Below are 54069 nucleotides of genomic sequence, written 5' to 3' on the forward strand. Positions count from 1 at the left end.
TGTGCGGGCTGTGTTTTTCTACCTCCTCTGTACATCTTGCAGCTGTGAGGCTTCAGGAAAGAGCGGGAATTGCTGCATTATCACTGATCTTTTTGTGATAATCAGAAGACCCCTCTTTAGTGGCATCTGGAGGAAGAGGTAGCTTTTCAATACAGGAAATGGATACGCGATTTGAATTTATAATGGCAATTCTGGCCACAACCGCTGAACAAAGCCAGTTGTCAGGTTGTTCGCTGTTACCCTGATGTAACTTCTTGAATGTTGCAGGCAGTGGGTAATTATTGAAGAATAATTCGTGTCGTTTGATTAATATTTTCTGAATCAGATCTCTCCATTTTCGGCAAACCAGTTGTGTTTCTACCAACTCTATGCTTCTCAGATGGTCTAAAATAAGACGCAACAGATCTTCATTCCAGTGAGCAAAGTTATCTTTCGAAAGAAGCTCCTTATGACAAGAATCATGAGTCTCAACAGTATATCTACCCAACTGCCCTGAAACCTCAGACCCTGCATATTTCTGCTGAGGAGAAATTGGCACCTCTGTACTTATATTACTAACATCCATATTCTGCCTCACTGATAATGGTTACTTACTTTTGATTCCAAACTTGGATAAAAGTTCCATTACAAGAAAGTTGGATATCAACTGGATAAACAAGGAGGGAATAAAAATGCCGATTTACAGAAAAGTAAATCGGCAGAAGGTGGTAAATTAACTTATTGATTAAACAGAGTAATACAGATCAAACTCGACCGGATGAGTGGTCTGGCTAACCGCAAGACACTCTTCCTTCTTCAGTTCGATGTAACCGTCGATCATGTCGTCGGTGAATACACCACCGGCAGTCAGGAATTCACGGTCTGCGTCCAGAGCAGCCAGCGCTTCTTCGAAGCTTTCAGCTACGGTTGGGATTTCAGCGGCTTCTTCTGGTGGCAGGTCGTACAGATCCTTGTCAGCAGCGTCGCCAGGGTGGATCTTGTTTTTGATGCCGTCCAGGCCAGCCATCATCAGAGCAGCGAAGGCCAGGTATGGGTTAGCCGTTGGATCAGGGAAGCGTACTTCGATACGACGGGCCTTAGGGCTGTTGACGTAAGGAATACGGATAGAAGCAGAACGGTTACGGGCAGAGTAAGCCAGCATTACCGGAGCTTCGAAGCCTGGAATCAGACGCTTGTAGGAGTTAGTAGAAGCGTTAGCGAAAGCGTTGATGGCTTTAGCGTGCTTGATAACACCACCGATGTAGTACAGTGCTTCTTCAGACAGACCGGCATAGCCGTCGCCCGCAAACAGGTTTTCACCGTTCTTAGACAGAGACATGTGTACGTGCATACCCGAACCGTTGTCGCCTACCAGCGGCTTAGGCATAAAGGTAGCGGTTTTGCCGTAAGCGTGAGCAACGTTATGAACGGCATACTTAAGGATCTGAACTTCGTCAGCTTTTTTAACCAGTGTGTTGAACTTAACACCGATTTCACACTGACCAGCAGTACCCACTTCGTGGTGATGTACTTCAACTTCAAGACCCTGAGCTTCCATGGCTTCACACATAGCGCCACGAAGATCGTGCAGAGAGTCAACAGGAGGAACCGGGAAGTAACCGCCTTTTACTTTAGGACGGTGACCCGTGTTACCACCTTCAAACTTGGCGTTAGAAGACCAGGCCGCTTCTTCAGAATTTACTTCGTAAGAAGCACCGGAGATATCAACGTTCCACTTAACGTCGTCAAATACGAAGAACTCTGGCTCTGGGCCAAAGAAAGCGGTGTCGGCAATTCCGGTAGACTTCAAATATTCTTCAGCACGCTTGGCAACGGAACGTGGGTCACGCTCATAACCCTGCATGGTTGAAGGCTCAACGATGTCGCAACGCAGGTTCAGAGTAGAAGCTTCGGTGAAAGGATCGATAGTGGCCGTGTCGTCCACTGGCATCAGAATCATGTCGGATTCGTTAATGCCCTTCCAGCCCGCGATGGAGGAGCCATCGAACATTTTACCGATTTCGAAGAACTCATCATCGATTTCACTGATGGGGATGGATACGTGCTGCTCTTTACCTTTGGTATCGGTGAAGCGCATATCTACCCACTTAACGTCATGTTCCTTAATCAGGCTAAGAGTCTTCGACATTTTTATTTCCTCCAGAGGACAAACACCGCGCTGTAATGCCAGGCTCTGTTGACATCAGAATCAGGCGGTTACTGATCAATTTCTGAATACTTTTTTTGTTAATGAAAAAAAGTAACAGAGAAAAGTGCTTGCTGGAGCAATAGCAATTGCTATGCCATTTTCCGGTAATTAGCGTGGAAGCCCGATAACGTCTAGCTTCGATAAGCTGAATCTCTGCTATTTGCCCTCTATTACGTTCTGCGGAGAATCCGCCAAGAACTTAGACTGCACCAATACAGTGCAATCAAATCCAATAGAGAGCCAAAATAGTGCAGAGCACTTTCATCTTACGTCCACCACCTTGCCAGCGCAGAAAAGTGTACTCCCTTTGCCCAACTATTTGCACTTTTACTTACACTGATAGATATATCCACTAATCGGATTTGAGGCGGCGTTCATACTGTCCAGAAGGCTACGTTTTTCGTTATAATGTGTAGTTAGCACTCGAATACCTGCCGTACTAAATCCCCAAGAGCCACCAGACCCATGAAGTTCATCATTAAGCTGTTCCCGGAAATCACCATCAAAAGTGCTCCGGTAAGAAAACGCTTTATTAAAATGCTGCGACAGAACCTTCGCACCATTCTTAAGCGCGTGGATGAAGACATTGATGTCTCTGGCACCTGGGATTACGTCGAAGTCACCACCAGCCACAATGATGAGATTCTCATTGCTGAAGTCAGTGACCACCTCAGCCACATTCCTGGCATTGCCTACTGGCTTCAGGTGGCTGAACACAAACTGATCAGCCTTGACGATATTCTGGAAAAAGCACTGGAAGCCCATGCAGACAGTCTGGAAGGAAAAACCTTCTGTGTACGTTGCAACCGCCACGGTAAACATGATTTCCAGTCCATCGACGTGGAACGTTTCGTTGGCGGCGGTCTGAACCAGCAAAGCAAAGCTAAAGGCGTCAGTCTGAAAGACCCTGAAGTCACTGTGCGTATCGATATCAAACATGATCGCTACTTCATGACTCAAAAGCGTGGAGAAGGCCTTGGTGGTTATCCTCTTGGTTCTCAAGAACCTGTGCTGTCGCTAATTTCTGGTGGTTTTGACTCCACCGTTTCCAGCTTCCTGACCATGAAGCGTGGCATTCGCACACACTTCTGCTTTTTCAACCTTGGCGGCCATGCCCATGAGTTGGCGGTTAAAGAAGTGGCATTTTACTTATGGAACCGCTTTGGCGCTTCGCATCGGGTTAAGTTTGTCACGATTCCTTTTGAAGGCGTGGTGGAAGAAATCCTCACCAAGGTGGATAACTCCCAGATGGGGGTCATTCTCAAACGAATGATGCTGCGAGCTGCCACCAAGGTGGGCGAAGAAATGAAAATGTCGGCACTAGTAACCGGCGAAGCCATTGGTCAGGTTTCCAGCCAGACACTGCCCAACCTTGCGGTCATTGATTCAGTGACGGATGCATTGGTTCTCAGACCTCTGATCACCATGGACAAGCAGGCCATTATTGATATTTCCATCGATATTGGCACCGAAGAGTTTGTTCGTAATATTCCGGAATACTGCGCGGTTATCTCCAAGAACCCGACGACTCGAGCTAAAGAAGACAGAGTTGCCCACGAAGAGTCCAAATTCGACTTTGACGTTCTGGAACAGGCCATCAGTGATCGTCGTATGGTGTCTATTCACGACATCATCGCCGATGACTTGTCCCGCGAGGAAGTAGAGGTTTACAGCGAAGTGCCTCAAGGCGAAGTGATTATCGATATCCGCCATCACACCGAGCAGGAAATCAAACCCTTCTCCATGCCTGACCGGGAAGTGATCGAAATCCCGTTTTACCGGCTCAGATCCCATTTCCCGGAACTGGACAAAACCCGCCATTACCTGCTCTACTGCGAAAAAGGCGTGATGAGCCAGCTGCACGCTATGCACCTGCGTGAAGAAGGGCATAACAATGTTGGGGTTTACAGCCCGGCAGAAAAATAAGATTTTATGAAAACCGCAGGAGTCACAATACGGCATTGTGACTGCCTCAAACTTTGGAGTAGCAAGGATGAAACTGGCACTTATCGCCGCGGTAGCTGACAATAACGCCATTGGCATCAACAACAAAATGCCCTGGTATCTGCTAGGTGATTTGCGCTACTTCAAAGCAGTGACCATGGGAAAGCCCATTATTATGGGTCGTAAAACCTTCGATTCTTTGCGAAAACCACTGCCAGGCAGAACCAATATAGTGATCACCCGAGATACCAGCTGGCATCATGACGGTGTAAAAGTGGTTCATAATCTGCAAGATGCTATTTCGCTCGCAGAAGATGTAGCTCTGATTAATGGCAATGAAGAGATTATGGTGATTGGTGGTGAGCAGATTTATCGTCAGGCTATTGCTCAAGCCACTCGACTTTACCTGACCCGTGTATACCAAAGTTTTGACGGTGATGCTTTTTTCCCGGAATTTGATCAACTACAGTGGCGGGAAACCTCAAGAGAAGACATTCATTCTGACGAAGAAGAGTCCATTAATTACAGCTATCTTGTTTTAGATAGAGCTTATCAAAACTCTTGATTTAATATCCCCTTCAGTGCGTTTTTATAAAATACGCCAACCTTCACTTAGCTATAGTAAATAAACGGATTTATTTACTTGTATTTGGCCTGCAACGGGCTGTCCTAGGGAATGAGAAATGCCCAATATATCACCATCTGGTCGCAACAACGGCCCTGATCATGGACATCAGCTTCATCCGCTGCGCCATGCTGGGCATGATAAAAACATCAAAAACTCAAACCCATCCTCTGACCTCGTCACGAATATCGAAAAAATTGAATCCAAATACTGGCATAACAGATTGGTATCTTTCTGCCTTAAAACCATTCAACGAATCATCCAACCTCCCAAGTCATTTCTTATTCAAGAGCAGATTTCATTATTATCCAATGCCTCGGATAGAAGTAAAATTAAAGTATTGGCAGCTTTAAAGCTACACAGTGAAAAAGGTACGAAGAACATATCCCTACACCCAGATGCTCAATCAACGATTCACGGAAGCATAGCACTATCACAAAAATCTCTCAGAAAGGTAGATCAAACCTTGCAGCTATCATCTGCTGGGATTGGTTATGAGTATTACAGAAAGGGAAAAAATGTTCCTGATGGCTATTTAGAAAACTTACTCTTCCCTGAATTAGCCCAAATGGTTTTAGATTCCATCCATGAACTCAAAAAGAACACCCCACTTACTGAGTTGCAACAATCAATCACTGACACTGAAATAGCAAAAAAACTCGTAATCATCGAAGCGGAAAAAGCTGGCATAAAGAAAGACAAAGACTTTTCTTTCGAGCGCATGCTAAAGCTGAAACAAGGAATACGAAATAATCTAGTTATCTCTATTGAAGAACAACAGTCGATGAGCAAGACTTTAAGTGATATTGACAAGCTAAGGAGAAATACTTCTAACCAGGAGCCACCTAAACTAGAGCCACCTAATGAAACGAATCATTTCATCGAAAAAGAAGATCGAAGACACATCAAAAAACTGGTCACTCAAGATCGCTTTTTCTCATGGCTAAATATAAAAGATGCTGCCAACCGAACCAAAAGAATGCTACTTAGAAATAAACTACACGGTGGTATTATACTACTTTCACTTGGGATGACCGCAGTACTTTCCGTGATATTCCCACCTGCAGGATTGCCCCTTGGTATAGCTGTATTAACTGGGCTAGGAATAGAACTTGCGTATACCTCATTCTGGTCTGGAACTGACTCCCTATGGCAGAAACGCAGAATTTTCACGGGATTAAAAAAATTAAAAAAGTACTCAAACTTTAAATACGACACCCTGGATCCAAGAAATGACCAAAAAAGAATGAAACTCATAAAGAAACTAGCAACTATTTGCAAAATAAAGAATTTCACACACATTTATAACGACTATGCCGAGCTTGAAAAACTCGCAACAAAAATAAAAAAAACCCATAACAAACAAAGTATAAAAGAATCAATAAAGCTTGAAAAACTTAGAGCACTTTATAAAAAACGACACAAAAAACTTTTTTCTAACATGCTGCTCTTTGATCAACTCCAAGAAAACATCATTATAAACAAAACAATACTAGAAGATCGTCTTAGAAATAATTTATTGGATATATGGGAAGAGAAATTCTCTAACAGGCCAAAAGAAGAACTGGAAAAAATATTTCTATCTGTCAACAAGAAAGATTCACTCAATATTCATGACCATGAGATAGACTCAACCGATAAAGAATGGCTCAGCAAAACAATCCCCTCATGGATGGAAAGTGCAAACATTACAAACCACTCAGAAGACACCCTAAAAGAAAAAATACTAATAAAACAAAAAGAATCTTTTTTTTCTGCAACCAAAAAATACACAAAACAATTCACAATCTCAAGCGTTACAAGGCAAGCAAGAAAATTCAGTTTCAACAGCATAAAAGATTTAATAAGAAAAGTGTTTAAAGCAAAACCATACTCAGCTGAAATTGTTTTCTCTCACGCCAACCCCTTTTCATCGGTAGCAAGTACTTCTGGGTATGCATCTTTTGTCATTGCTTTTATGTTAGAAATCCTAGCTAGCAAAGCAAACCAAAAAATCAACAAAAAGAGAATGGAAGAGATAAAATCTGGCAAAAAAGGGAAGACATTCAGTTTATTTGGATCAAGACCCAGAACAGGAAGAGAAGAAGTTGCCACCTATCGAGCCTTATCAAGAAATGACGTTGAACCAATGGTTCACTTATTAAAGGAAGCAATGCTTGAATCTGAAAAAATCAACAAAAAGATATTAAAGACGAAACTTTCAGCATCACTAAACAGTTTAAATAGATATGATTCTATAAGCGATCAAGAAGCAGCGAAATTTATATTGAAATTTGCCATATGGAATCTATTAATTGAGAAAGAAAAAAATAATACCGTAAACTTATTTTACAAAGATATCCTGGAAAAATCCGAAAAAAGAAACAGTGAAGTATCTAGCGCCCTAAAAATAAACGGTAAAAAGCCTCTATCTATTAAGAAAATATCAATTCCCAGTGCTTTCAATTACATAACTAATATAGATCAAAATAGTAGCAGTATAGATCCAGAGCCATTTATCGTATCTCGTGCTATCTATCGAGAACAATCTGATGTTATTTTGCACCGCATACACAACAAACCCTCAGGACAGTTGATCATTGCACTGCTTCAAAAAAATCTCACGGAGCAACAAACCATCAAAAGGATTCACACCCTTGATCTTGATGAGCTTAGGGTATTACAACATTGGTCAAGTTATGCATCTCGGGAGGACAGCTTCCGGGCACATAAAGATATTCTGAAAAAATTTGATAGCATAGTCGCTCATGTTATTCACCAACGATATAGCGATCATAGCCATTCATCCCCCCCATAACTTTCCAGAGGCCAGTTCTAGGAGGCTGTCGGCTAAGTCCAACAGGCTCCTAGCCAAGTATTTTCTTCAAGACTTTAGACTGTCGCTTACGGTTGTACTTCACTTTTAACACCTCTGGTAGGCCTTTAATTGAACCTTCATCAAACCCACGCTCTATAAACCAGTGCGCCGTCTGAGTGGTTTGTGCATATAATTCCTTGATACCTTTCTCTTGTGCCAGCGCTTCAATATGACTCAACAACAAGTCGCCACGGTTAGACTGCCGATAATCCGGATGGACAACAACACAAGCAAGCTCTGCAACATTACTGCCTTTGTTATCAAAAGGGTGCAGTGCGGCACAGCCAATGATCATGCCATCCAGCAACACCACCTTGAACCAGTGTATCTCTCTTTCCAATTCTTTCCTGGAGCGACGGCGAAGAACACCTTTCTCTTCAAAAGGACGAATCAATTCCAAAATACCCGCGACGTCGTCAATGGTAGCTCGGCGAACTTCCTCATAACTGTCTCTGGATATCAGTGTGCCAGCGCCATCTCTGGTAAACAGCTCCATCAATAAAGAACCGTCTACCTGGAAACTGATAATCTGAACTCGATCCACCCCTTCAGCACAGGCTTTGGTAGCAGACGACAATAGCCGCTTTTGTTCACCTGCAAGATGATGAATTTGTGTTTGAGCTTCTGCAGGTGATATCCGACTGATCAGCTCCCCCTTATCATTAATAACGCCGTCTTTGGATCCATAGAAAACCAATTTCTCTGCATTAAGGCTAATCGCAGTTTGTGTCGCTACCTCTTCAGCCTCAATATTAAAAACCTCACCAGTAGGCGATAAGCCCAGGCAAGATAATAAAACTACGTAGCCGCTGTTTAACAGCTGATCAATAGCCTGATCATCCACCTTACGTACCGTTCCGGTATGTTTAAAATCAATGCCATCGTGGACTCCAAGAGGTTTGGCTGTCACAAAATTACCGCCAACCACCCGAATTCTTGCACCGTGCATAGGGGAGTTCACCAGACCAACAGAAAGTTTGGATTCAATTAATGCTCTCATGTTGCCAACGGCATCAATCACCGACTCAAGACTTTGTTTATCAGTGATCCGCCGTTCATTATGAAACGCCGACTGAATACCTCGTTGCTGAAGGCGGTCTTCTATCTGTGGGCGTGCACCATGGACGATAACCAGCCGAACGCCCAGGCTACTCATGAGTGCAATATCGCTGATGATATTACTCAGATTGGTATGTGCCAGTGTTTCACCACTGAGCATAATGACAAATGTCTTCCCCCGGTGTGCGTGGATGTAAGGAGATGACTGACGGAAAAATTTCACATAGTCCGCTTTATTATCTTTTTTGTTCACTGTGTGCACTTGTCATTGAGTTGAAAATAAAAAACGTTAACTACAAATAGCTTTTCTATAAGCCGCTTTTCTACAAGCTATCTTCTACAAGCTGCCTTCTACAAGCAGTAGCGCCTTATCAACGATTTAAGCATATCAACCATCGGGTTAATACGGTCAAGGGACAGATATTCATCCGGCTGGTGTGCTTGATCAATATCACCCGGGCCAAGAACGACCGTGTCCATGCCCATACTGTTCAGAAACGGTGCTTCGGTGGCAAAAGCAGCACTTTCCGCTTGATGGCCTGTCAGCTTCTCGCAGGTCTTCACAAAGTCAGAATGAATATCGGTAGCAAACGCTTCAACAGGTGCGATGAGCTTTTCAATCGAAATCTCAACGCCATCTCTTTCTGCAATAGGCGCCATTCTCTGTCGTATTTCCTGCCGAAGCTGGTCACTGTTCAGCCCGGGAAGCATGCGAATATCAAAGTCCAACTGACAATGACCACAAATACGATTTGGGTTATCGCCACCGTGAATGCAACCCAGGTTGATCGTTGGTACAGGGATCGTAAACCCCGGGTTCTGATAACGATCAGCCAGTTCCGCACGAAATTTCATGAGCTCACCAATCACACTATGAGCAGATTCCATAGCGTTTCTGCCAAGGGATGGGTTGCTGGAATGGCCTGACTGCCCAAGGATTTGGATACGCTCCATCATCACGCCCTTGTGCATATGAATAGGCCGCATGCCCGTAGGCTCGCCAATCACCGCATAACGTGCGCTGGGTCTACCCAACTTCACCAGTTCACGTGCTCCCGACATGGATGTTTCCTCATCTGCCGTTGCCAAGATAATCAGAGGCGCTTTGAATGGCGCCTGCAAAAAATCACGTGCAGCTTCCATTGCCAAGGCAAAAAAACCTTTCATATCGCAGGTTCCCAACCCGTAAAAACGATTGTCCCTCTCTGACAGGGAAAACGGCGAGCTATCCCAGAGTTTTTCATTGCATGGGACGGTATCGGTATGACCAGCCAGAACCAACCCTCCGGCTCCGGAGCCAAGAGTGGCAATTAAATTTGCTTTATGGGGCGCTTCCGGCAACGGTAACACCTCACAGTTAAACCCCATTGTTTCCAACCAGAAGGCAAGCTCGTTAATAACGAGCAGGTTGCCCATATCCAATTCAGCCAAGGTGGAGCTCACGGAAGGGATTTCAATCAGTCGAGACAGTGTCTGCTTAAGATCGGGCTGAAGTGTGGCCAAAGTAATTGCTCCTCAGGAAGCGTTAAGCACGCTAACCGTATGACTGGTTACTTATCAATGAGATCTGATGACTTAGTCTACCCTAAACCCGTGATAAATCGTGCTATACAGTGCCACTTATTCCACTTCTTATTTCACTTGGATGCTTATTCTTTGCCTGATGAGCCTCAATAACCTTTACAACATCATGATGGGAGTATTTAGCTGCCATACCCAAAGCAGTCTTGCCGAACCGGTTCTTCTGCTGAAGGTTTTTTGTCATCTCGAGTAAAAAGTTGACGGCTTCAAGGTTTCCTTTTTTAGCTGCTCTCATTAACGCATTGTTACCATCTTTATCGGCAGCTTCGCAGTTAGCTCCGTTCTCCATAAGATAGAGAAAAACATTATTTGAACCATTATTAATAGCATGCATTAATAGCGACTCTCGTTCGGAAAATAACGTGGAATTTAAGCTAGCATCAAAATGCTCAAAGTAAAACTGTAAAAGTTCTACATCATCCAGCTTAATCAGGCGACTTAGGGTTTTATCTTTCAACCCAATCATTTTTAAAATAGATTTAATTTTGTTTTTATTCTTATCCGCTGCATATAAATGATCAAACAGCTCATTTTTCAATGAGCCCGAGGCTAGTAGATGTTTGCCAATCGCCTTTTCAGCCTGAACAATATAGTACCGATCTTTAAAGTCGACTTTAAAAACTTTCCAGAAAAAATACTGCAACTTAAAATACCACTTCTTCTTTTTAGCGACAACACCTGAGTAATAATGTTCAATATCATTAAAGCTGCCAGACTCTTCGATACGTTTCGTCATCTGCGATGCTTTCTGATGGATTTTTCCACCAGACAAGTATTGATTTACTTCTCTGGAAAACTGAACTGTTGTCTCTGGCATTTGAAAGACAACCCTTCGATTCTCAAACAAAGGTTTAACACCTCTAACACCTGACTTTATTACCTTAGCGACAAAACCACTGCAATTATTTGTCATATAGCGATAATCACCATTTTCAAATAGCTTCTTTGCTCTCCTGATCATTTTTTCGGCATCAAGTCCTTTAATCAACTCTATTCTTCGATCATCAATTAAGTCTGCATGCCCGACTATATCTTGATACAATCTTAGCCTCTCTAAGTTTTCTTCTGAAGACTCGTCTGTAATCTTGTCCAAACTTTCAAGACCAAACCGCTCAACTATTTTTGGATTAAAGCTTCTAGAGCCATATGAAAAATAACGAACAGGGCCATTTTCAGGTCTTATAATAATTGCACTGTGATATCCATTCCCGTAATCAAGAGCCAATACCTGCCCCTTCTCACAACACTTAAATAGTTCTATTGTTCTTTTTTCACACTTAGCCTTAAGGTTTTCCACCTCTTCTGGCTTGGCAGTTCCACTTGAACACCTTTTATTTAAACAGTAAAACTCTGACAGCTTTGTCCTCATTCTAAAATCTGTTTTCAAATGATAAAAAAGATGTTTGAAAATACCTTTTATTGACAATTTATCCGTATAATCAATTTTACCAATATTTCTCTCTGATAGCTTTTTGTTAAGAATCTCACCTTTCTTTTTTACACAGTACTCATAAAACTGACGAATCTTTCTTTTGAATAAAGGTAATTCTGATCTAGATCGATCTTCCGGCTGTTGAATATTCGGAAAGTTTTCTGACAATGCTCGCTTTTCTGGTAGTTGGTCGAAACTATTAACTTTTACCTTTTCACATCCTGACAATATTTGACCTTTTTGCATAAGTAGTCCCTTTCTCTTACAACCATTCAATGGCCCCATTTCAATTCAAGGCTAATACAATTAACAAGTACAATAGTGCTAAAGTAGTTTTTTTACGATAACAAACCTGTCAGCATCACTAACATAATATGGGGAAAGGTATTTAACCGAAGATCAATCTGAGTATATGGAAGAATATAATGGCAAGAATGGCTCCAGCAGGCAGGGTTATTAACCAGGACATGAAAATTGTACTGATCACGCGAAGATTCAGAGCTCCAATACCTCTTGCCAAGCCAACGCCCAAAACAGCACCGACTAACGTGTGCGTAGTTGATATGGGCAACCCTGTGCCGGATGCCATTACAACAGTGGAAGCTGCTGCCAGCTCTGCAGCAAAACCACGGCTTGGCGTCAGTTCGGTAATATGGGTGCCAATGGTTGCCATCACTTTATAACCCCAAGTGGCCAATCCAACGACGATACCAGCTGCACCAAGGAGCAACACCCAGGGAGGAACTGAGGTCTTACCGACGATTTCACCACCACTGTGCACGACACTGACAACTGCTGCCAAAGGTCCAACGGCATTGGCCACATCATTTGAGCCATGAGCAAACGCCATGGAACAGGCGGTAAAAATCATCATGACACCAAAGAGTTTCTCGACACTGGAAAAATGAAAAGCAGCATCCGCCTTCTCGTCTTCTCTGACTTTGGAAAGCGCCATTTTCCCAATAAACATGATGACCAGACCGATCACGCCAGAAAGCAGCACTCCCTGGTGATCATCAAGCGGCAACCCAATATGCTTAAGGCCTTTGGTTAAGGTTACCATGGACATCATAAAGCCCACGAGAAACATATAAATGGGCATATAACGTTTGGCGTTTTGGAAAGGCTTGTCTGTATCCAGAATCAACTTTTGTACCGAGACAAATATTAAAAAGGCCATAACCCCAGACATCATCGGAGAGACAACCCAGCTGGCAACGATGGTTAATACTTTACCCCAGCTCACCGCGTCCGCAGAGATACCCACCGCCGCAAAACCAACAATAGCGCCAACAATTGAGTGAGTGGTAGAAACAGGCCAACCGTATTGAGTCGCAACCAGCAGCCAGGTACCCGCAGCCAGTAAAGAGGCCAGCATGCCATAAATTAATAAATTCGGATTCTCCACCAGATACGGCATATTCGGATCAATAATGCCCTTTCTAATGGTTTCGGTCACCGATCCCCCAGCCAGATAAGCACCTGTGAACTCCAGAAGAACAGCAATCAAAATCGCCTGACGAATCGTCAGTGCACCGGAGCCAACCGAGGTACCCATGGCATTTGCCACATCATTGGCACCTACGCCCCACGCCATGAAAAACCCAAAAAGGCAGGCAAGAATCAACAGGACGGTGCCATATTCAGCGATGATACTCATGAGACGGCTTCCGATTCAGTTAACGGGCAAGCAATAATTGAAGATGGCTTCCAACTCTTGAAGCGCGATCAGCCAGATCTCCAACCCAATCAATGATCTTATACAAAAAGATCACATCAATGGGAGGAAGTGTTTGCTCTATATCGAAAAGTAAACGTCTGACCTTTACCTGATCCTGATCTGTTTCGTTTTCGATACTGTTTAGCTCTTCAACCATTCTTTCTACCAAATCGACTTCGCGTCCTTGAAACCCTGTCTCCAACAGAGAGTCCAGCTCATGAATCGCTGTCAGTGCCTGAGCCGAGGTTTTAATTGAAAGACGCACGTAAGCAATAAATGCGTCATGCATGGATTCAGGGACCATCATCTTTCGCCCAATCATCAATCCCGCAATGTCTTTGGCTCGATTGGCCACTTTATCCTGAACAGTAACAATCTCCAGTAAATCCGTTCTGGGTACCGGTAAAAACAGGCTTTTGGGTAGTGAGAGACGAATTCTTCGTTTGATAGCATCCGCTTTATTTTCAAGCTTTGTGATCTTTTGCTGCAGCACCTCAGCCTCATCCCAATCACTGGCAAACACAGCCAGAAAAAAAGGTTCAAGCTGCAATGCACATTCATGGACGGTGCTTATATGTTTTTGGATGGGCCCAATAGGCGAGCGGCCAAATACACTCGCCAGAATGTTGTTGTTAGGCATTATTCAAATCAATCCTGATTGAACACGGTTTGGCTATCGAGTATAGAATGCAGATCCACTTTCTGCACGGACATGTCCATGAGTCAAGAAATCGAGCTGAAACTTGCGGTACCTCAAGCACTGATAAACACCGTTAAACATCACCCATTCTGGCAGTCGTACTCTGCATCGGCACCGAAAACAGTCCAGCTTGGTAATATCTATTTTGATACTGCTGATTTGAAGTTGAATCAGGAAAAAGTCGCTCTTAGAATCCGGGAAATCGATGGCGAATTTATCCAGACACTGAAAACCAAAGGCACCAGCCATCAAGGCATAACACGTCGCGGTGAGTGGGAATGGCAATTATCCAGCCCTGAGCTGGATCTCACCTTATTAAAGCCGGTTTGGCCTGAATCATTGGGTGCTATCAATGCTGAGCAGCTCATACCTCTTTTCAGTACCAACTTCCACCGCACAAAATGGCTACTTACCTGCGAAGCACCCTATGCAAAAATTGAAGCAGCGCTGGATGTCGGTGAAGTGCGATCCGGAAACAAAAGTAGCCCAATCAGCGAGTTAGAATTGGAGTTACTCGAAGGTGATGAAAAAGCGCTGGAAGTCATCGCCCAAAAACTGAATAGCGAATTAAACCTGAAGCCATCGGATGAAAGTAAGGCAGAAAAAGGGTTTAACTTACTGGTATCTTCTCGATCTTAAGGAGAGTTGGGCGTTTCCAAACCCAACAAGGACAGGCACTTTTATCAATCTGCCTGTCCTTTCGCCGAAAAACAGTAGAGAATATAAAATAAAGCTATCGTTCAGGTTTGTAGTATTTAATGAACACAACAGGTTTACAGCACCGGGAACAAATGCTCGATCTTTCAATGGTGGTTTCTGACCTGGTCAGAACCGGTTACATCACTCAAGATACCGCAGACGAGATACTCAGCTACTCAAGAACCGCTGAGCAAACTCGCATGCATCCGCTGGAGTATCTGGCGGATCTTGAGTTGGATGACCTGAAAAGACCCGGAAAAAAGCTGGATCTGGAATACCTTTGCCACTGGCTGGCAACGCTATCTGGCCAGGATTATTTCCACATTGACCCCCTGAAAATCGATGTTGCCGCCATCACGCCAGTGATGTCCCACGCCTTTGCCATTCGACACCAGATTCTGGCGGTAGATGTTAATAATACCGACATCACCATCGCCTCTGCTCAGCCATGGCATAAAGCGTGGGAAGATAATCTCCGTCACGTCACCCGCAAAGAGATCAAACGAGTCGTTGCCAATCCAGCGGATATTCGACGTTTTAGTCTGGAGTTCTACCGTCTGGCCCAATCGGTGATAGGAGCCAGTTCCGATGCTGGCGTTACTGCCACGTCTCTCAATAGTTTCGAGCAAATGCTGGAACTGGGGAACATGAAAACCCCGGATGCCAATGACCAGCACATCGTGAATATTGTGGATTGGCTGCTGCAATACGCTTTTGAACAACGCGCCAGTGATATTCACGTTGAACCACGCCGCGATCAATGCAACCTCCGTTTCCGTATTGATGGTGTTCTTCACACCATTTATCAGATGCCAGCAAAAGTGGCCGCAGCAGTAATCAGCCGGATCAAAATTCTGGGACGTATGAACGTTGCTGAAAAACGCAAACCTCAGGATGGACGACTCAAAACCCGCAACCACGACGGTTACGAAGTTGAACTACGTCTTTCCACCTTACCAACGGCGTTTGGTGAGAAAATGGTAATGCGTATTTTTGATCCGGAAGTGCTGGTTAAATCCTTCGGCGACCTTGGTTTTTCCAGAGAAGATGAAAAGCGCTGGCGCTACATGTCCAGCCAGCCCAGTGGCATTATTCTGGTGACCGGCCCCACCGGCTCCGGTAAAACCACAACTCTGTATTCCACGCTTAAACACCTTGCGACCGAGCAAGTCAATGTTTGCACCATTGAAGATCCCATTGAGATGGTTGAATCCTCTTTCAACCAAATGCAGGTTCAACACAATATTGATTTGACCTTTGCCTCCGGCTTGCGAGCATTGTTACGACAAGACCCGGACATCATCATGGTGGGTGAGATCCGTGACCTTGAAACCGCAGAAATGGCTATTCAAGCAGCGCTCACTGGTCACCTGGTACTGTCGACATTGCACACCAACGATGCGCCCTCGGCATTGACTCGTTTACTTGAGCTGGGTGTTCCTTCTTATCTGATTAAAAACACGGTGCTGGGTGTTATGGCGCAGCGTCTTGTTCGAACCCTGTGCCAAAACTGCAAAGAACAAGCTTCCGTGGATAACCATGGCTGGAAAGCGCTCACCAAACCCTGGTCAGCAGCAGCACCTGCCGAGGTCATGCAACCAGTGGGTTGTCTGGAATGCCGGGAAACCGGTTACCGGGGTCGGGCAGGTTTGTATGAAATCCTGACCATGAGCGATCAGGTAAAAGAACTGATTGTTGAAAATCCGGATATTGACCGACTGAAAAACCAGTGCATAAAAGAAGGTATGTACAGTTTGCGACTTTCTGGTGCACAAAAAGTGGCAAGTGGCCTGACAACTATTGAAGAAGTGATTCGCGTTACACCAGAATAATCCATTAACTGAACTCATTACCATTTAAATGCGCTTCATTTAAATGGTAATGAGAAAGCGTTTATAAAAATTAAAATTCCACTCCCTTTTATATAAACATTCACTTATCATTTAATTCCTCGGTTAAGTAGTTGTGCAAATGGAATCGAATATTTCTGGGTGAGTGGACAGTTACTATGCAAGGCACAACGCCGGGAGCATAGCCGTAGCTATGTGACCAGAGTTGTAACGCAGCACGACTGCATGGATGCAGGAGATAGAGCAACGCAGGAGCAGGTTGCCGAGAGTGGCTGGCCACTTGCTCAGAAAATATGATTTCATTTGGTCAACTACTTAAAGTCGTCCCGAGAATAACAACAATAGATTTCTAAACGCAGGGACTCACCATGAAAGTGCACAGTTTTGCACCGTCGGTTATCGCCATTGCTGCTGCAGCCATTATTTCACATTCAGCTATAGCTGCACCGGTTGTCGATAAAGGATTAACGTTATCGCTTGGTGCCAGTTTTAATGACTTGGACAGTTACCGGGGTTTAGACGATGCAATAGCGCCGGAAGTTGGTATTGGCTACCGATATAATGATCAATTTAGCTTGATGACAACCTATTCACAGTTCAGCACAGACCAAAAAAATGGTGATGATTCTGATCTGAAAGCTTATCGCCTTGATGCCTTTTATGATTTATCTCCATGGACCGGGCAGTTAACTCCGTATCTGGTCGGAGGCATTGATTACCTGAAAGAAAAACCCGACCATGACGATTCCCGTGATGATGCCCGTTTAAATGCAGGCCTCGGGTTACGAAAGGCTCTATCGCCAAACCTTTCAATTCAAGGCGATCTACGCGCCATCCGATCTCTGGATTACAATCAAACAGAAGGTCTGTTCAACGTTGCCCTTAGCTGGACATTTGGTGCTGTAGCAAAACCTGTTGCTGCTGCAGAACCCGTTATACAAAAGCCTGCACCAAAGCCGGTGGTTGCCAAAGTAAAAGACAGTGATCGTGACGGTGTTCTGGATAACATTGATCTCTGCCCTGAAACGCCGGCAGGAAATGAAGTGGATCAAACTGGCTGTGAACCTCAAGAAACCATCAATTTACTGGTCACTTTCGACTTTGATTCTGATGCTATTCAAGCCAACGCCTGGGACCGGATTAACAAAATGGGTGAGTTTCTCCAGCGTTACCCCGATGTAAAAATCGATATCACTGGCCATACCGACAGCATGGGATCAGAGCAATACAACCTGACACTTTCCAGTCAACGTGCTGATGCCGTTCGTAAAGCGCTCATTGAAAAGTTTGGAATTGAAGCTGAACGACTGCAGTCTTTTGGTGCTGGTGAAGTGAAACCTATTGCCAGCAATGCAACTGATGATGGACGGCTGCAAAACCGTCGCGTGGTTGCTGATATTGTTGAATGAGCATGAGCACCAAGGAAGGTAGTGTGAGCTACTTTCCTTTACCCATCTCACAACTGCTTATCCAATGCCCATCCACTGGATCAAACCCACAAGCTGAGCTCTCATCTTTCCAGACATATTTTATATCAATACCCGATGGCAGTGCCTTTTGATACTCATAAGCATCTTGCACCGAGTGCAACCAGTGAAGCAGCCCTTTATTTTTGGCATACCACCAACCTCTGCCCGGAATAAAATACCATTTTTGACTGAAACTGTTTCGTACAACACAGTGCTCCAATGAAAGCTTACCCTCCAGCCATGACAGACAAAAATGCTCACCGGCCAGTACATTAAACAGACGCTTTGATGCAATATCATGAATCCAAAACTGCCCCGTCGATTGATTACACTGACTGGCTCGAATGGTTGCTCCACCAAAACAATCATATTGACCCACGCTATCAATATTACAGGGAGTAACTTCCAAACAAGTGTCTTTGCGTACATCTTTTAATTGCAGCATGCCTGTTAATTTTTGCTTTTCTCCTAGCCATGGCCAGAGTTTAGAAACGTTTGGATAGTTAATTTTCTGGTTCTCAACAGGCTCTATCTGACGTTCAAAGTCGATACATTCATACTTGCCAGTGAATGGGCTGATAAAACAATGATCTGAATCATAATCAATCATTGAATAATGCAAACGATCAGCCTTTCCCTCTTCATGCACTTGCACTAAAGAATTCATGTAAGAGCGTTGGCTAATACGGCTGAGCAGTTCTCCTCTTTGATTAAAATACCATGCCTGCTTCATATCACCTTGCCGACAAGCAGCCAAGGTCATTCCGCCGGCTTCATTACTCAAGCAAACATTCTCAGGAAAACTCATTGACCTCAACGTCTTTCCAGAAAAATCAAATGACCAATTCTGGGAAGGTGAGTCAGTATCGCAGGGACTTAATACAATGGACTGATTACAACTTTCTGCGTCTGATTCCTCGCAGCCCGAATCCACAGTCGCAAGGCACTGACCCGTGTCAGAATATTTCAGTTGAAAAGTTTCGCTTTCTCCAGAAAAACTCACCCTGCTGGTAAGAAAGAATAAAAAGCTGAGAAGGCAAATAAGAGAACGCATAAGAGCACTAATAGATAATTTATAAACTGATACTAAGAGTGAACCTTTAGCTTCTATTTAGTTCCTTTGTTTAATAAAAAAGCCCCGAAAAACGGGGCTCTATAGGAAATTATCTACACTATGGTTCGGATATCAGAACAGCTCATCATCCAGAGCATAAAGTTCTTCTGTTCCTGAAAGCGCGGCTAAAGCGGCACTTTCAAACCTCGGTAACAAACGCTTGAAGTAGTAACGGGCAGTGATTTGTTTTGCCTGCATCCACTCTTTCTCTTCAGTGCCGTCGGCCAGCTTCTCAGTGGCCTTTTTGGACATTAATGACCACATCCAGCCGTAAGCCACATAGGAAAAAGCGTTCAGGTAATCCACGCAAGCAGCGTTGATCAGATTCGGATCATCTTTGGCCTGATTCATCAGTTTGTGGGTAAGCTCTTCCAACTTATCTACAGCTGATAAAAGCTGATCAGCAAACTCATCATCGGCGGATGTTGAGCTACGAATTTCGCTGAGGAACGTTTCCAGATACGTGCCACCGCTCATAGCGATTTTACGACCCAGCAGATCCAGCGCTTGAATGCCGTTGGTGCCTTCGTAAATCTGAGTAATACGAACGTCACGAACCAGCTGCTCCTGGCCCCACTCGCGGATATAACCGTGACCACCCAACACCTGCTGACCGGCAACACAGCTTTCCAAACCGGCATCGGTGAGAAACGCTTTAACAACAGGTGTTAACAGCGCAACCAGCGCCTCAGCCTTTTTTTGTTCCTGATCATCTTTACTGTACTTGGCGATATCCAACTGCTTGGCAACGTAGGTGGAGAATGCACGACCACCTTCGTTCAAGGCTTTCATGTTCAGTAGCATACGACGAATGTCGCCATGAACCATCAGTGGATCAGCGGCTTTGTCTTTGTTTTTAGCGCCAGTGGCAGAGCGACCCTGAATACGATCTTTGGCGTATTCCAGAGCAGTCTGATAAGACATTTCACTGCTACCCAAACCTTGGATGCCAACGAACACGCGCTCGTAATTCATCATGGTGAACATCGCGTTCAGGCCTTTGTTCACTTCACCAACGAGATAGCCTTTAGCGTTATCAAAGTTCATAACACAAGTAGCTGAACCATTGATGCCCATCTTGTGTTCGATGGAACCACAAGCCGCACCATTTCTTTCACCCAAAGAGCCATCTTCATTGACCATGAATTTTGGCACCAGGAACAGAGAGATGCCTTTCGGGCCTTTTGGCGCATCAGGAAGCTTTGCCAGAACCAAATGGATAATGTTATCCGTCAGGTCGTGCTCACCACCGGTGATGAAGATTTTCGTGCCGGTGATGTCGTAACTGCCATCGCCATTATCTTCAGCTTTGGTTCGGATAATACCCAGGTCTGTACCCGCGTGTGGCTCGGTCAAACACATGGTGCCGGACCATTCACCGGAGTACATTTTTGGCAGGTAGGCTTCTTTCAAAGCTTCAGAAGCGTGGGCATCAATGGCCAGAGAAGCGCCAGCACCCAGACTTGGGTAGAGAATAAAAGCAAGGCTGGCACTGCAGGCCATTTCATCAAACTGGGCTGCCAGTACTTTTGGCATGCCCATGCCGCCATAGGCCGGGTTGCCACCCAATCCACTCCAGCCACCTTCAGCAAAGGTTTTGTAGGCTTCTTTGTAGCCAGCCGGTGTGGTGACGTTGCCGTTATCCCAAGAGCAAGCTTCTTCATCACCGGAACGATTCAGCGGGGCAATGGTACGGGAGGCCAGTTTAGCGGCTTCTTCCAGAATGGCATCGGCGGTTTCAGTATCCACCATCTCGCTGACAGCAGGCCACTGAGACCACTGCTCAGCCACATTGAACACGTCATACATTACAAAACGCATGTCACGCAGGGGGGCTTTGTACTCGGCCATGATTCTCCACTCCTGGAATAATTTTTATCGATTAAAGTACCGATGTTACCCACTGAATTTATACGAAAAATTGGCTTCAGCGGCTCACATGGGTGAGTGAATTTCGTCATAGAAATTTTAACGGATTAAACGCTTGTTTGACAGCATACTCCCCGGTTTTCACTCTCACTCAAACGCGAATTGCCGATGAAATACGCTACGGTTAAATAATGTGGTTAACTATCCAGGAGGCTGACCGAGAATAGGTTGCCCTACTGCGGTGGTAGTAAATTGGTCTAAAAACTCTGTTTTGTTCAGCAAATAGCACCACTATTCACTTCACAAAACAAAATTTTTATCCTCAATTTTCTACCATCCTCGCTACGGGCACTATTCTCGGTCAGCCTCCTAATAACCCGTTGTAGTCCTAAATCTTACTTCAGGTTTTCTATGCGCTACGTCTTAATGCTGGTCACAACAATACTGCGAATTTCACTGCTCTCCCTTCTTGATCGGTTGGCCGCTGAACAGCTGGCCTTGTCCAAAAAGGAACGGGTAAAGCGGGGCTGGGTAAAAAGTCTCTGGCTCTGTGCCGGTATCCTGATGCTTTTCAACCCTGTTCTGCCGGTTGTGCTGATTATTGCCCTGCCAACGACCTTTCTGAGCTTTATGATTCTCGATGAACTGCAATAAACGTTCAGACAAAAAAGGCTACCATCCGGTAGCCTTTCTTATGAGTTCAGCAACGCTTACACGTCTCCGAAATCTTCTTCTTTCATTGCCATCAGGTTGTCAGCGCCGCTCTCGAAGCATGCCTTATGCATTTGAGCTCTTGGCAGAATACGCTGGAAGTAGAACTGCGCGGTTTGAATCTTCGCCTGATAGAAACCAGTTTCAGTGGTTCCGTTAGCCAGCGCTTCTTTAGCCGTCTGAGCCATTTGCGCCCAGAAGTAAGCCAGAGTTACGTAGCCGGAGTACATCAGGTAATCCACAGAAGCCGCGCCGACTTCTTCTTTGTTCTGCATGGCTTTCATGCCGATCTGCATGGTCACGTCGCCCCACTCTTTGTTCAGAGCGGCCAGTGGCTTGATGAATTCCTGCAGACCTTCGTTGTCCGCCTGAGCCTGACAGAATTTGTGAACCATCTTGGTGAACGGCTTCATGGTCGCGCCCTGAGTCATCAGAACTTTACGACCCAGCAGGTCGAGCGCCTGAATACCAGTGGTTCCTTCGTACAGCATGGAGATACGGCTATCACGAACGTTCTGTTCCATGCCCCACTCGCTGATGAAACCGTGGCCACCGTAGCATTGCAGGCCAAGGTTAGCGGCTTCAAAACCAGTCTCGGTGATGAATGCTTTAACGATTGGCGTCAGGAAGCCCATTTCCAAATCAGCTTGCTTGGCAACTTCCGCATCTTTGCTGTGTACCAGGTCAGCCAGCTTGGCCACGTAGTAAATCATCGCCCGGTTACCTTCAGCGAAGGCTTTAACGGTCAGCAGCATACGGCGAACGTCAGGGTGAACAATGATTGGATCAGCCGGGCCTTCAGGATTCTTAGGACCAGTCAACGAACGCATCTGCAGACGGTCACGGGCATAACGAACCGCGCCCTGATAAGCAATTTCAGCGTGAGCCAGACCTTGAACACCGGTACCCAGACGGGCGGAGTTCATAAAGGTAAACATGCAGTTCAAGCCTTTGTTTTCTGGTCCTATCAGGTAACCGGTCGCATCGTCAAAGTTCATTACACAGGTCGCATTACCGTGGATACCCATTTTGTGTTCCAGGGAGCCACAGACCACGCCATTGCCTTCGCCAATGGCGTCCGGACGATGCTTTGGAACGATAAACAGGGAGATACCTTTAGTGCCTTCTGGCGCACCTGGCAAACGTGCAAGCACAACGTGCACAATGTTTTCTGCCATATCGTGGTCACCGGAAGAGATGAAGATCTTAGTGCCGGAGATTTTGTAAGTGCCATCTTCCTGAGGCGTCGCCTTGGTTTTCAGCATGCCCAAGTCAGTACCACAGTGAGGCTCGGTCAAGCACATGGTGCCAGTCCACTCGCCGGAAATCAGGCGGGTCAGATAAGTTTCTTTTTGCTCTTCAGTACCGTGAGCTTCCAGTGTATTCATACAGCCGTGGCTCAAACCTGGATACATACCCCAGGACCAGTTGGACTCGCCCATCATTTCGCTGAGCACGATGCCTAGAGATGCAGGCAGGCCCTGACCACCAAACTTGACATCGTTCGCCAGTGAAGGCCAACCACCTTCAACAAACTGCTGGTAAGCTTCTTTAAAGCCTGTTGGCGTTTTCACGCCGTTTTCAGTCAGGGTACACCCTTCTTCGTCACCCACACGGTTCAGAGGAGAAAGCACCTGCTCACAGAATTTTGCACCTTCTTCCAGAATGGCATCCACCATGTCTGGAGTGGCATCTTCACCTTCAGGGATGCTGGCGTAATGCTCAGCATAGCCAAGCAGTTCATCGCGAACGAAACGGATATCACGCAGGGGAGCTTTATAGTCTGGCATGGTCCATCCTCGGTATTTTTTTAGTTATTACTAAGAAAAGTATAGCACTATTCAAACAGATGTTTGAAACTTACGTTTAGATACAATTAAAGTCAATAGATGCGAAGTAAAGTTAACCAGTGTTCACGAGGGAAATTGTAGCGCGCCGCTGGGTTTGCGATTCTCTGCGTTAAGGTTTGAGACTACAGCGGCGTGGCTGCGTTGCGGAAGAGGTGGTGTAATTGGGGTCTGGTCGGTGTAGTCTCAGATTAGGGTGCGGGTTGGGTGTCTTGTCTTAGAGTTGGGTTCTTTTTTTGGGTTGATGGTGGTTGTTAAATTGGGTTTAAAGGAGCCGTTAAGGGTGGGTTAGGTACCTTTAACGGCTTTTTTGTGGGTGGTTAAAAGGTTGGTTGGATGGCGTCGAGTTGGGTGTAGTACTTGTCGAACTCGGCTTTGAATTGCTCCTCTGTGGTTTCGGGTGGCAGTGCCTGGATGGCGGCTTTGCCGGGGAGGCGGATGGCGCGGATCTGATCCAGCGCCTGGTTGCTCAGGGTGCCCATGGTGATGATCTGGTCGGTGGCGGTTCTGGCATCTACGTTGTAGACATCCATGTGGGTTTGGATTGGGGGTTCGATGTATCCAGTGTAGCCGGCTGCCTTGTAGGTTGTAGCGGCTTGAGCAGCTCTTTCATATTCGAGAGAAGTATTATCGCCACCACTGATAAATCTTGCTCTGATTGAGCAGGCAAAACTATCAAGGTGTTGGCAATAGGTTTCGCAAAGGTCTTTTTGTCGGGAATGAATGTCTGTTTTCCATGTGCCTGTTTCTTCAAGCCATTTATCCCACCTGGTTGTAGTTTGGAGATGGGTCAGGTGGCTGGGTAGGTCACCATAATCATCCCAGAGTACGGTTTGGCCATCTTGCTTTTGGTAAACTTCACCTCTGAAATCTGCAACGAACTCCCAGTCTGTGAAGGATTTGTTGACCAGGATTATTTCATTATCTCTGCCTTCGCGGACGGGTCCAAATGAGAGTGTGTTTGGCGGGTTGGCATTACCACTAATCGGATCAAGTATTGCCAAGGGTAGAGGGTATTTCCCTATAAAGCGGCGGCTTGGCATCTCGTACTGGAAATATTCCGTGGACATAAAACCTCTCTTATTTGTATATGTAGGTGGGCAAGAATAGGACGTTGTGGGGGCGATGATCCGAACCTACCGGAACGGTGCGTGAGGCGTCGAGTCGTATCTCGTCAAGAACATCAGTCAAACTACCACCCGATGGTGCATAATCCCCTTGCGTTTTTTTGCCCCATAATGCTCCTGACTGCTCGATAGTTGTGAAATTATCACCTAGAAAACCACCTGTTCCTCTATTGATTAAGCTGCCAGTAATATTGATGATTGCGTTTGCTTGCCAACTGCCTGGATTATTTCCTCCTGTCCTACTTAATCTATCCGGGTCATATAAGCCGCTTAAGTCGATTAATCTTGGAAAGACACCAGTAACTAAGTTGCCCGGACTGAAAGTCGTTGAACCATTCCCCGAACTAAAAAACGCCTCCATCCCCGGCTGCTGCCATTGGCTATCGGTCACCACACTGCCGCTATTGGCGATGTAATCCCAGAACCTGGGATAGTCCGCCCGATTAAGTATCTGCCCCGCTGGCACCAGCTCATTGGGAGCCAGCTGTGGCAGGTTGGCGGGGTCACAGATCCGAAAGCTCAGCTTGCCCACTTCACGGCTTCCCATAATATCGTTTATAGCTTCCAGCAACTGGTCGGTGCGGCCTTTTTCCAGCTTCTCAGCACCAATCACCGCGACCAGTTCTTCCTGAATACTGTTAAGCCAGTCGGCAGTGACCACCGTGGCGGGCACACCGGCCTGTGGGTTGCCTTCGGTGAACCGGTTGTCTGTTGTGGCACCAGTTCCATCAATTCGATGCATGGTTCTCTCCTTCCTTCTTATATAAAGATGCAGACCCGTTCGCGGGTCTCTGGTTCACACAGGCTCTGACCTGCTCCACTGCCTGCCGAGAATGTATGCCAACGTCGTTTATCAGGCAGGTTGAATGTGTTGACTGTGTCACCTGCCCCGTAACTGATACCGATTCGACCAAACAACAGGGCATACTGCTGGCGGTTCACTTCAGAACCATCGCAGGTCAGGGCGTTGCCCGGCACTGCTCCGGCTATTAACACCATCTCGCCGGTTCTGGGTGCGCTGTCGGCACCCACTTCCATTACCAGCCCACCTTCCAGCCCTATCCAGACACGGCCATCGGTGGTGTTGGCTGCCCATTCGCCGGGCTGCAAACTGGTGGGCACTTTGCCCGACCGGTTACTGCGGCGAATCTGTATGGCCATTAAAAGGAACCGCCATCCATGTTGCTGTTGCTGATGGTCAGCCCGGAAGCGGTGCCACCGGTAATGGCGACACTGGAGGATGCCTGCTCAGCCATCGACTTGAGCCCGAGGTTGCTTCTGGCGGTGGATTTGTTGCTGAGGTCCGACAGGTTTTTACTCTTTTCCATGCGACCGTTAATAGACGACAAAAGCGCACTGATCTCGGTGTCATTGCTGCTAATGGCGTCGGCCAGCTCTTTCAGGGTGTCCAGTGTGCCCGGTGCCCCATTAACCAGGGCGTTGATCTGGGCATTGATAGCAGAGTTCATTTCCGAGGTGGTGGAGTAACCAGTGAAGTCCACACTGATAACATCGCCATTTACCTCGATGCCATCGCCGATCTTGACACCGCCGCGGGCGGAAGATGTGGCAGAGGGCAATGAGTAGTTGTTGGCGTTGGGTGCAATGCCCGCCAACTTGTTCATGGGTGTCAGACCACCGATGACGGCCATGTTGCCACCGGTCAAACCAAAAAACAGGTTACCGGAGGTTTCCGAGTAGGCCAGCTCACCCTCTTCCAGTGCGGGCGGAGTGGCGGTAACTGCGGAGCGTTTGATCTTGATGATGTTGGCCATAATGATTCCCTGTTTACGGAGCGTTTAACCTCCGGTTAGTGCTGGTTAAAAGTACCCGCCATTGATCACGCCGTCGGGTTTCAGGTCGCCAGGTTCGCCGGGCTCTCCCTTATCGCCGACTCTTCCCGGTAGCCCCTGGGTGGCTGCGGTGACCATGTGGACCCTGGATTCTCCAGCGGTCACGGTAATGCGCTGTTCGGTGACTTTCACCACCATGGCGGGTTTCTGGGTAACGGTAACCAGTGGGCGTTCCGGTTTGCTGTTATTGGCGATGTCAGTCATGGGTTGCTGCCTCGCTACTGGTGATTCGTCCAGCCATTACTGGCAGACGGTTGACCCCGTCCTCCACAAACAGGTCATAACGGGCGCGGTTGACGATGGCGGCGGTGGCCCCACCGGGCATTCTCAGGCGGATATTCGGTTCGGTAGCGGCCAGTACGATACCGCCATTGTCGGTGCTCAGTTCATGGAACAGGGTGCCGTCCAAAGCATTGCGCACCTGCATCTGTGCTGCCCAGCCGGTGAAGTCCGCCACCTTGCCACCGGCATCCCGGTAAGTGACTTCCAGCGACCAGCTGGCTCCCTGGTAAACCTCAAAGTCATACAGTCCGGGTAACATCAGATCCTCCATAGGCAAAGGTCAGTACCAGATGAGCGGGCCAGTAGCGTCGGACACCACTTTCCAGGGCTTCGTTGCCCCAGCGTTGCAGGGGGTAACCGGCACTGTCACCAGCCACCATCAGCCGTGCAGTGGTTTCGGGTGCATTCACTGTGGAGGCATGGCCCCAGCCTGCACCGTTGGCGGGCTGTCCCGCGCAAAGCGTGCCAGCCCGCGCGGGTTGGTGTTCGGTGAGGGTGATGATGTAACCCAGCTGCCGGGCGATCTCCACGTAGTATTTCGGGTTCAGGGTACCCACTGCCCGCAGCTGCTGACTAACACTGGCCTGCCGTTCGGTAAGGCTTTTCTGTCCGGGTTGCTGATCGAGGGTTTGTTCCCACTGGTTCAGCAGTTCCCTGGCATGATCGGGGATCAGTTCTCTGCGCAGCTGTTCCGCCTGGTGCATCACACGGGCGGGTTCTTCTGCCAGCCCTGCCAGCAGGTTATCCATAACCGTGTCCTGATCTTCCGGCCAGGCGATGCCCCTGGGTAACAGGGCTTTCAGTGCCTGGTGGAAGGCTTGCGCATTCAGAGCCATGTGATCGTCCCCAGGGTGTGCATCTGGTGGCTCTCTGCCGGTGTGTTATCAGTAGGGCTGGCCAGCTGATAGTCCACCATGCCGCCAGCAATCTTGATGGCTTCCTGCACATCGGTAAGCAGGAGCGTGGCTCCGGGATTGGCAGAGCGCACCATCAGGGCATTGAGTTCGGCAGTGACCGTGCCGCGCAATGCTTCGCTGTCGGGCAATAGTCTGATAGCCGGGTTCAGAGGCTTCAGATCGGGAGCAAATACTGATACCACTGCGTTAGTGGGGCGGCCTTCCAGTTGTCCGGTGACCGGGTTGGTGTGGCCATCAATCCACTCTTCGCAGCGCTGGATTACCGTGGCATCGGGTCTCGGATCAACAGAATCATCATTCGCCACCACCACCGCCACGGTGCCTTCCCCATAATGAAGTGGCAGACACCAGGCTCGGGTGATACCCGGTACTTCCAGCGCCCAGCGCTCATAGTCATGGGGTGCGCCGCCATGGGGAGGAAAGCGCAGGCGCTGACGTAACCGGCCACGGAGTGCATCGAAGGTTTCTTTATCCGCACCACCGGCCAGGGCTTCGCTGGCAGTGGCCTGACCCTGCACACCATTAATGGGTTGGATCAGGTTAAAGACGACGCCGGCAGGGGTATTGGTATCTCTGCCGCCGCTAATTGCAGCGATCAGCACTTCTGCCGTGGTGCCGGTAATGGAATAGGTTTCGCTGTTGCTGAACTCGACACCGTCCGGACGTCGCCAGCGGGTTCCGGCCTGAAGGATGGCTCCATCCTGCCCTATAACAGTAATCAATCCTTTCGCTCCGGTGGCCTGCTTCTGACGCAGCCCCCAGAAGTCGCAGTGCTCCACCAGGATATCGTCGTCTGCTTTGTCCGGTACCACCTGCCGTGCCAGCCAGTTCAGGTGCTGATGCTGGTCACTGGCCAGCGCCGCCTGCACCGATGCCAGGATATTCAGCAGATAGCGCCGTGGGCGGGCGTAGGCTCCGGCCAGTCGTCCTTCAATATCACTTTGCACCCGACTGATCAGGGTGGCGAGATCCGGAGCATTAAACGCCATGTTTCAGGGTCTCCCATAAGTCGGGGTACTGATAAGACTCCTGCCGACCATCGGGGCGACGGAGGATAACCGAGAGATTGAGCCGGTCAGGGCGGTGCAGTTCGGCAGTGACGCTCACATCGCTGGTAATGCCATCATCCAGCAGCCACTGCAGTGATTCGCGGGCATAACCACGGGCACGCTCGGCGGTTTCGGGTAATAGCTTTGAGCGTTTCAGCAGCCAGAGCCGTGAGCCGATACGGTCATCCGACTGGGCATAGGAGTCACCCCACCATCCTTTGGGGTCCTCACCCGCTGGCACATCACCGGGTTCTGCCCGCCGGTCGGTAAACAGGCTGAGCAGCACGGCAGTTTCCAGTGAGGTGTCCGGTGCCAGGTCGGCACCGTCAAGGGTGAGATCAAACAACAGGCCATTACTGGCCAAGCGTATATCCATCAGTTGGGTGTTCCGGTTTGGCCCCCGCTGTCACCGGGGTGGCGGTGAGTCTTTCCGGATATTCCATCACTGTTGTGGTCTTTGGCGGTACTAAAGCCTTTTATGGATATATTGCCGTCTATTTCGACGTCTTTGGCGAACCGGGCATTGCCGGTAACAAGGAGGGATTTGCATTCCAGAATAGCCTGCCCGCCTTTGGTGAGCAACAGCCGGTGGCCTTCGTGGTGATAAAGACAACTGTCGCCTGGTGCCAGTTCCCGAGGGCGATGGCGTGGGTCATCCAGCGCCACTACAGTGAGCTGACCTCGGACACCGCCGGGAGCCAGCACAATGGCTTCGGCTCCTTCCAGGGGAACGGAGGTGTGCCCATAGTTTTGCACCCTGGGCACTTCGTCGGCCTGCTCTCCGCCCAGTATCTGCAGCTGCACGTTCTGCCGCTTCAGGCTGTCATTCACCGCAGTGATCACAGCCCGATTGACCAGCAGCTTTAACCGTCGTCTAACGGGGTTTAATACCCGGTTTAACAGCGTTGTAACATCCATTACCAGAGCGCCTCTTCATCATTCAACGGCTCAGGAGCCAGTCCGGCAGCGGGCATCAATTCCAGTTCGGTCAGTGTGCCATTGTCGTCCAGGGTAAACGCCACATTGACGATCAGCAGGGGCTGCCCCTGAAAGCCCAGCCATGGGTCTTCCAGTTCCACCGGGGTGTTGGTCTGCCAGATCTCGCCATCGGGTGCGCGCCAGCCCTGAACCGTTACCTTTGCCCGATTGCCGGAGGCCATGGCTCTGGCGGCCTGCCAGTTGGCGCGATCTTTGGCGGACTCTTCACTGCCCAGAGAATCTTCCGACTGCAGCAGTTTGGGGCGAAAGCGTTTGACTGCCGGGTCGTTAATGTCGCCTTGTTTTGCCAGATCCGCTGCGCTGGTCTGATCGCCCATATCGCCACCGGCATCGGCGAGACCGGCGACACGGTAGAGGCTGAAGCGGTCCCGATGGCTGGCGGTAATACTGGCTTTCAGTAACTCCCGCCCCAGTGCCAGCCGGTACTTTGCCGGGCCGGTGTTGGGTGCGGTCATCAACAGGCGACCATGACTGTCTACAGTAAGCAGCACACCGCGCTGGCGGCTGGCACGTTCCAGGGCTTCGAAGACGGTTTCACCGGGTTCTGCCCGAAAGGAGGCAAAGATTTTTTCGGCCTGTTCCGGCAGTGTGCCGGACTGAACCACTTTAATGCCGAAGGGCTGGCAGAGAGTGCCTGCCAGTCCTGCCAGTGTCTGTTCCCGCAGTTCGCCGCCCTGTTCTGGCAGGACGGAACAATCCGGCAGATCACCAGTAAGATCCCGACCGCTGACGCTGACCTGGTGGTTGCTGGCATCGTACTGAATCGACAGATCTTCCACATGGCCTTCAATCAGGGTTTGTTCTGCCAGTGCAATCCGACAGCGTTGCCCCGGTTTGATGGGGCGGGTAACGGGCTGCCCCGGCCATTGCTCAGTGACGGACAGTTCAAAAGAACCGGCCAGTGCCAGCAGCGAGCGATTGATACGAACGGAGGTCCAGCCGCTGTAAATATTCCCGTCAACATACAACTCGACTTGATCACTCACGGCCAGCCTCCCGCACAATCTCCAGTGGCTGCACCGGTGTAAACGATGGATGTCTGATATTGTTGCGCTGGTTCAGGTCTTCTGCCTGTCGGGCGTCGTCCAGTTCCCGGTAGGCGATCACCAGTGACGGCTCCACCGCTGTGGGCATCAACTGCGCAGATCGGGGTAAACGGGCGGCGCGGGTGTCCAGATCCTGCACCATGTTCTGGCGCAGCTCCTGCAAGGTGCGCATCGTGGCAAGGTCATCGGTTTTCATAATCCGGTCGTTGATCCGGTCGGACCATTTCAAACGCAGGTCAGCCGCCTGTTCAGTAGACGACAGAATCAGGGGCTGCGCGGGTTGACCATTCACATCGGGCACATTGTTGGAGAGCACCTGTACTGCTGCAATTAATGACGCATCGGCGATGGCTCCCGCCAGTGCCCGTTCATTCGCAGCGGTGCGGGCTTCGATGGTGGTGGAAGAATACGGCGGGACGGAGTAGTCCCCATCGGGCCAGTCATCGTACCCGTTCCAGTAATCGAACAGGTTTTCATAAACGCCCAGGGCGGAGAGCGGGTTAAACGCGGCCAGGCTGAGCAGTTCGGCCTGAATGGCAATAAACAATTTACCCGGCGCTGCGGCCAGCTCCACCACTTCGGTGATATAGTCCTGGGCTTCCTGAATAGCACCGGTGACGGAACTGGTGACCGCCTTGATCTTGCCCAGCGCACCACCCACCATGGCCTGGGCCTGATCGAGTATTTTGCGGGGAAGGCTTTTCTCTTCATCTTCGACCTTGTAGTCGTCTGCCAGTTTGCCCTGGGTGATGTCCCAGGCTTTGCCGGTGGTTTCTTTGACCCTGGCCTGAGTGTCTGGCCTGACTGTGGGTTCACGACTGAGACCGGATTCCACAAACTGGATGCTGATGGTGGCCTGCCCACCGTCACGGGTGGTCTCCCGTACACTGTAGGTTTGCACCTGCACCATCATGGAACCCTGCCACGGGTGCACCAGCTCACCGGCTCCCTTTTTTTCCACCGCTTCGATCAGGGCATCCCGTGCCTCCATATACTCAGCGCCCAGCACCAGACATTCCAGAGTGCGGCTGCGGGCCTTGCGCCCCATATCTTCAGCGAAGGGCCTGTCCCGTTTCGGGTATTCGTGCACCGCTACACGACGCCCGCCGCTGGTGCTGTGGCTCTCGCAATAGAAAGGCACACCCCGGAACGATCCGGGCAACATCCGATCACGCCAGCTCATTCGATCACTCCCATACTCATGCCGGTATCCACATCCAGTGCCAGGTTGTTATTGGCGGTCAGCTGCCTGACCCGTGGGCGACCTTCACTGTCGATGCTGATTTTCAGCTCGCCCTGCATGGGGCCGGTCACGGCTTCGGCGGCTGATCCGCCTGCCCACTGTCCGGCGGCATAACCTCCGAGACCACCCAGAGCTGCACCGATGGCGGTACCAATACCGGGCAGCAGTGCGGTTCCGATGGCTGCGCCCAGCTTCGCACCAGCAGCACCACCGGCAAGGCCGCCAGCAACTTCGGAACCGGCAACGGCTTTCTCTTTGGTGGTCATGGTTGGGTCGGTGGCGATGTCATAGGTTTGATAAGCACTGCCCATCACAGCCAGAGGCAGAGCGGCTTTTGAGGCTACAGTCATGGCTTTGGAACCGTACTGACTCACGGCACTGCCCAGTCGGGCGAACCGGCCTGCCCGACTATTCACACGGCGAGAAGGCGTTCGGCGGCGTCTGCGATTGTTGCGACCACGTCCACCTTCGTCCGGTGGAAAAGGCCCCATGCCATTGGTCATGGTGACGTATAGCGGCATTGCCGGACTCATGCCCCGACCACCCAGACCGGCAGCTGCACCCGCCGCTCCCGCAGCAGCTCCGGAACCGCCACGACTGACCACACTGCCAATCCCACGGGCGAGTCCACCTCCGATACGCAGTGCTTTATTCGCCAGGTAAATGGTGGCCAGTATTTTTGCAAGGTTGGCATAGCCGCCAGTCTGTTCCGCAATAAACGACGCTGCCTTACCGACAGCAGACAGCACTTGATAAAGCCCCGCCCCAACCTCTTTGGCAGCACGCAGACCGGCCACCAGTTCTTCACTGATCACTTTGGCCTTGTCATTCAAGGTGCCATCGTCGTTCATTTGATTGAGTGTGCCGAGTACACCTTCGATCTCGCCTTTGAGTTCCTGGAATGCCCCCTGACTCATCACCATATTCTGAAAGCGAGTCCACTGGTCGCTCATATTGCTGGTCATGCCGCCCCAGGTCTTACTCAGGTCGTTCATGGCACCGCCGTATTTATCGTTCCATATCCCCTGTAACGTGGACTGGATCATGGCGCGATTGCTTTTGTCCGCCACCTTGGTCATGGTTTCGCCGTTGGCAGTGTACTCATAGACGATCTTCTGACCTTCAGCCCTGGCCTTGATGCCAAACTCTTTCAGCCGTTCGTTCTCGCCGGTAATGGCATCCGCCATGGCCTCCACTGCCTGCTCCAGCGGTTTACCCATGGCGGCGGAGGTATCACCCAGGGTGCGCAGCAGATTTCCCTGAATAGGGTCCAGCCCGTAAGCCTTGAGCTTAACGAAACTGTCCGTCACCTGGTTCAGCTCGTAGGGCGTACTGGCGGCAAAATCACTCACCCAATCCATGGCCTGCTTGCCTTTGGCGCTGGAACCTTCCAGCCGGGAGAGGATGACTTCAAACCGTTCAAACTCGGCAGCGGTATCCACAAAGGTTTTTTTAAAGGCAAAGGTCAGACCCGCACCACCGATCAGGGCACGATTGCCCATTTTGTCGATACCCGCAGAAGCGGAAGAGGCGGCGCGACTTAATGCTGCCAGGGAACGGCTGCCCCGCTGGGACAGCTGCTGCAAGCTGCGGCTGTATTGAGCCGCACGTCGGGAAAGGTTTCCGGCCAGGTCGATAATGACCGAAGTTCTCAAATTACTCATGGTCAGCGCTCTTGCCGGTTATCTTCTGGTTGTTCAGAGGTGTCCGGATAGGGTTTGCAGCATCCGGATCAGCCGAGTCAGGGGGAGGCTGCCCAACCATTCCGGCTGGGCGTTGGTGCGACTGGCCAGCAGCAGGAGACTATCCTCCAGCATGGTCACCTGCTGGCTGTACTCGCCCCCGGCTCTCGATCTCCTTGGCCGTTGCAGTGTCCAGTGCTTCAACATGTGCCTGGAGCAATGACAGGTCATCGGAACTCAGACGACGAAGGTCTTCCAGTGACAGCGGGCCATTCATCACTCCCAGCTTTTTCACCTGCCGACGCAACAGCTCCAGTCCCATGCGAGCCGGTGACGACACCAACTGATAACCGTCCGGTGTCGGTACCACCCGCTCGGAGGCTTCCATGGCATCCATCACATCCGCAGCACCCAGCTGACGCAGGATGACATGCCGGTGGGTTTCGGTTTCCGAACCCTGACCAATGGTCATGCCATCCTTCAGATCAAATTCCATCATGCCCGCTTACACTCCACACCAGAGAATTTCAGATCCACATCGCCGGAGCTGGAGTCCAGAGACGGTGGATCAACCACCCAGCCGTCCACGATGATGTAGCGGTCGCCGGTATCGGTCTCAAAGTCGATGGTGGCGTTGGTGATGTTGCCCAGGGCGATCAGATCCGTGTCGGCGGTGTGCGCCACCTTGCAGCTCATCTCCGGTGCTGTGGGCTTTTCGGTGTAGCCCCAGATCTTGCTGCTGCCTTGTTTCGCTTCGCGGGTGACACCGCCCACATTGAGGGTGGCACCGTCCAGGGAGCGCAGCTCCTGACCATCCACCCGGATCACCGCCTTACCGGTAATTTTGCTCATGTTTAACGCTCCTTAAACGGTTTTTAAAACGCTTCCCGCCTCCCGTTGCCCGCTTCCCGAAAAAGCCGGTCGCTTTCGCTGTTACGGGCAGCGGGAGGCGGGCAACGGATAGCGATCCTTACAAAACAAACTGCAGTTTGCCCGCAAAGATCCGCAGCTGGTTGACGATGTCCGGATGGGCCAGCACATCCAGCCGGTTGCGGTCGTCGGCGTTGCGCTGCACCACCAGGCTGGCTTTGTACTTGTCAAAGTTTTCCACCAGACCCTTGGTTTCCAGTTCGGTGAACAGGGCCAGCAGTTCTCCCCGGATAATGCCCGGCGTGACGATGGCCTGACCGGGACCAAAACGGCTGCCGTCGTCCGCCAGTTTGTGCCGTGGGAACTTCTGGGTGATCCGGGTACGGGTGGCATAACGGATATACGACAATGTGGCCGGTGTGGTGATGTCCAGATAACTGGGGTCAGGATCGCCGAAGCTGTTCTCCTGGTAGAAGGAGATTTCCCGTTCGATCTGCACCACATCACCGGAGGCGATGCTGTAGGTAGCAATGCCATCATGGAGCAGCAGTTCCCGCTCCACATTGGTCCAGCGCAGTGACACCTGTGGCGGCAGAATGCCGGGGAGTCGCAGGGTTTGCAGTGGTCGCGCCGGATCAATGGAGAGTGAGGCAGCGGCGATCATTCCATAGACCGATGCCCAGATATACGGCGGCTGTGGTGCGATATTGGTACCCAGACAGCTGGCCAGAAACTGGTTGCGGCTGTTGCCGAAGGTGCCGGTCTCGCCATGGTTGCCACGGAATGCGCAGTAACAGATGTTGTCGATCTGCTTCATGGGTCCCCAGCGTTCCAGCATCTCCTGTTCCAGGGCGTTCATATTCGGGGTATCAGTGAATGGCATGATGATCGCCTGATACCATTCGTCACCCATGCCTGCCAGGGCATCGGTGATGTCCGGATTACCTGAGCCGGTTTCCATGACCTCAATGGCCAGACCCACGCCATCAGGGAGAGCCTCTCCGGTGTAGTAGTTGGCGCGCAGATCGATGTCGTTGCCGGTCTCGCCCTTCCACTTACAGGTGATGGTCACCTTGGCAGCGGCGGCACTGGCCGTGACAGGCAGGCGCGGGTTGACGCTGATGGCCCCGGCAATACTGGCGGCCATGGCGCTGGCATCATCCCCGGCAGTGACGCCCACCGGTACCCGTTCACCGGCAATCATTAGCTGGATCGTGCCACCCGTGGCAGCGGTACCCGTAACGGTGACCGATCCACCCGCTGCGTTACCGCTGGCGGACTCAGCCAGTGGAATCGCCCAGGTCTCCAGATTGTCGTTGGCCTGTTTGCCGAAGCGGAACATGGTGGCCAGCATGGAACCGGCACCGAACAGTTGCTCCGCCTGGCTCGGGCTGGTGATGCGCACCGGTTCACCGGCCACTGCTGTACCAGTGGTAAGCATCTGGCCAAAGAACATCGCCTTATATTGTGGCGCAGGTGTGCCGGAGATCGCGCCGGTGTTGTCGATCTCGATATAGGCCAGGGGAACCCGAACCGTGTTGGGAATGTCGTTAAATGAGATGCTCATGGGTTCTCCTTCTTGGCACTCTTGGCTTTCTGGACCTTAATGCAGCTGCCTTCCTTCAGGCGGCGCAGCCAGTAGGCAGACATCCGCACCGGCTCACCTTCTGCCGCCAGATGCTGGCCGTTAATCTTGCGCACCTTCAGCCCGTTGGCAGGCTTGAGGATGCAGGTTTGCTCGCCTGCCTTCATGGCGTGGTCTCCTGTTGCGTGGTCAGAATAATGTGATCTGTGGCAACCGGTTCCCCGTCACCCTCTGCCAGATCGTAATCAATATGCAGCCGCTCAAAATCTGCCAGGGGCAGCACTTCGGCCTGTTCAATCAAAATGGCCTGACGCCAGGCAATGGCCCAGAGGGCAACGCCGAGGCGATCAATCGCCGTGGTGGTCAGGTTGCGGGCATCGACGTTTTTCGGGATCTGGGCTTCACAGCCCCAGTCGTTGTCGGTGATGGTATGAGCCAGCGCACCCACTAACTGCTCTGCCTGGGTATCCCGTGGCTGGCCGGGCAGATCTTTGGTCAGGACATAGATGCAGAAGGACGCATCACCCCAGATGCCCTGGTGGCGTCCGTAGGTTTCGCCCAGGTTGCGCACGCCGTCGGTGCTGACCAGCAGTGCCGGACAGCGGGCGGCGATCCGTTTGATCTCGTCCACGGTTTCAAAGCGTCCCCGGTGACCTTCCACTTTATGCACCCGGCGGGTCTGCCGGTATTCGGTGGTGAGGTGCTGGACGATGGCCGCCTTGACGGTTTCCAGGCTCATGGGTTCATTACCCCGGCAATAAAGTCTTCGACGATGGCGTTGAGATCGTCGGCGTTGTCGTCACTGATGCCCAGATATTCACGGGCAGGAATGGCACTGCCCACCGGCTCACCACCGTGTTGATGGATGGCGGCATAAATCAGGCCGGAACCCACCTCCACCTGATTGCCCTGCACCTGGTAGGCGATGGAGTCGATCAGATGGCCCTGATAATCCAGCAGCCCGCCGGAGCTTTTCTCAGCCTTGCGGGCTTTCCATTTATCGGTGAGTGGTTCCCAGGCTTTGCCGTCGGGGTCGGTCTTCTCACTGGATAAGCGACGACGGGTCTGGCTTTCCAGCTCTGCACCGAGACCTTCCAGCAGTTCCCGCTTGTTCAGGTCAGACAATTTTTCGATCTGCTCCCGTGCCTGGTCGATGGCCGAGAGGTCGTACTGCATGGCAGTTCCGCTCATAACACGCCTCCCAGACTCTTGCGGGTCAATCGGCGCTCTGCCGTTACCAGTTGCACATTGCCTGCACTGTTTTCGCTGGCGCGTTCTGCGTCGGGCATACCGAGGCTGATGGTTCCCTTTGCTAACTGCTCAAGGTTTTTTACCGCTGCCTTGTAACGGTTCTCTGCCAGCTCAGTCATACCGGCGGCATCGTCTGCCAGCCAGTAGAGTGCGATGGTGACGCAGAGGTTGCGCACTGATGTGGGCACCGTGGCCAATGGCAACACGTAGCGACGCCCCAGGTAGAGGGTGATCTCATCGGTGGCCTGACTGATGGCCCGTTCCACCGCCACGGAATCATCGCCAATCAGCACCAGCAGATTGTCTTCGCCGATGCGGTCGATGATGTCTTGCTGGGTGGCGTAGGCTGTCATTGTCGTTCTCTTGTAAATTAAGGTTCAATAATCAGGTTGGGTTCTACCTTGATGCGCTCCAGCTGTTCGCTGGTCAGTTCTACCTCAACCCCTTCGTGGGGGAAGAACAGGCCGCAGCGGTAAAAGCCGTTTTTGCTTTTGGCTTTAACCGTTAGTGATGTTTTCTTTTTCTTCGATGCTGCCATGGTCAATACCTATATATATGAAGGGCGTTTAAAAAAGCCGGTTCAATCGGGGAAGATCAAACCGGCCAACCCTCATGCCAGGTAAGGAGAAACCAGCAGGTCACACTTGCCATAGTGAATGTTGCTTGCACCACTGGCGTCGTTCATGGCCTTGACCAGCTTCTGGGCGGCGGCTTCGTTGGAGGGGCCAACAACCAGCAGGGTTGGCTTGTTGCCCAGCTTCTTGCCACCGTCGGTTTCCATGGAGCGCAGCCTGGTGACAGCGGCTTCGAAGTTGTCCGCATTCAGTGCTGTCCTGGCAGCAACGGCCAGCTGCGGGAATGAGAAGCCCACATTCAGACGACAATCGACGCCGTAGAGGTACTCCTTGCTCATAAACACATGGTCAGAGCCGGAGGCATCGGTCTTGGTGACAAACTCTGCCTTTTTGCGGTTCTGCAGGATCAGAGGTTTGATCACCTTGGAAGTGTCCAGGATAAACCAGGGCGTTTCGCCACCGGCGATCATGTTGCTGTAAGTGGCAGCGGTTCCGGTGCCATCAGAGTTCGGGAAGATCGGGTGGTCGGTATCAAAGAAGTACTGGCCGTCGTGGCACTCGGTAGTGAAACCATCGGCCAGCAGTTGGAACACCAGCTCGTCCGGGAAAGTCAGCGCCTCTTCACCCATGTTCTCGAAGATCATGCCGTAGACGCCGTGCTGGTCGTCTTCGATGTCGTTGCGGGGCACAGCGACGGTGCTTTCATAGTCTTCGTTTTCGATCTCGTAGCCCTTGGCCGCCATCTTCTTGAGACTGCGATCCCCGACCCACTTCTCAAACTTCGGGAACTTGCTCAGCCACGCATAGGTGTTGGAGCGGGTGGAGCTGGGCACTTCTGTGGCGATCATGTTCCATTGTGGCCTGGCACGTTCCAGACCTCTCTGGAAGCTGGCCTTGTAGCCGGTGAACAGTGCGCCGAGTACGGCGGGGGTAATTGCTGGCATGGTTGGTTTCTCCGTTACCTTAAAATGGGGTTAAGCCGTCGTTTACGCGCGGGCGGCCAGATACTCGTCTTCGGTGATGCCGAGGTCGCGGCAGATCGCCAGCTCATCAGCGCTGATCTTGCTTTGCTGCTGGTCGCCTTCCGGCTTTTTGCCACCCACGCCTGCTTCAGTACTGACCACCTTGGGCATGGTCTTGGCCAGGGCACGGAAGGTGTCAATACCGCCTTCCTGACGACAGATCGCCAGATAGTGGTCACGGTTGGCTGGCGCGATCTTGCCCGCTTCGATGGCGGCATCCACTTCGCCTTCCATCTCTTTGGTGCGGTAAGTGGCCAGATCCTTCTCGGCTGACTCGGCACGGTTCTGGGCAAGCTGGTGCGTTTCGGTCGGCACCCACTTTTCAGCGTCCGGGGTTTCTGCACGGTTCAGTGCAACCTGGTGGTCAGTTTTCAGGGTGCCAATAGCCTGCACAGCGTCGGCTTCGTTGGCGTCTTCTTTCAGGCCGAGAGCCTGACGGATTGCAGCTGGCAGACTCATGTCGTCAGCACCTCCTTCGGGTTGTTGAGATTGTTGTTGGTTCAGAGCAGGAAGCTGGGAAAGGTTCTGGGTATTGGTCAGGCCCACAGATTTGATGGAGCGCACCTCACCATCGCCATCAAACAGAAAGGCCGGGCTGTAGTAGCGGTAGGCTTTATCACCCAGTAATGCACGACCACTGTTGTTCCATTCAACGGCTCCCCAGATGGCTCCGTCGATCACTTCCAGATCGTCCAGGCGAATCCATCCCTGTGCCGGGGCGGCTTCACCTTTCGGGCCTTTCAGTTCGGTGGCGTGTTCGATGTCGATGGGGATATCCCGACTCACTCCACGGGTGCGGTCAATGACTGCTTCCGGGAACGGGTTGTTCCAGCTGCGCCCATCCAGGCCACTGAAGACTCCGGCAGGAATCAGTTCCAGCCGCTCCGGCAGCGCATCATCGCCGGTCAGGGAAAAGTTGAGAGCAAGGTAAGATGTTTTCATAGCCTTCGAGGTTAAAGGCTACAGACGACGGGCGGTTATAAAGGGTTTTGGGGTTTTTCGGGGGATGGAATAAAGGCGGCGCGGGAGTTTTTACTCTACCACTACCCGCTGCCGGATACGATTATTAAGCCCCTTTTAAACTGACTTTAACCGGTGCCAGTTCTTTCGGGATATCGTCGCAGGTGGTGCCCGATCCGCCACACAGCACACAGGCAAAAGCGGCATCGGCTGCCATGGTCAGGGGCAAACGATACTGGAAGGTTTTTAATACCCTGGCCTGATCCATTAACTGCTGGCCCTGTTCCCGATAATGTCCGTTTTCTGCTACGCAGGTTTGCACCTGGTCATTACTGATGTCGGTGGGGTATTGCTGGCGGATAGTGATGCCTGCCTTATAGAGGGCATCAAGATCGGCAACCATAGCGGCCACCTGGTTCAGGTCTTCCACAATCTCGGGGTAGTCTTCCGGTGCGATGTCCACCACTGGTGGTTCCGGCTCCGATGATGAGCAACCGGCCAACAAGCCCAGGGACAGAACAATGGATAACAGGGGAATGATGGTTCGTTTCATTATTGTGTGCTCCTTCCATACTGCCCGCATTTTGCAATAGAACCCGTGCGGTTAGAAGTCTCACTCATCGGCAATATTCAAACCTCGCCGTTAAAGTGGTGTTAAATAGTCCAGCGGTGTTTTTTTGGGTTACAAGCTGCCGTTCATGCTGTCGAAAAAAAAACGCCCCAGAGCGATTTCTGAGGCGTTAATACAGACTGCTGTTTTCATCGTTACATTATTCAGTATAAAGCGGTTTCGAAAGTGTGGAAGTCTGCCTGTCTGGTGATTTGACCTTTTAACCCTATTCACCGCCCAGAACGATGTAGCTTTCCCATACATCGCCAAAGTGGTCTTTATCTTCTCCGGTGGCTTTGGCCTCCAGTTGCTCCAGACGGTCGGCAATATCTTCCGGCCATGGCTGGGTGTTGACCAGTTCAATGGCAACCTGCAGCGGTGTCTGTTCGATGGGCTCTGCCATGGTTAGCGTCCTTTGAGTCTTGGGTTGGTGTTGGCGGTCGCTGTTTTCAGTGTAGTCTCTATAAAGTCGGCAGCTTCCGCATTCCACTGACGGAACCCTTTCGGGTCAATGTACCAGGCGGTAAAGTGCTCGGCAAACCACTCTTTATTGTTGCTGCGGCTGTACTCAGTTAAAAAGGCCGTGCGGCTCTGGCCGGGGAACACCGGCACCTCTCCCCAGAAGTGTACCTGATGACCGACCTCATGGAGCCAGGTGGTGATTATCTGTTCCGGACTCTTTACACCCGCCACATCGGACACAGACCAGTGCCGGTGCAGATAGTTGTCGGGATCGCGGGGGGTGTACTTTGTCGAGGCCGGTGCGTAGATCTTCCTGGGGCCGTTGTTATTGGTAGCCGTATCCAGCACTTTGATTACAGCCTCTTTGATTTTCACCGGGTCGGCTTTGGTCAGGTTGGTGCCTGCCTGCACCTTTACATTGACCAGATCATAACCGGCACGGGTGAAACCATTAATGCGGTTACTGCCCCTGTATCGCCCATATTGCATAAAAGCATCATCGGCAGCGACACCGAGATAGTCGCCGACCTTTGCCTGCAGCGCCTTATTACTAACGGCCTTTTTCCCAGTCATCTCGGTAGCCTTGAGCAGGCAGGACTTAATGGGATGCACGGCCAGAAAATCATTAAACGCCTGTCGGGTGCTGTCGGTACCCAGCTCATTGAGTACCCGGTTGATCTGTTCACCATTGGCATTTTTAACAGTAGAGAAAGGAGCCGGGGCGGTGATAGCCATTTTCGGCAAAGGTTCCGCCAGTGCTTTTTTCAGCTGCTTCTCTTTCTGTTTAACCTGCTTTTTATACTGGGTTAAACGCCCTTTACCGGGGTTGTAATCCCAACCCGGATCGATCCCTTCCGGCACTTCCAGAATTTCGCCGGTGCGGTTGTTGGTCCATTCCTGTCGTTTAATCTCCGGGGCTTCGGTATGGCTCTTGCCCTTGATGCGTTCGTATTCCGCCTTTGATACCTGACGCACCCGGCATTTACAGCCCCAGCCGTTTTGCGGGTAGTGGGTATTCCAGAACGAATCGTCCGCCGGTAACAGCAAGCCATTCCAGCGCAGGTGTTCCTTTCGGTGTTCTCTGGATGGCCCCAGTTCATACAGCAGATAAGGGTGGGTCTTTTTGGTACGTTGCACCCGATCCCACTGGCCAGCGGCGTGGGCGGTTCTCAGGTTGGTTTCATAGATCACCCGTAAACGACGGGGGCTGCCCAGTTGCGCATTAACCAGTTCACCGGTGAGTGGGTCGGTCATCTCCTGTTTGCCCCACCACCCTTTCTCCTGTAGCAGCGGGGTCAGCTCTTTGCGGAACTGCTGCAGGGTCTGGCCTTCGGCAATGGCTTTCAGTACACCGTCCCGCACATCCTGGAGAACATCCAGCTTCATGGCCTTGGCCACAGTGAAGGCGCTCTGGTGTTCCTGTTTCCAGACGTCCGCCCAGTTAAACGACGGCTTCAGTTTTTTATTTTCGAAGAACGCCAGCACCTCCGGGGGCGGGTCGTTGGAGAAAGTAAACTTTGCCATTAGTTCGCCTCTCCCATGCCCCTGGCTTTAAAGGTGCCCTGTGCCAGTTTGACGATCAGGGCGTTGGCGTCCATCCCTTCTTCGTTCAGCAGCTCTGGCAAACGTGCCATAAACTCTTCGAAGTCTTCGCAGTCATCCGCCAGGGCCTGCACCGGATCGAGCACTGGCTTTAATAGTGGTTGCCACTCGGCCAGCAGTTCGTCTTCCAGATCGGTCAGATCCTGTTCCCGGTCTTGCTGGCTATTAAGTGCCAGCCGTTGGTGGTTCAGCGCAGGCTCCACTGGTTGCTGTGGTGCCTGCCCCTGTGGGTGCAATAGCTCCGCATCATCCTCCGGATCGGGCAGGCCGAACTTATCGCGGATGCCACTGGCTTCCACTTTCATGCCCCGATCAATCAGCGGCACGACCGCATCACTAAAGCCCTTTAAATCTTCCGGTTCAATAATAGGCAGGCAGATTTTCGGGTATTGCTCTTGGGGGCCAAAGTTAAAATCGATAAACCAGCGCACCAGGGTGGCGTTGAGGGTGTTCTCCAGTTGTCGTGCATCGTCGATCTGGATATCTCCGCGCACATCGTTGTGGACTTCGGCCTGGCTGCGGCTGCTGCCGTTGTCGGCGGTCATGGTCTGACCGAGGACACCTTTGGAGATTTGCGAGTCTGCCCAGTCCGCCATGACCTTGAACAGGTTATCGCCGCCGGTGGCTTTGGCGGATTCGATAAACTCCAGTTTCATGGATTCGGGAATGGCCGCTCCGGCATCGCTGGCAATATTGGCGATGGCATTAACCAGGGTTTCGATTTCGGTGTCGGTGGCATTGGGGCCATACTTGCCCACCCGAATCGGCATGCCGAACAGCTCGGCGAATGCCCACCAGTCTTTGATGGTGTAACCCTTGAGCATATACATGGTGGCCGCCAGCCTGGCCAGACCGTTGCGGATGGGCAGGCCGCTTTTCATCTTCGGGGTGTGGACCATGTATTTGTAGGGTTCTAATGGTTCACCATCGACGGTGTGGTCGTTATGGCGAAGCTCGCGCCCGGTTTCGCGGTCGTATTTAAAGAAGCGCGGGTCCGCCCATTCGTAGCGCTCGGGTCGCCATTGTTTGCCGGATGTGCTCCAGACGATTTCCACCACACTGAAACCTTTACCCAGGGCATCCAGCAGATCCAGCAGGCAGTTGGAGAACTCAGGGGCTCGCACCAACTCACGGACAGCATCGGCCAGTTCAATATCCCGCTCATCATCGGTGGCGGCTTCGACGGTGGGAGCCAGACCACTGACCGCCAGTTTGCGGGTGCGCAGCTGGGTGGCGTAGTGGAGGTCGCGTTCTTCCATCTCCTCCGCCAGCACCAGGTAATCGGTGGCATCGCCTTCGATGGCGTTGCGCAGGACAGCGGCAAGGCGCTCCGGTGTCAGAGCTGAGGCCACGGTATAACCGGGCGACGCTTGTCTGATACCCGTTAAGGTGGCGCGGGTGATGTGCTGGGCCAGTGTCGCCTTGTCGGCTTTCTTGAAACCTTTGCCGGTGTTTGGGTCAATGATCGGGGATTCCATTACCAGATGCCTCCTGGTCTCGCCCTGGTGCCTCGGGCGGTTCTGATGGTTCTTTTATAAGGGTCGGAGTCCGGCGTGGTTTTGCGGACCGGAGTGTAGGCGTATTCGGTGGTTTCCATATTGGAGGCCGCCCAGGCTAAACAGAGAGCCACTGCCGCATCACCGTGGCGCTGTTTGCTTTTGTTGGAGCTGGGGCCATCGCTGGTGTTGCCGTCGGGGATTTTGGGTACGCCCTTGATCACCTGAATGGCGCGCAGATCCGAAAGGATGTCGGCGTCTTTGGGGATGGCGATGTTGTCGTCTTCAAAGGCCGCCTTGAACGGTGGCATGTTTTCCAGGTACCAGGACTGGGAGAGCATCACCTCGTCAATAGTGCCGGAGCCATAACGATAGCGGGCCTGCTCTGCCAGATACTGACCGTTGCCCCTGGCGTCCAGCTTGCCGCCCATCAACCTGGGGAGTCGATCAACAATGTAGTAGAGCATCTGTTCCTGGTTGCGGAATGGCACGTTGCGCAGTTCGACAATAAACGGGCATCGGCGTTTAAGGTCCTGACCGATCTGTAACGGCGCAATGATGGTCAAGTCACCAGAGCGGCCAAAGTCTTCACCAAAGGCGTGTTGTAATGCCGGGTTAAGGTCGGTTAAAAGCGGTTTTAAATGCTCATTACACCAGTCGTTTATCTCGACATTGCGCTGATCTTCCGGCCATTCGTTGAACTCGTTGGAACCTTCAAAGCGCAGTACCGGAGCCTCATCAATCATGCGGGCTTCGATCAGCATGCGGCTCATGTAGCTGCCGCCGGATGCCTTGGGTACGCAGAAGTATTCTTCCAGGGCATCTTCTTCGGTGGCGGTGTCTTTCAGGAGATTGTCCCGCCATTCCTGCTGGTTCTGGGGCGTCCACTCTTTACCACTGACCAGACAGATGCGTTTATAGAGCCCATCGCCCAGGGCGTCGTCTAATGTGATGCGATGAATGCTGTAGCGTTTTTTACCGGAACGGCTGTCGGTGATCAGCTCATTAAACAGGTTATCCACGCCGTTGTGGGTGGAGATCAGGCGAACCTTTGCGCCCCACATGGTCAGGGCCAGCGCGGCCTTTAAGACTTCCGCCAGCCGGTCATGGAATGCAGCCTCGTCAATGGTGACATTACCCTGCATCCCCCGCAGGTTTTTCGGGCTGGAGGACAGGGCCTGTATTTTGAATCCGGAGTTAGGGAAGTAGACAACAAAGGTCAGGATCTCTTTGTCTCCGTTCTCATCGATGAAGATCTCTTCACTGACGGTGCTGGCCACTTTATCGAAGGAGCGCGACCACATAGCCACGGCATCAATAAACTCCCGCGCCATCTCTTTGTTGGAACCTACATAAAAATGATTTCTGCCGCCTGCTTCTTTAGCAGCGGCAGCGGTCATGGTGGCGTCAGCAGCTTCGGCCCAGGTGATACCGGTACGACGGGATTTCTCCGCCAGCTTTAGCGGACTGTCGTCGGCGATCCAGCGTTGCTGGTAGGGGAGAAGGACGGAGTCAGGGATAGTCATACGACCGGTGGCCTGTATTGCAGGCGGTAGGATTCCTTCGCGTAAAGCTGGCTCATGGCATCAGCCCTGGCTGCATCTTTTCCAATCTGTTTATCGTAGCGATGCTGACTGAGACAGTGCCCCTGTCCTACCAGGCGATGACCGAAACCCAGGGTCAGAATGCAGATCGTGGTCATGCCGTGAAAAATGTATTTCTCACTTTTGATCAGCTTTTTAATGTGTTCGTGGTCAAAGTCGATCTGTTCGCCCATTACGCAATCCCCAGAATTTCTTTCTTGATCGTTTCAATGGTGCTGGCGGTCATGCCCTGGTTCGCCAGTGCCTGCTCAGCATGGTCCGCAGCTTCAGCAGCGAATGCCTGTCGTATTTCCTTCTCGCGCTTATGGCTGGCCATGGCGGCCTGTTCCACCCGCTGCATCACCAATGCCAGCTGGTTGAGGGCTTTCGGGTCTACCTTGCCGCCTTCGCCACCCATATTGAGAATGACATCCGCTGCCAGGGTGCGGACGGCTTCCAGTAGCATCTTGCCGGTGTCACTGGTGGGGGCGTCCCCCAGTTTCGCCACCCAGACTTCGGAGACCTCCCGCAGTTCCCGGATCTTACGACCCATCTCATCCATCTGTTTGGAGTAGCGACTGAGGCCGGACTGGCTGAGAGGTTCTTCGCCGTGGGCGGCGCATAGCTGGTTGACCTGTTCCAGTATCTGGGATTGAGTCATGCGCCCTTCACGGATCAAACCATCAAGACGCTCCTTGATATCAGTCGGTAGTTGTTTAATCCGACTTCGGCGGTTGCGCTTGTGTTTGGCTCTTTCTGTCATTGTTGCTGCCTTTCAAGCCATGAATCAAAGTGCTTACGCCTGATCCATCGAGACCAGCGACCACAGCGTTTGCATTGTGTCCGATGCTCAAAACGAGCATGTTCCCAACGCCGATTGCGGCCTTTTTTAACCAGCATCTTGCGGGTTTCCGTTCTGTACCCGAAAGTGCTTTTGAAACGGCAACCCAACAGAGCACAGAGCAGGCGTTTGAAAAATCCTTTCATCACCTCGCCCTCGGACGTTTAACGCCAGACACACTGGTGCGACCTGCTGCCACATCTTCACCACGCCCCAGCAGGGTGGCGACCTGAATGCCGTTAATGTCTTCCAGCCTGACCAGCCCCAGCTCCTGAAGAAACTGCAAATGGCTGATAACCAGATCGCGGCTGATGTTGTGGCCATAGCTGTCCAGAATGGTCTGGAGGATGGATTCGTTGGCCTGGTAGCCGTTCATCTCTACCAGGGTGCGCAGGATGACTAGACGCTGATCTTCATGCAGCACGGATTGATAGCTCACGACCGGCCCTCCCGGTGACGGTTATTACTCAACAGGAACTGATGGATGGTTTCCAGCTTGTGATCCATGCCCTGGATCTGGGTGGTGAGGCTGGCCATCTGAACCTTGATGGCGTTCAGATCGTGGTGGGTGGGCAGGTGCTCCAGGTTGTCTTCCAGCTTTTGCACCCGCCGGTCTATTTCCTGCTGTTCCTTTTTCACCTCATCGATGCCATCGGTGTTCTTTTGCCGCTTGCGGTCAATCACCGTCCAGATAAACAGACCCAGAACGGCGACACTCTGGGCAATATCCCAGGCAAGACGCAGGGCGGAATAATTGACTATCTCATCAGGCATAGTGTTTTCCCTTCTTCTCATGCCTCAGCTGGCAATCAATACAACGGCAGGCGTTGATGCCTGCCTCAATTCGATTCCTGATGGAGATTTCACAATCACGGCAGCACGGCTCACCATTAATGAAGAGGGGCGACTCCTGTCGCCTTTGCCGATGCTGGTCGAGAATGCGCTGGCGTTCGTATTGTTCTAATTCTGATGCCTGTTCGAACTGATCCATGACTGCTTACTTCCCACGACCTTTCACATAGCTGTAGATACCACCGGGGGCAAGAGCTGCCATGGCCGCCATGGGGTCGTAGCCTTTGTGCACCATATAAAATGCCAGGCCATAACCAACATAGGAGGCAATCTGACGCCCCATTTTGTGTAGTGCATCTACCCAGGGAACGGTTTTGGTATCCAGCTCCTTGCGGTAGGTTTCCTCCGCCATCTTCTGCAGCTCTTTACCGGCCATGGTTGCCTGGTGTCTGAACTCGTTGACCTTGTCCGGGTCTTCGATCAGTTCACTGGCCAGATCCACGACTTTATTAAACGGGTTTATCCAATCCAGGAAACTCATAAAAGACGGTCCTCGTACAATCGCTGTTGCAGTTCAAAGGTGCGTTTGAGCCAGCCACGGATAAACCGTTTGTTGTGCTCTTCGTCGGGTTCGTCCGCCAGTTCGTGATAGCGCAATGCCCGGTAGCTGAGGAACTGGGGTAACAGATATTCAGGGGAATGTTTGTAAACGGCGGCGAGGGTTTTGGGGCCGATAATGCCGTCATCCAGAACACCTGCCGCCCGTTGTAGAAGTTTGGCGGCGGTGCGGTTGCCCATGTTGACGGCAGTATCAAAGATTGCCATGCCCATGTAGGAGGGCATATCGTCGGCGCGGGATAAAAGCCAGTAGTCGTCGAAGTAGATGGCCTTGGCCTGTTCGACGGTCAGGGCCTTGATGTCCAGTTCGGGGTGTGCCCGTTTGCTGATGCCATGGTTGGTTTCGCCTCCGGCATCGTTCGGGTCGTTGACATAACCGCCTTCCGCTTCCAGGACAAAAGCAATGGCGGACTCAAAGGCTGGGGTGTAGGTATAGGTCGTCATGCCCCGATTGTGGGGGAACACTTACCTTAAGCGGCTTTAAAGCCCTTTACTGAAATTGATGAGATATAAAGGAAGGTTTAGCAGGCGTTTAAGCCTGCTATCAGGTAAAGAGGTTATGCTGTACTCGATTGCGATGCAACTGCATCTGCTCCCGAAGTACTTCGTAGATCTTCTGCTCACTGAGCCGGAACTGTCTGGCCAGATCCCTGTGGTTATTGCCTTTAAATGCGTCGTATATTCGCTTGTTCCGCAGGGCGTTCTTGATACGTTCGCCTTTGGGCAGGTAATAGTTTCGGCCACCACACAGAAATGCCATGGCCAGCAATACCCGCTCGGCCTGCCGGTAAATAGCCTCGTCGTCTACACCTTCACGCTTGAGCTGGGCGCGGATTACATCAGCCAGTTCTACCAGATCACCGGGCCAGTAGTGCTTTTGGTGGAGTGCATCATTGTCCAGATGGGCCATGATGTCGTTGTTTTGGTCGTCGATGCCGAACAGGTCGTCCATGGTCGCCTCGCGGTCTTGTTTTGTGCTTTAGCTTTCTATTATCGGAGGTTATGGCGGTGGGAACTACAGGGAATTGTTGGGAGAGTGTTCCCATACAGGCGTATGGGAACCAGAGGGTTTTATGCGGATTGGAGGCTGAGTTGTGAACCTGGCTGTGGCAGTAACCCGAGTTTGCTCAATCGGTTCAGTGCGTGGACAATGCTGCCGGGCTTTTTATCCATCAGACGACCAATCTCAGACAGGTTCAAACCAAGGCCATGATAATGGGCGATCTTGCCCAGCTCCGGACGCAGTTCGTTGAGAAGTTCCTGTTCACGATTTGAACTTCGGTCAGTTTGGGGTCGTGTGGGGTTGGCCAATTCCTGTTTAGCCCAACGGCGAAAGTCTTTTGCTTTTTGGGACTTGCTAAGAAAAGCCAGCAGTATACAGCCTGTTTCTGAGAATACTCTGGTTTCGCGCTGCCTGCCATCAAGTGCGGTCAATTTGACCGAAGTTGAATCTGCTCCCTCAGAGAACTCATCTTTATTGCGCTGAAAAATTCTATTAACTGAATTGGCAGGGTCGGCCATCTCCAAAGCCTGACCAATCTGAGAAGCAGTTAACCACCGCCGACCATCGTAGTTAACAATGGTTAATGGGCTTTCAGAAAAAGACGCAGTACGCACGACAGCCGAAGTTTGATTGTTTTTCACGGTCATTTCCTCGCTCAGTTATTTGCCCGCACATTCATTGTCTAAGGTTTCTAATGCGAGTCCAACAGTGTTCGTGACCAGCTCAAGCAACAGTGCCAGATCATCGCCATTAACGTCGTCCATCTGCTTGTGGTTGGCGATCAGTGCAGCGAGGGCTTTCATACAGCTGTGGGCTTGCCAGAGTTGGTCTATAGGGCGAGGGGTATGGTTCTTATTCATTGCGTTCACCTTTGAGTCGGAATTTTATTCCCGCCTCCAAGAGGTGATAATCTCGGCTGGAGACGGACTGGACGGGGTTATCACCACCGGTCTCAAAGGAACACCGGCCTCCGTAAAGGAGCCCCACCCAGCCCGTCATAAAAGGGCACTGCAGGATGGAAACGAAAAAAAGACGCCTGCGACTGTTTATTTGCGGACAAACGAGGAAAGCGTCTTTTCATTCGCCTTTGAGAGTTCGGGGGTGATAATCCCGATGGCAGATTTTGCTACCATGGGTGAAACGATACGATGGCTGTCTCAAAGCGTCAAGCATTAGTCTCAATTTACCCTGCCGAACCCTACGAATGGCTAATAGTTACCTTTGTTGCCACTGCTTCAGGCATTCGATCAGCTGCCAGCACACATCGGGGGACTGATTTAACCAATCCACTTTGGCGATGCCGTAACCGTGGTTATAACGGGCGCTCATCCGTTGCACCCACTTCTCCAGGGCGTTCTCGGAGCCGTCGCGGACGATGCCTTCGTTCGCCATAGAGATCCACAGCGCCCGCAACTTATCGACCATGGTCTTCTGGTGGTATTCCTTATCACGGCTGATCGGGCTGTTACGCTTTTTGCCCGTTCTGCGGGTTTTGGGTTTCCAGCCCATGGTGTTCTTCAGGTAGTGCTCCACCTTGAACAGTTCCCCCAGAGTCATGTCGCCGCAGCTGCTTTTGCCGGTTTGCGCCGTTAGCATCTCCCGGTATTCGTCCTCAGTCATGGCCAGATCTTTTTTAGCGATATGGATGCGGGCCTTGGCCTTGCTCATGTTGTTAGATGGCATCGAGCACCTCCGGATGATCCTGGCCGATGGCTTCCAGCAAATGACGACGGTGGTCTTCAAAGTAGCGAATCAACTTCTGGGTTTGCTCATCGGCGGCTTTGAAAGCGTCGTCCTGCTTGAAGACGTCGGGCTTGATGCAGGCAATATCCCGGCTGACCATGTGCATGGCCAGCAGTTCGGCGACTTTGCGGGCGGTGAGTTGGGTCATGCCTCACCCCCAACGGCCAGCAGTCGATGCCCATCTTCCAGCAATGCTTCCAGATCGGGGCGGTATTCTGCTGAGTCGTCCACCACATCCTGTAATGCCTGAGCCTGTCTGAGGGCATGATCTTCCAGAGAAGTGATGCGCTCATTCAGGTGCGCGATGATTCGGGAAGCGGCCAGCCCTTCAGGGTCCGGCTGCTGAACCGGCTTTCCGGTCAGTGATACTACGTTCATATACTCCGCAGGGGGCAACTCATTAAACGCCCTGACCTTGTCAGGTTCTGTCATCCATTTGTCTGTCATCGTTTTCTCCATATTCCCATGGATGGGGTGTATCCCGCCGAGCGCAGGGAGCGCGAACGGGAGGCTGCTCATCAGTACCCGATCACCACACCGGGCAGACGCCCCAAAGGGCGTTTCGCTTTAGTGGGTTGTTACGATGTCCGGCTTGCCGGATGCGCTCAGCTGTTCGTGAACCTCGCCACGGTGGATGGCTTCGGCGATGCGTATGGCGCATAAATGTGCCGGGTTGTTCTGGTCGCACTGCTCACCATTAAAGGAGACTTCGATAGCCACCTGGCTGCCTTTGCCGGTTTCGATGATTTCGATGGTTGCCTTTTTCATGATGGACTCCTTACACCGCTGCCAGATCAAGCGAGATGTGCTGCCACCGGTCGGTGTCGCCTACCCGCTCGTAGATATTGATGTAGGCCGTGGAGCCCGCCACGGTGATGGAATCCACCAGAGCTTTCATGGCCAGCTGCCACTCTTCATCGTCGATCTCCAGATTCTTCAGGCCCAGCACTTCGGCAGTGCGCAGCTGACGCTTGTGGTTGGTGCGGAAGGCACGTTCCACCAGAGCCTTGACCTCTGGGCGACCACCTTCTGTCCAGCGGTTGAGGCAGTTGTCGATCAGTTCTTTGGCCGCCTCGATCTGCTCGCTGAAGGTGATGTGCTCATGTTGCTTGAGCTGCACCTTGTAGCGACCATCGAACGACAGCAGCTGTACGTTGCCCTTTTTGCCGCCCAGTTTGACGCCGTACTGCTCGGCAGAGAGTTCGACAAATGCCTGAATGTCGCCGATGGTTTTGTGCTTGAACTGGGCCAGCAAATCACGCTGGGGCAGAGCCTGACTGAGAATCTCGGCTACCAGCTCGTCCCGCGCCTTGTCGATGGGCTTGATCAGGTCTTCCGGCACCAGTCTTCCCTGGTGGTCTTGTCGGTAGCCTGCTGGCACTTGTTGTGGTTGGTCGCTCATGGCGTTCCCTCGGTTGGTTGTGGTTATCCCCATGGATGGGGTGTATCCCGCAGAGCGCTGGGAGCGCGAACGGGACAGGTTGATGGTTAGTCGCATACGACGCCATTCTGTGTGCGACAGGTTCAAACGGTGCTGGTGCATGGTTCTCTCCTGCCGTGGTTTTTACTTCTTGATCCAACTCACCTGGCACTGTTCAAAGTCCACCAGGTATGTTTCGTAGCTGAGGCCGTTGTTGCCCTTGCTGAAGGATCTGGGCACACCCAGACCGTCCACCCGAGGGTTCCAGCCGACACGGATCTTGGGTTTGCCTCCGCCACCCAGTTCCACATGCTCCACGCTGATGTTCAGGGACTGCAGACGACTGACGGCGATGGTCGCCTTTTTCATGGAGTCGCTGATGTAGTCCTGCTGGGCATTACCCCGGTAGGTGATGGTTTGTGTTGGTACTCGCGGTGCTGCTGTCATTGTTATTTCCCTTATTGATGTTCTGCAGGTACTGGTTATTGCACGTCTACTTCGATGATTTCCCTGGGGTAGTACCAACTTTCGGAAATCCTTAAACCTGTGGTGCCACGGGTTAAAACAAGCATTCTGATAAAGGGCAGGCCAAGCCATTTGCGCAGGCGACTTCTGCGCTCCTCTATCGCTGTTAGTGGCTGGCCCGAGGTAATGGATGGGACAGTGCCGAACAGTTTTTTTGATGTCGTCTTCATCGCTGTTGCTCTCTTTGATGGTGGTTTAATGGGCTCTTAATGCCTGTTTAAATTCCTGTTCCATCAGCGCCTTGATGCGGCCAGCATCATCAGCCTTGCGGCGGTAACGGTTGGCCTGCTTTTTCAAGTTACGCTGTAGAAGGGCGCTGTCGGTGTTGACGGCCTGCTGGTCCAGTCGCAGGGATTCGTCGATGAATAGCTGTCGTGCATCAAACAGCAGGCTGATCAGGTTGTAGCGTTCCAGTTCGTCCATGTTGCGGCTCTCCTAGCTGCACTTTTTAAAGCGGTACTGGCTGGGCACCCGCTTAAAGTTGATGGCAAAACCCCGCTGCTCTGCCTTCCACGGCTTGAGGTATTCCTCGAACACATCACAGGCCAGTGCTTCATCCCGGCAACGGTTGCGCTGTGGGCAGGCATCGCAGGGGCAGTTACCCGCCTTGTTGGCCTGCGGGTAATGTCCACCGGCGGGGTCGTAGCCTTTTTGCTCCTGGCTGTTGGGGTTGGGTTCCACCCACAGATCGGTGGCGACGATGACGGTTTCCATCTCACACCTCTTTCACTGGTATGCGGCTATGTTCACACCCACCCCGACAGGCGTGGTACAGCTGCACCCGTGTAGGATTGGTGGCGCAAAATTCCCGCGCCTGGAACTGCAGGCATTTATCCCTTGGCAGTTCGCCCACTACCGGGCAGTTCACGCAGTAGCCCATAAACGCGCCTTCAAACTTGTCCTTAAAAGGCCCGATGCGCCGTGCCAGGTATTTACCGCTGAGTACCTGGGAGACCATGGCGGTAGACACATCCAGTCGTTTGGCGATCTGGCTCTGGCTCAGCTTTTCCGCCACCTTGACCAGCTCCTGATACCACTGGTCATTGACGTACTCTTCTTTGCTGTGTGCTTGGTCTGACATGGTCGTTTACCCCTGAATAGTGATGATTTCTTTAGTCTTGTAGTCGTAGAGCCTGCCCAGCTCGTGGCTGATGGCCGGTGCCTTTTCGCCGTTGTCCCGATGAACCGGCAACAGGTAGCTGGTTTCCCCAAGGCTGGGCTCGCACTGGCGCAGGTAGTTGAAGCGGT

At 51.4% G+C, this 54069-nt stretch carries 67 protein-coding genes and 1 other RNA gene (1 of these 68 only partly in view); 7 read left to right on the forward strand and 61 right to left on the reverse strand.

Features of this window, described 5'->3' with window-relative positions; translation table 11 throughout:
• Positions 1 to 52: 52 nt before the first annotated feature.
• Both Q1B11_RS14480 and glnA read right to left on the reverse strand, forming a co-directional pair.
• Positions 53 to 565, reverse strand: a complete 513-nt coding sequence (locus tag Q1B11_RS14480; RefSeq protein ID WP_299733928.1) for an F-box protein — start codon at positions 563 to 565, stop codon at positions 53 to 55.
• A gap of 159 nt (positions 566 to 724) precedes the next feature.
• Positions 725 to 2128, reverse strand: coding sequence for a glutamate--ammonia ligase (gene glnA, locus Q1B11_RS14485; RefSeq protein ID WP_067515434.1), 1404 nt, complete (start codon positions 2126 to 2128; stop codon positions 725 to 727).
• Positions 2129 to 2653: 525 nt separating this feature from the next.
• Between glnA and thiI the strand changes: the two genes are divergently transcribed.
• From thiI to Q1B11_RS14500, 3 genes are all read left to right on the forward strand, one after another.
• On the forward strand, positions 2654 to 4114 hold the full coding sequence (gene thiI / locus Q1B11_RS14490) for a tRNA uracil 4-sulfurtransferase ThiI (protein WP_299733931.1): 1461 nt from the start codon (positions 2654 to 2656) through the stop codon (positions 4112 to 4114).
• A gap of 67 nt (positions 4115 to 4181) precedes the next feature.
• Positions 4182 to 4697 carry a dihydrofolate reductase gene (locus Q1B11_RS14495; RefSeq protein ID WP_299733933.1) on the forward strand — a complete coding sequence of 172 codons (516 nt, stop codon included), beginning with the start codon at positions 4182 to 4184 and terminating at the stop codon, positions 4695 to 4697.
• 118 nt (positions 4698 to 4815) lie between these two features.
• Positions 4816 to 7554: a hypothetical protein gene (locus Q1B11_RS14500; protein WP_299733935.1), complete on the forward strand. Its 2739-nt coding sequence runs from the start codon at positions 4816 to 4818 to the stop codon at positions 7552 to 7554.
• A gap of 49 nt (positions 7555 to 7603) precedes the next feature.
• On the opposite strand, the gene argA is transcribed toward Q1B11_RS14500, so the two are convergent.
• From argA to Q1B11_RS14525, 5 genes are all read right to left on the reverse strand, one after another.
• Positions 7604 to 8926 (reverse strand): amino-acid N-acetyltransferase, encoded by a 1323-nt coding sequence (argA, locus tag Q1B11_RS14505; RefSeq protein WP_299733937.1) that lies wholly within the window; start codon positions 8924 to 8926, stop codon positions 7604 to 7606.
• A gap of 98 nt (positions 8927 to 9024) precedes the next feature.
• Complete coding sequence (argE, locus tag Q1B11_RS14510; RefSeq protein ID WP_299733939.1) at positions 9025 to 10176, reverse strand: acetylornithine deacetylase; 1152 nt, start codon at positions 10174 to 10176, stop codon at positions 9025 to 9027.
• A gap of 103 nt (positions 10177 to 10279) precedes the next feature.
• Entirely contained in the window at positions 10280 to 11932 is a 1653-nt protein-coding gene (locus Q1B11_RS14515; RefSeq protein WP_299733940.1) for an ankyrin repeat domain-containing protein, read from the reverse strand.
• Between the two features lie 142 nt (positions 11933 to 12074).
• Positions 12075 to 13346, reverse strand: coding sequence for an inorganic phosphate transporter (locus Q1B11_RS14520; RefSeq protein WP_299733942.1), 1272 nt, complete (start codon positions 13344 to 13346; stop codon positions 12075 to 12077).
• A 19-nt stretch (positions 13347 to 13365) separates the two neighbouring features.
• Complete coding sequence (locus Q1B11_RS14525) at positions 13366 to 14046, reverse strand: TIGR00153 family protein (RefSeq protein WP_299733944.1); 681 nt, start codon at positions 14044 to 14046, stop codon at positions 13366 to 13368.
• Positions 14047 to 14124: 78 nt separating this feature from the next.
• On the opposite strand from Q1B11_RS14525, the gene Q1B11_RS14530 reads away from it, so the two are divergent.
• The 3 genes from Q1B11_RS14530 to Q1B11_RS14540 all read left to right on the forward strand — a co-directional run bounded on the left by Q1B11_RS14530 (position 14125) and on the right by Q1B11_RS14540 (position 18064).
• Positions 14125 to 14745, forward strand: a complete 621-nt coding sequence (locus tag Q1B11_RS14530) for a CYTH domain-containing protein (RefSeq protein WP_299733946.1) — start codon at positions 14125 to 14127, stop codon at positions 14743 to 14745.
• Between the two features lie 119 nt (positions 14746 to 14864).
• Positions 14865 to 16637 (forward strand): GspE/PulE family protein, encoded by a 1773-nt coding sequence (locus tag Q1B11_RS14535; protein WP_299733948.1) that lies wholly within the window; start codon positions 14865 to 14867, stop codon positions 16635 to 16637.
• A 386-nt stretch (positions 16638 to 17023) separates the two neighbouring features.
• On the forward strand, positions 17024 to 18064 hold the full coding sequence (locus tag Q1B11_RS14540) for an OmpA family protein (RefSeq protein WP_299733950.1): 1041 nt from the start codon (positions 17024 to 17026) through the stop codon (positions 18062 to 18064).
• Between the two features lie 28 nt (positions 18065 to 18092).
• On the opposite strand, the gene Q1B11_RS14545 is transcribed toward Q1B11_RS14540, so the two are convergent.
• On the reverse strand, positions 18093 to 19178 hold the full coding sequence (locus Q1B11_RS14545; RefSeq protein ID WP_299733952.1) for an RICIN domain-containing protein: 1086 nt from the start codon (positions 19176 to 19178) through the stop codon (positions 18093 to 18095).
• A 132-nt stretch (positions 19179 to 19310) separates the two neighbouring features.
• Positions 19311 to 21089, reverse strand: coding sequence for an acyl-CoA dehydrogenase C-terminal domain-containing protein (locus tag Q1B11_RS14550; RefSeq protein WP_299733954.1), 1779 nt, complete (start codon positions 21087 to 21089; stop codon positions 19311 to 19313).
• A 429-nt stretch (positions 21090 to 21518) separates the two neighbouring features.
• Between Q1B11_RS14550 and Q1B11_RS14555 the strand changes: the two genes are divergently transcribed.
• On the forward strand, positions 21519 to 21761 hold the full coding sequence (locus tag Q1B11_RS14555; protein ID WP_299733956.1) for a hypothetical protein: 243 nt from the start codon (positions 21519 to 21521) through the stop codon (positions 21759 to 21761).
• Between the two features lie 56 nt (positions 21762 to 21817).
• On the opposite strand, the gene Q1B11_RS14560 is transcribed toward Q1B11_RS14555, so the two are convergent.
• From Q1B11_RS14560 to Q1B11_RS14815, 52 genes are all read right to left on the reverse strand, one after another.
• Positions 21818 to 23608 (reverse strand): acyl-CoA dehydrogenase C-terminal domain-containing protein, encoded by a 1791-nt coding sequence (locus Q1B11_RS14560; protein ID WP_299733958.1) that lies wholly within the window; start codon positions 23606 to 23608, stop codon positions 21818 to 21820.
• Between the two features lie 377 nt (positions 23609 to 23985).
• Complete coding sequence (locus Q1B11_RS14565; protein ID WP_299733960.1) at positions 23986 to 24735, reverse strand: hypothetical protein; 750 nt, start codon at positions 24733 to 24735, stop codon at positions 23986 to 23988.
• 10 nt (positions 24736 to 24745) lie between these two features.
• Complete coding sequence (locus tag Q1B11_RS14570) at positions 24746 to 25534, reverse strand: hypothetical protein (RefSeq protein ID WP_299733962.1); 789 nt, start codon at positions 25532 to 25534, stop codon at positions 24746 to 24748.
• A gap of 17 nt (positions 25535 to 25551) precedes the next feature.
• Complete coding sequence (locus Q1B11_RS14575; RefSeq protein ID WP_299733964.1) at positions 25552 to 25953, reverse strand: phage tail protein; 402 nt, start codon at positions 25951 to 25953, stop codon at positions 25552 to 25554.
• Positions 25953 to 26567 (reverse strand): hypothetical protein, encoded by a 615-nt coding sequence (locus tag Q1B11_RS14580; protein ID WP_299733966.1) that lies wholly within the window; start codon positions 26565 to 26567, stop codon positions 25953 to 25955. Before Q1B11_RS14580 ends, Q1B11_RS14575 begins: the two co-directional genes overlap by 1 nt.
• A gap of 45 nt (positions 26568 to 26612) precedes the next feature.
• On the reverse strand, positions 26613 to 26849 hold the full coding sequence (locus Q1B11_RS14585; RefSeq protein WP_299733968.1) for a hypothetical protein: 237 nt from the start codon (positions 26847 to 26849) through the stop codon (positions 26613 to 26615).
• Entirely contained in the window at positions 26842 to 27186 is a 345-nt protein-coding gene (locus tag Q1B11_RS14590; RefSeq protein ID WP_299733970.1) for a hypothetical protein, read from the reverse strand. Before Q1B11_RS14590 ends, Q1B11_RS14585 begins: the two co-directional genes overlap by 8 nt.
• On the reverse strand, positions 27167 to 27763 hold the full coding sequence (locus Q1B11_RS14595) for a putative phage tail protein (protein ID WP_299733972.1): 597 nt from the start codon (positions 27761 to 27763) through the stop codon (positions 27167 to 27169). The genes Q1B11_RS14590 and Q1B11_RS14595 overlap by 20 nt, the downstream gene beginning before the upstream one ends.
• On the reverse strand, positions 27754 to 28833 hold the full coding sequence (locus Q1B11_RS14600) for a baseplate J/gp47 family protein (protein WP_299733974.1): 1080 nt from the start codon (positions 28831 to 28833) through the stop codon (positions 27754 to 27756). The genes Q1B11_RS14595 and Q1B11_RS14600 overlap by 10 nt, the downstream gene beginning before the upstream one ends.
• A complete protein-coding gene (locus Q1B11_RS14605; protein WP_299733976.1) occupies positions 28823 to 29269 on the reverse strand; it encodes a phage GP46 family protein in 447 nt (148 codons plus the stop codon). Before Q1B11_RS14605 ends, Q1B11_RS14600 begins: the two co-directional genes overlap by 11 nt.
• Entirely contained in the window at positions 29269 to 29811 is a 543-nt protein-coding gene (locus tag Q1B11_RS14610; protein ID WP_299733978.1) for a phage baseplate assembly protein V, read from the reverse strand. Before Q1B11_RS14610 ends, Q1B11_RS14605 begins: the two co-directional genes overlap by 1 nt.
• Entirely contained in the window at positions 29811 to 30878 is a 1068-nt protein-coding gene (locus tag Q1B11_RS14615; protein WP_299733980.1) for a phage baseplate assembly protein, read from the reverse strand. Before Q1B11_RS14615 ends, Q1B11_RS14610 begins: the two co-directional genes overlap by 1 nt.
• On the reverse strand, positions 30871 to 32121 hold the full coding sequence (locus Q1B11_RS14620) for a DNA circularization N-terminal domain-containing protein (RefSeq protein ID WP_299733982.1): 1251 nt from the start codon (positions 32119 to 32121) through the stop codon (positions 30871 to 30873). The genes Q1B11_RS14615 and Q1B11_RS14620 overlap by 8 nt, the downstream gene beginning before the upstream one ends.
• On the reverse strand, positions 32118 to 33845 hold the full coding sequence (locus tag Q1B11_RS14625; RefSeq protein WP_299733984.1) for a tape measure protein: 1728 nt from the start codon (positions 33843 to 33845) through the stop codon (positions 32118 to 32120). The genes Q1B11_RS14620 and Q1B11_RS14625 overlap by 4 nt, the downstream gene beginning before the upstream one ends.
• 139 nt (positions 33846 to 33984) lie before the next feature.
• Entirely contained in the window at positions 33985 to 34362 is a 378-nt protein-coding gene (locus Q1B11_RS14630) for a phage tail assembly protein (RefSeq protein WP_299733986.1), read from the reverse strand.
• Positions 34359 to 34715, reverse strand: a complete 357-nt coding sequence (locus Q1B11_RS14635; protein ID WP_299733988.1) for a phage tail tube protein — start codon at positions 34713 to 34715, stop codon at positions 34359 to 34361. Before Q1B11_RS14635 ends, Q1B11_RS14630 begins: the two co-directional genes overlap by 4 nt.
• Positions 34716 to 34833: 118 nt before the next feature.
• Complete coding sequence (locus tag Q1B11_RS14640) at positions 34834 to 36300, reverse strand: phage tail sheath subtilisin-like domain-containing protein (protein ID WP_299733990.1); 1467 nt, start codon at positions 36298 to 36300, stop codon at positions 34834 to 34836.
• Positions 36297 to 36485, reverse strand: coding sequence for a DUF2635 domain-containing protein (locus tag Q1B11_RS14645; protein ID WP_299733992.1), 189 nt, complete (start codon positions 36483 to 36485; stop codon positions 36297 to 36299). Before Q1B11_RS14645 ends, Q1B11_RS14640 begins: the two co-directional genes overlap by 4 nt.
• Complete coding sequence (locus Q1B11_RS14650) at positions 36482 to 37057, reverse strand: phage protein Gp37 (protein WP_299733994.1); 576 nt, start codon at positions 37055 to 37057, stop codon at positions 36482 to 36484. Before Q1B11_RS14650 ends, Q1B11_RS14645 begins: the two co-directional genes overlap by 4 nt.
• On the reverse strand, positions 37054 to 37509 hold the full coding sequence (locus tag Q1B11_RS14655; RefSeq protein WP_299733996.1) for a phage virion morphogenesis protein: 456 nt from the start codon (positions 37507 to 37509) through the stop codon (positions 37054 to 37056). Before Q1B11_RS14655 ends, Q1B11_RS14650 begins: the two co-directional genes overlap by 4 nt.
• Entirely contained in the window at positions 37506 to 37922 is a 417-nt protein-coding gene (locus Q1B11_RS14660; protein WP_299733998.1) for a DUF1320 domain-containing protein, read from the reverse strand. The genes Q1B11_RS14655 and Q1B11_RS14660 overlap by 4 nt, the downstream gene beginning before the upstream one ends.
• 17 nt (positions 37923 to 37939) lie before the next feature.
• The gene (locus tag Q1B11_RS14665; RefSeq protein WP_299734000.1) at positions 37940 to 38107 is read right to left on the reverse strand and encodes an HI1506-related protein; all 168 of its coding nucleotides are present in this window, start codon (positions 38105 to 38107) and stop codon (positions 37940 to 37942) included.
• A gap of 72 nt (positions 38108 to 38179) precedes the next feature.
• Entirely contained in the window at positions 38180 to 39088 is a 909-nt protein-coding gene (locus Q1B11_RS14670) for a Mu-like prophage major head subunit gpT family protein (protein WP_299734001.1), read from the reverse strand.
• Between the two features lie 42 nt (positions 39089 to 39130).
• Entirely contained in the window at positions 39131 to 40108 is a 978-nt protein-coding gene (locus Q1B11_RS14675) for a phage protease (protein WP_299734003.1), read from the reverse strand.
• A gap of 124 nt (positions 40109 to 40232) precedes the next feature.
• Positions 40233 to 40679 carry a hypothetical protein gene (locus Q1B11_RS14680; protein ID WP_299734005.1) on the reverse strand — a complete coding sequence of 149 codons (447 nt, stop codon included), beginning with the start codon at positions 40677 to 40679 and terminating at the stop codon, positions 40233 to 40235.
• Positions 40680 to 40962: 283 nt separating this feature from the next.
• Positions 40963 to 41139 carry a hypothetical protein gene (locus Q1B11_RS14685; RefSeq protein WP_299734007.1) on the reverse strand — a complete coding sequence of 59 codons (177 nt, stop codon included), beginning with the start codon at positions 41137 to 41139 and terminating at the stop codon, positions 40963 to 40965.
• A 2-nt stretch (positions 41140 to 41141) separates the two neighbouring features.
• Complete coding sequence (locus Q1B11_RS14690; RefSeq protein WP_299734009.1) at positions 41142 to 42722, reverse strand: phage minor head protein; 1581 nt, start codon at positions 42720 to 42722, stop codon at positions 41142 to 41144.
• On the reverse strand, positions 42722 to 44278 hold the full coding sequence (locus Q1B11_RS14695; RefSeq protein ID WP_299734011.1) for a DUF935 domain-containing protein: 1557 nt from the start codon (positions 44276 to 44278) through the stop codon (positions 42722 to 42724). The genes Q1B11_RS14690 and Q1B11_RS14695 overlap by 1 nt, the downstream gene beginning before the upstream one ends.
• Positions 44278 to 45822, reverse strand: a complete 1545-nt coding sequence (locus Q1B11_RS14700) for a hypothetical protein (RefSeq protein WP_299734013.1) — start codon at positions 45820 to 45822, stop codon at positions 44278 to 44280. The genes Q1B11_RS14695 and Q1B11_RS14700 overlap by 1 nt, the downstream gene beginning before the upstream one ends.
• On the reverse strand, positions 45819 to 46073 hold the full coding sequence (locus tag Q1B11_RS14705; protein ID WP_299734015.1) for a Gp49 family protein: 255 nt from the start codon (positions 46071 to 46073) through the stop codon (positions 45819 to 45821). Before Q1B11_RS14705 ends, Q1B11_RS14700 begins: the two co-directional genes overlap by 4 nt.
• The gene (locus Q1B11_RS14710; RefSeq protein ID WP_299734017.1) at positions 46073 to 46642 is read right to left on the reverse strand and encodes a DUF3486 family protein; all 570 of its coding nucleotides are present in this window, start codon (positions 46640 to 46642) and stop codon (positions 46073 to 46075) included. Before Q1B11_RS14710 ends, Q1B11_RS14705 begins: the two co-directional genes overlap by 1 nt.
• A complete protein-coding gene (locus Q1B11_RS14715) occupies positions 46639 to 46866 on the reverse strand; it encodes a hypothetical protein (RefSeq protein WP_299734019.1) in 228 nt (75 codons plus the stop codon). The genes Q1B11_RS14710 and Q1B11_RS14715 overlap by 4 nt, the downstream gene beginning before the upstream one ends.
• Positions 46866 to 47159, reverse strand: coding sequence for an ArsR family transcriptional regulator (locus Q1B11_RS14720; protein WP_299734021.1), 294 nt, complete (start codon positions 47157 to 47159; stop codon positions 46866 to 46868). The genes Q1B11_RS14715 and Q1B11_RS14720 overlap by 1 nt, the downstream gene beginning before the upstream one ends.
• The gene (locus Q1B11_RS14725; RefSeq protein ID WP_299734023.1) at positions 47156 to 47494 is read right to left on the reverse strand and encodes a DUF2730 family protein; all 339 of its coding nucleotides are present in this window, start codon (positions 47492 to 47494) and stop codon (positions 47156 to 47158) included. Before Q1B11_RS14725 ends, Q1B11_RS14720 begins: the two co-directional genes overlap by 4 nt.
• Positions 47487 to 47711 (reverse strand): hypothetical protein, encoded by a 225-nt coding sequence (locus Q1B11_RS14730; RefSeq protein ID WP_299734025.1) that lies wholly within the window; start codon positions 47709 to 47711, stop codon positions 47487 to 47489. Before Q1B11_RS14730 ends, Q1B11_RS14725 begins: the two co-directional genes overlap by 8 nt.
• Positions 47712 to 47717: 6 nt before the next feature.
• Complete coding sequence (locus Q1B11_RS14735; RefSeq protein ID WP_299734027.1) at positions 47718 to 48053, reverse strand: hypothetical protein; 336 nt, start codon at positions 48051 to 48053, stop codon at positions 47718 to 47720.
• Positions 48050 to 48574, reverse strand: coding sequence for a glycosyl hydrolase 108 family protein (locus Q1B11_RS14740; RefSeq protein WP_299734029.1), 525 nt, complete (start codon positions 48572 to 48574; stop codon positions 48050 to 48052). Before Q1B11_RS14740 ends, Q1B11_RS14735 begins: the two co-directional genes overlap by 4 nt.
• Positions 48575 to 48674: 100 nt before the next feature.
• On the reverse strand, positions 48675 to 49082 hold the full coding sequence (locus tag Q1B11_RS14745; RefSeq protein ID WP_299734031.1) for a Mor transcription activator family protein: 408 nt from the start codon (positions 49080 to 49082) through the stop codon (positions 48675 to 48677).
• 119 nt (positions 49083 to 49201) lie between these two features.
• The gene (locus Q1B11_RS14750; protein WP_299734033.1) at positions 49202 to 49774 is read right to left on the reverse strand and encodes a Bro-N domain-containing protein; all 573 of its coding nucleotides are present in this window, start codon (positions 49772 to 49774) and stop codon (positions 49202 to 49204) included.
• An 18-nt stretch (positions 49775 to 49792) separates the two neighbouring features.
• Positions 49793 to 49993 carry a hypothetical protein gene (locus tag Q1B11_RS14755; RefSeq protein ID WP_299734035.1) on the reverse strand — a complete coding sequence of 67 codons (201 nt, stop codon included), beginning with the start codon at positions 49991 to 49993 and terminating at the stop codon, positions 49793 to 49795.
• A gap of 355 nt (positions 49994 to 50348) precedes the next feature.
• Positions 50349 to 50816, reverse strand: a complete 468-nt coding sequence (locus Q1B11_RS14760; RefSeq protein WP_299734038.1) for a regulatory protein GemA — start codon at positions 50814 to 50816, stop codon at positions 50349 to 50351.
• A complete protein-coding gene (locus tag Q1B11_RS14765) occupies positions 50806 to 51024 on the reverse strand; it encodes a hypothetical protein (RefSeq protein WP_299734040.1) in 219 nt (72 codons plus the stop codon). The genes Q1B11_RS14760 and Q1B11_RS14765 overlap by 11 nt, the downstream gene beginning before the upstream one ends.
• Positions 51021 to 51323 carry a hypothetical protein gene (locus Q1B11_RS14770; protein ID WP_299734042.1) on the reverse strand — a complete coding sequence of 101 codons (303 nt, stop codon included), beginning with the start codon at positions 51321 to 51323 and terminating at the stop codon, positions 51021 to 51023. The genes Q1B11_RS14765 and Q1B11_RS14770 overlap by 4 nt, the downstream gene beginning before the upstream one ends.
• 58 nt (positions 51324 to 51381) lie before the next feature.
• An RNA gene (locus Q1B11_RS14775) (hammerhead ribozyme type II) lies at positions 51382 to 51444 on the reverse strand.
• Positions 51444 to 51644, reverse strand: coding sequence for a hypothetical protein (locus tag Q1B11_RS14780; protein WP_299734044.1), 201 nt, complete (start codon positions 51642 to 51644; stop codon positions 51444 to 51446). The genes Q1B11_RS14775 and Q1B11_RS14780 overlap by 1 nt, the downstream gene beginning before the upstream one ends.
• A gap of 10 nt (positions 51645 to 51654) precedes the next feature.
• The gene (locus Q1B11_RS14785; protein ID WP_299734046.1) at positions 51655 to 52278 is read right to left on the reverse strand and encodes a DUF3164 family protein; all 624 of its coding nucleotides are present in this window, start codon (positions 52276 to 52278) and stop codon (positions 51655 to 51657) included.
• 162 nt (positions 52279 to 52440) lie between these two features.
• Complete coding sequence (locus Q1B11_RS14790) at positions 52441 to 52743, reverse strand: hypothetical protein (protein WP_299734048.1); 303 nt, start codon at positions 52741 to 52743, stop codon at positions 52441 to 52443.
• Positions 52744 to 52778: 35 nt separating this feature from the next.
• Positions 52779 to 52991 (reverse strand): hypothetical protein, encoded by a 213-nt coding sequence (locus tag Q1B11_RS14795; RefSeq protein ID WP_299734050.1) that lies wholly within the window; start codon positions 52989 to 52991, stop codon positions 52779 to 52781.
• Positions 52992 to 53016: 25 nt separating this feature from the next.
• Positions 53017 to 53244 carry a hypothetical protein gene (locus Q1B11_RS14800; protein ID WP_299734052.1) on the reverse strand — a complete coding sequence of 76 codons (228 nt, stop codon included), beginning with the start codon at positions 53242 to 53244 and terminating at the stop codon, positions 53017 to 53019.
• 12 nt (positions 53245 to 53256) lie between these two features.
• A complete protein-coding gene (locus Q1B11_RS14805; RefSeq protein WP_299734054.1) occupies positions 53257 to 53535 on the reverse strand; it encodes a hypothetical protein in 279 nt (92 codons plus the stop codon).
• A 1-nt stretch (position 53536) separates the two neighbouring features.
• The gene (locus Q1B11_RS14810) at positions 53537 to 53902 is read right to left on the reverse strand and encodes a hypothetical protein (protein WP_299734056.1); all 366 of its coding nucleotides are present in this window, start codon (positions 53900 to 53902) and stop codon (positions 53537 to 53539) included.
• Between the two features lie 6 nt (positions 53903 to 53908).
• Positions 53909 to 54069, reverse strand: partial view of a hypothetical protein gene (locus Q1B11_RS14815; RefSeq protein WP_299734058.1) — the final stretch only. Its footprint extends 502 nt past the window's final position; the window shows 161 of its 663 coding nt (coding positions 503–663); the start codon falls outside the window, past its right edge — the gene reads right to left on this strand; the stop codon is at positions 53909 to 53911.

It is taken from the genome of uncultured Endozoicomonas sp. (assembly GCF_947495845.1).
Classification (GTDB): domain Bacteria; phylum Pseudomonadota; class Gammaproteobacteria; order Pseudomonadales; family Endozoicomonadaceae; genus Endozoicomonas.

Excerpts from the sequence above, each read along its gene's own strand:
- Q1B11_RS14480 (WP_299733928.1), bottom strand. The coding sequence starts at position 565 with ATGGATGTTAGTAATATAAGTACAGAGGTGCCAATTTCTCCTCAGCAG.
- glnA (WP_067515434.1), bottom strand. The coding sequence starts at position 2,128 with ATGTCGAAGACTCTTAGCCTGATTAAGGAACATGACGTTAAGTGGGTA.
- thiI (WP_299733931.1), top strand. The coding sequence starts at position 2,654 with ATGAAGTTCATCATTAAGCTGTTCCCGGAAATCACCATCAAAAGTGCT.
- Q1B11_RS14495 (WP_299733933.1), top strand. The coding sequence starts at position 4,182 with ATGAAACTGGCACTTATCGCCGCGGTAGCTGACAATAACGCCATTGGC.
- Q1B11_RS14500 (WP_299733935.1), top strand. The coding sequence starts at position 4,816 with ATGCCCAATATATCACCATCTGGTCGCAACAACGGCCCTGATCATGGA.
- Q1B11_RS14515 (WP_299733940.1), bottom strand. The coding sequence starts at position 11,932 with ATGCAAAAAGGTCAAATATTGTCAGGATGTGAAAAGGTAAAAGTTAAT.
- Q1B11_RS14520 (WP_299733942.1), bottom strand. The coding sequence starts at position 13,346 with ATGAGTATCATCGCTGAATATGGCACCGTCCTGTTGATTCTTGCCTGC.
- Q1B11_RS14525 (WP_299733944.1), bottom strand. The coding sequence starts at position 14,046 with ATGCCTAACAACAACATTCTGGCGAGTGTATTTGGCCGCTCGCCTATT.
- Q1B11_RS14530 (WP_299733946.1), top strand. The coding sequence starts at position 14,125 with ATGAGTCAAGAAATCGAGCTGAAACTTGCGGTACCTCAAGCACTGATA.
- Q1B11_RS14535 (WP_299733948.1), top strand. The coding sequence starts at position 14,865 with ATGAACACAACAGGTTTACAGCACCGGGAACAAATGCTCGATCTTTCA.
- Q1B11_RS14540 (WP_299733950.1), top strand. The coding sequence starts at position 17,024 with ATGAAAGTGCACAGTTTTGCACCGTCGGTTATCGCCATTGCTGCTGCA.
- Q1B11_RS14545 (WP_299733952.1), bottom strand. The coding sequence starts at position 19,178 with ATGCGTTCTCTTATTTGCCTTCTCAGCTTTTTATTCTTTCTTACCAGC.
- Q1B11_RS14550 (WP_299733954.1), bottom strand. The coding sequence starts at position 21,089 with ATGGCCGAGTACAAAGCCCCCCTGCGTGACATGCGTTTTGTAATGTAT.
- Q1B11_RS14555 (WP_299733956.1), top strand. The coding sequence starts at position 21,519 with ATGCGCTACGTCTTAATGCTGGTCACAACAATACTGCGAATTTCACTG.
- Q1B11_RS14560 (WP_299733958.1), bottom strand. The coding sequence starts at position 23,608 with ATGCCAGACTATAAAGCTCCCCTGCGTGATATCCGTTTCGTTCGCGAT.
- Q1B11_RS14565 (WP_299733960.1), bottom strand. The coding sequence starts at position 24,735 with ATGTCCACGGAATATTTCCAGTACGAGATGCCAAGCCGCCGCTTTATA.
- Q1B11_RS14570 (WP_299733962.1), bottom strand. The coding sequence starts at position 25,534 with ATGCATCGAATTGATGGAACTGGTGCCACAACAGACAACCGGTTCACC.
- Q1B11_RS14575 (WP_299733964.1), bottom strand. The coding sequence starts at position 25,953 with ATGGCCATACAGATTCGCCGCAGTAACCGGTCGGGCAAAGTGCCCACC.
- Q1B11_RS14580 (WP_299733966.1), bottom strand. The coding sequence starts at position 26,567 with ATGGCCAACATCATCAAGATCAAACGCTCCGCAGTTACCGCCACTCCG.
- Q1B11_RS14585 (WP_299733968.1), bottom strand. The coding sequence starts at position 26,849 with ATGACTGACATCGCCAATAACAGCAAACCGGAACGCCCACTGGTTACC.
- Q1B11_RS14590 (WP_299733970.1), bottom strand. The coding sequence starts at position 27,186 with ATGTTACCCGGACTGTATGACTTTGAGGTTTACCAGGGAGCCAGCTGG.
- Q1B11_RS14595 (WP_299733972.1), bottom strand. The coding sequence starts at position 27,763 with ATGGCTCTGAATGCGCAAGCCTTCCACCAGGCACTGAAAGCCCTGTTA.
- Q1B11_RS14600 (WP_299733974.1), bottom strand. The coding sequence starts at position 28,833 with ATGGCGTTTAATGCTCCGGATCTCGCCACCCTGATCAGTCGGGTGCAA.
- Q1B11_RS14605 (WP_299733976.1), bottom strand. The coding sequence starts at position 29,269 with ATGGATATACGCTTGGCCAGTAATGGCCTGTTGTTTGATCTCACCCTT.
- Q1B11_RS14610 (WP_299733978.1), bottom strand. The coding sequence starts at position 29,811 with ATGGATGTTACAACGCTGTTAAACCGGGTATTAAACCCCGTTAGACGA.
- Q1B11_RS14620 (WP_299733982.1), bottom strand. The coding sequence starts at position 32,121 with ATGAGCTGGCGTGATCGGATGTTGCCCGGATCGTTCCGGGGTGTGCCT.
- Q1B11_RS14625 (WP_299733984.1), bottom strand. The coding sequence starts at position 33,845 with ATGAGTAATTTGAGAACTTCGGTCATTATCGACCTGGCCGGAAACCTT.
- Q1B11_RS14630 (WP_299733986.1), bottom strand. The coding sequence starts at position 34,362 with ATGATGGAATTTGATCTGAAGGATGGCATGACCATTGGTCAGGGTTCG.
- Q1B11_RS14635 (WP_299733988.1), bottom strand. The coding sequence starts at position 34,715 with ATGAGCAAAATTACCGGTAAGGCGGTGATCCGGGTGGATGGTCAGGAG.
- Q1B11_RS14640 (WP_299733990.1), bottom strand. The coding sequence starts at position 36,300 with ATGAGCATCTCATTTAACGACATTCCCAACACGGTTCGGGTTCCCCTG.
- Q1B11_RS14645 (WP_299733992.1), bottom strand. The coding sequence starts at position 36,485 with ATGAAGGCAGGCGAGCAAACCTGCATCCTCAAGCCTGCCAACGGGCTG.
- Q1B11_RS14650 (WP_299733994.1), bottom strand. The coding sequence starts at position 37,057 with ATGAGCCTGGAAACCGTCAAGGCGGCCATCGTCCAGCACCTCACCACC.
- Q1B11_RS14655 (WP_299733996.1), bottom strand. The coding sequence starts at position 37,509 with ATGAGCGGAACTGCCATGCAGTACGACCTCTCGGCCATCGACCAGGCA.
- Q1B11_RS14660 (WP_299733998.1), bottom strand. The coding sequence starts at position 37,922 with ATGACAGCCTACGCCACCCAGCAAGACATCATCGACCGCATCGGCGAA.
- Q1B11_RS14665 (WP_299734000.1), bottom strand. The coding sequence starts at position 38,107 with ATGGCAGCATCGAAGAAAAAGAAAACATCACTAACGGTTAAAGCCAAA.
- Q1B11_RS14670 (WP_299734001.1), bottom strand. The coding sequence starts at position 39,088 with ATGCCAGCAATTACCCCCGCCGTACTCGGCGCACTGTTCACCGGCTAC.
- Q1B11_RS14675 (WP_299734003.1), bottom strand. The coding sequence starts at position 40,108 with ATGAAAACATCTTACCTTGCTCTCAACTTTTCCCTGACCGGCGATGAT.
- Q1B11_RS14680 (WP_299734005.1), bottom strand. The coding sequence starts at position 40,679 with ATGAAACGAACCATCATTCCCCTGTTATCCATTGTTCTGTCCCTGGGC.
- Q1B11_RS14685 (WP_299734007.1), bottom strand. The coding sequence starts at position 41,139 with ATGGCAGAGCCCATCGAACAGACACCGCTGCAGGTTGCCATTGAACTG.
- Q1B11_RS14690 (WP_299734009.1), bottom strand. The coding sequence starts at position 42,722 with ATGGCAAAGTTTACTTTCTCCAACGACCCGCCCCCGGAGGTGCTGGCG.
- Q1B11_RS14695 (WP_299734011.1), bottom strand. The coding sequence starts at position 44,278 with ATGGAATCCCCGATCATTGACCCAAACACCGGCAAAGGTTTCAAGAAA.
- Q1B11_RS14700 (WP_299734013.1), bottom strand. The coding sequence starts at position 45,822 with ATGACTATCCCTGACTCCGTCCTTCTCCCCTACCAGCAACGCTGGATC.
- Q1B11_RS14705 (WP_299734015.1), bottom strand. The coding sequence starts at position 46,073 with ATGGGCGAACAGATCGACTTTGACCACGAACACATTAAAAAGCTGATC.
- Q1B11_RS14710 (WP_299734017.1), bottom strand. The coding sequence starts at position 46,642 with ATGACAGAAAGAGCCAAACACAAGCGCAACCGCCGAAGTCGGATTAAA.
- Q1B11_RS14715 (WP_299734019.1), bottom strand. The coding sequence starts at position 46,866 with ATGAAAGGATTTTTCAAACGCCTGCTCTGTGCTCTGTTGGGTTGCCGT.
- Q1B11_RS14725 (WP_299734023.1), bottom strand. The coding sequence starts at position 47,494 with ATGCCTGATGAGATAGTCAATTATTCCGCCCTGCGTCTTGCCTGGGAT.
- Q1B11_RS14730 (WP_299734025.1), bottom strand. The coding sequence starts at position 47,711 with ATGGATCAGTTCGAACAGGCATCAGAATTAGAACAATACGAACGCCAG.
- Q1B11_RS14735 (WP_299734027.1), bottom strand. The coding sequence starts at position 48,053 with ATGAGTTTCCTGGATTGGATAAACCCGTTTAATAAAGTCGTGGATCTG.
- Q1B11_RS14740 (WP_299734029.1), bottom strand. The coding sequence starts at position 48,574 with ATGACGACCTATACCTACACCCCAGCCTTTGAGTCCGCCATTGCTTTT.
- Q1B11_RS14745 (WP_299734031.1), bottom strand. The coding sequence starts at position 49,082 with ATGGACGACCTGTTCGGCATCGACGACCAAAACAACGACATCATGGCC.
- Q1B11_RS14755 (WP_299734035.1), bottom strand. The coding sequence starts at position 49,993 with ATGAATAAGAACCATACCCCTCGCCCTATAGACCAACTCTGGCAAGCC.
- Q1B11_RS14760 (WP_299734038.1), bottom strand. The coding sequence starts at position 50,816 with ATGCCATCTAACAACATGAGCAAGGCCAAGGCCCGCATCCATATCGCT.
- Q1B11_RS14765 (WP_299734040.1), bottom strand. The coding sequence starts at position 51,024 with ATGACCCAACTCACCGCCCGCAAAGTCGCCGAACTGCTGGCCATGCAC.
- Q1B11_RS14770 (WP_299734042.1), bottom strand. The coding sequence starts at position 51,323 with ATGACAGACAAATGGATGACAGAACCTGACAAGGTCAGGGCGTTTAAT.
- Q1B11_RS14780 (WP_299734044.1), bottom strand. The coding sequence starts at position 51,644 with ATGAAAAAGGCAACCATCGAAATCATCGAAACCGGCAAAGGCAGCCAG.
- Q1B11_RS14785 (WP_299734046.1), bottom strand. The coding sequence starts at position 52,278 with ATGAGCGACCAACCACAACAAGTGCCAGCAGGCTACCGACAAGACCAC.
- Q1B11_RS14790 (WP_299734048.1), bottom strand. The coding sequence starts at position 52,743 with ATGACAGCAGCACCGCGAGTACCAACACAAACCATCACCTACCGGGGT.
- Q1B11_RS14795 (WP_299734050.1), bottom strand. The coding sequence starts at position 52,991 with ATGAAGACGACATCAAAAAAACTGTTCGGCACTGTCCCATCCATTACC.
- Q1B11_RS14800 (WP_299734052.1), bottom strand. The coding sequence starts at position 53,244 with ATGGACGAACTGGAACGCTACAACCTGATCAGCCTGCTGTTTGATGCA.
- Q1B11_RS14805 (WP_299734054.1), bottom strand. The coding sequence starts at position 53,535 with ATGGAAACCGTCATCGTCGCCACCGATCTGTGGGTGGAACCCAACCCC.
- Q1B11_RS14810 (WP_299734056.1), bottom strand. The coding sequence starts at position 53,902 with ATGTCAGACCAAGCACACAGCAAAGAAGAGTACGTCAATGACCAGTGG.